The sequence below is a fragment of the Calothrix sp. FACHB-168 genome (assembly GCF_963889195.1).
Taxonomy (GTDB): domain Bacteria; phylum Cyanobacteriota; class Cyanobacteriia; order Cyanobacteriales; family Nostocaceae; genus Aulosira; species Aulosira anomala_A.
The window spans coordinates 1-57671 of sequence record NZ_CAWPNJ010000048.1 but is presented as its reverse complement, the minus strand read 5'-3'; the positions used below and the strand labels follow the sequence as shown (position 1 = coordinate 57671).

41 protein-coding genes and 3 pseudogenes (1 of these 44 running past the window's edge) are annotated in these 57671 nt (G+C 39.9%); 12 read left to right on the top strand and 32 right to left on the bottom strand.

Annotation, left to right across the window (positions count from 1 at the left end; translation table 11 throughout):
- The 21 genes and pseudogenes from AACW45_RS26745 to AACW45_RS38475 form a co-directional block, all read right to left on the bottom strand.
- Positions 1-808, bottom strand: the 5' portion of a protein-coding gene (locus tag AACW45_RS26745) for a hypothetical protein (RefSeq protein ID WP_190635998.1). It extends 821 nt beyond the left edge of the window; only the first 808 of its 1629 coding nucleotides appear in the window; it begins with the start codon at positions 806-808; its stop codon lies off the left edge, out of view.
- Between the two features lie 97 nt (positions 809-905).
- The gene (locus AACW45_RS26740; protein ID WP_190635996.1) at positions 906-1292 is read right to left on the bottom strand and encodes a hypothetical protein; all 387 of its coding nucleotides are present in this window, start codon (positions 1290-1292) and stop codon (positions 906-908) included.
- Between the two features lie 61 nt (positions 1293-1353).
- Complete coding sequence (locus AACW45_RS26735) at positions 1354-2502, bottom strand: hypothetical protein (protein ID WP_190635993.1); 1149 nt, start codon at positions 2500-2502, stop codon at positions 1354-1356.
- Positions 2503-3163: 661 nt separating this feature from the next.
- Positions 3164-3325 (bottom strand): annotated as a pseudogene (locus tag AACW45_RS26730) (carbohydrate porin); the annotation flags it as partial.
- Positions 3326-5218: 1893 nt separating this feature from the next.
- On the bottom strand, positions 5219-7915 hold the full coding sequence (locus AACW45_RS26725) for a phage tail protein (RefSeq protein WP_190635991.1): 2697 nt from the start codon (positions 7913-7915) through the stop codon (positions 5219-5221).
- Positions 7916-7986: 71 nt separating this feature from the next.
- Positions 7987-10080: a putative baseplate assembly protein gene (locus AACW45_RS26720; protein WP_190635989.1), complete on the bottom strand. Its 2094-nt coding sequence runs from the start codon at positions 10078-10080 to the stop codon at positions 7987-7989.
- A 24-nt stretch (positions 10081-10104) separates the two neighbouring features.
- A complete protein-coding gene (locus AACW45_RS26715) occupies positions 10105-10497 on the bottom strand; it encodes a GPW/gp25 family protein (protein WP_190635987.1) in 393 nt (130 codons plus the stop codon).
- A gap of 27 nt (positions 10498-10524) precedes the next feature.
- The gene (locus AACW45_RS26710; protein ID WP_190635985.1) at positions 10525-11328 is read right to left on the bottom strand and encodes a hypothetical protein; all 804 of its coding nucleotides are present in this window, start codon (positions 11326-11328) and stop codon (positions 10525-10527) included.
- Positions 11329-11342: 14 nt separating this feature from the next.
- Positions 11343-11933 (bottom strand): phage baseplate assembly protein V, encoded by a 591-nt coding sequence (locus AACW45_RS26705; protein WP_190635983.1) that lies wholly within the window; start codon positions 11931-11933, stop codon positions 11343-11345.
- Complete coding sequence (locus AACW45_RS26700; protein WP_190635981.1) at positions 11930-13147, bottom strand: phage late control D family protein; 1218 nt, start codon at positions 13145-13147, stop codon at positions 11930-11932. The genes AACW45_RS26705 and AACW45_RS26700 overlap by 4 nt, the downstream gene beginning before the upstream one ends.
- 13 nt (positions 13148-13160) lie before the next feature.
- Positions 13161-13904 (bottom strand): CIS tube protein, encoded by a 744-nt coding sequence (locus AACW45_RS26695; RefSeq protein ID WP_190635979.1) that lies wholly within the window; start codon positions 13902-13904, stop codon positions 13161-13163.
- Positions 13905-13919: 15 nt separating this feature from the next.
- Positions 13920-14111, bottom strand: a complete 192-nt coding sequence (locus AACW45_RS26690; protein ID WP_190635977.1) for a hypothetical protein — start codon at positions 14109-14111, stop codon at positions 13920-13922.
- Between the two features lie 33 nt (positions 14112-14144).
- Positions 14145-14675: a phage tail protein gene (locus tag AACW45_RS26685; protein WP_190635975.1), complete on the bottom strand. Its 531-nt coding sequence runs from the start codon at positions 14673-14675 to the stop codon at positions 14145-14147.
- Positions 14676-14724: 49 nt separating this feature from the next.
- Entirely contained in the window at positions 14725-16431 is a 1707-nt protein-coding gene (locus tag AACW45_RS26680) for a phage tail sheath family protein (RefSeq protein WP_190635973.1), read from the bottom strand.
- A gap of 14 nt (positions 16432-16445) precedes the next feature.
- The gene (locus AACW45_RS26675) at positions 16446-16886 is read right to left on the bottom strand and encodes a phage tail protein (RefSeq protein WP_190635971.1); all 441 of its coding nucleotides are present in this window, start codon (positions 16884-16886) and stop codon (positions 16446-16448) included.
- 42 nt (positions 16887-16928) lie between these two features.
- Positions 16929-18980 carry a phage tail sheath C-terminal domain-containing protein gene (locus tag AACW45_RS26670; RefSeq protein ID WP_199331240.1) on the bottom strand — a complete coding sequence of 684 codons (2052 nt, stop codon included), beginning with the start codon at positions 18978-18980 and terminating at the stop codon, positions 16929-16931.
- Positions 18981-19010: 30 nt separating this feature from the next.
- On the bottom strand, positions 19011-19631 hold the full coding sequence (locus AACW45_RS26665) for a carboxypeptidase-like regulatory domain-containing protein (RefSeq protein WP_190635969.1): 621 nt from the start codon (positions 19629-19631) through the stop codon (positions 19011-19013).
- 10 nt (positions 19632-19641) lie between these two features.
- Positions 19642-20247 (bottom strand): DUF4255 domain-containing protein, encoded by a 606-nt coding sequence (locus tag AACW45_RS26660; protein ID WP_190635967.1) that lies wholly within the window; start codon positions 20245-20247, stop codon positions 19642-19644.
- A gap of 659 nt (positions 20248-20906) precedes the next feature.
- Positions 20907-21212, bottom strand: coding sequence for a hypothetical protein (locus AACW45_RS26655; RefSeq protein WP_190635965.1), 306 nt, complete (start codon positions 21210-21212; stop codon positions 20907-20909).
- Positions 21213-21402: 190 nt separating this feature from the next.
- Positions 21403-21726, bottom strand: a complete 324-nt coding sequence (locus AACW45_RS26650; RefSeq protein ID WP_242045770.1) for a hypothetical protein — start codon at positions 21724-21726, stop codon at positions 21403-21405.
- Positions 21727-22417: 691 nt separating this feature from the next.
- Positions 22418-22543 (bottom strand): annotated as a pseudogene (locus tag AACW45_RS38475) (hypothetical protein); the annotation flags it as partial.
- A 153-nt stretch (positions 22544-22696) separates the two neighbouring features.
- Here AACW45_RS38475 and AACW45_RS38470 point away from each other — a divergent pair.
- Positions 22697-23044, top strand: a pseudogene (locus AACW45_RS38470) (ParB/RepB/Spo0J family partition protein); the annotation flags it as partial.
- 29 nt (positions 23045-23073) lie between these two features.
- Here the strand turns inward: AACW45_RS38470 and AACW45_RS38465 are convergent.
- The 3 genes from AACW45_RS38465 to AACW45_RS26630 all read right to left on the bottom strand — a co-directional run bounded on the left by AACW45_RS38465 (position 23074) and on the right by AACW45_RS26630 (position 24785).
- Positions 23074-23403: a hypothetical protein gene (locus AACW45_RS38465; RefSeq protein ID WP_373462101.1), complete on the bottom strand. Its 330-nt coding sequence runs from the start codon at positions 23401-23403 to the stop codon at positions 23074-23076.
- Between the two features lie 22 nt (positions 23404-23425).
- Positions 23426-23701, bottom strand: a complete 276-nt coding sequence (locus AACW45_RS26635) for a DUF4158 domain-containing protein (protein ID WP_190635963.1) — start codon at positions 23699-23701, stop codon at positions 23426-23428.
- Between the two features lie 181 nt (positions 23702-23882).
- Positions 23883-24785, bottom strand: coding sequence for a tyrosine-type recombinase/integrase (locus AACW45_RS26630; RefSeq protein ID WP_190635961.1), 903 nt, complete (start codon positions 24783-24785; stop codon positions 23883-23885).
- A gap of 76 nt (positions 24786-24861) precedes the next feature.
- On the opposite strand from AACW45_RS26630, the gene AACW45_RS26625 reads away from it, so the two are divergent.
- Complete coding sequence (locus AACW45_RS26625) at positions 24862-25320, top strand: helix-turn-helix domain-containing protein (RefSeq protein ID WP_190635959.1); 459 nt, start codon at positions 24862-24864, stop codon at positions 25318-25320.
- A gap of 139 nt (positions 25321-25459) precedes the next feature.
- On the opposite strand, the gene AACW45_RS26620 is transcribed toward AACW45_RS26625, so the two are convergent.
- From AACW45_RS26620 to AACW45_RS26585, 8 genes are all read right to left on the bottom strand, one after another.
- Positions 25460-26554: a cyclic nucleotide-binding domain-containing protein gene (locus AACW45_RS26620; RefSeq protein ID WP_190635957.1), complete on the bottom strand. Its 1095-nt coding sequence runs from the start codon at positions 26552-26554 to the stop codon at positions 25460-25462.
- A 73-nt stretch (positions 26555-26627) separates the two neighbouring features.
- Complete coding sequence (locus tag AACW45_RS26615; protein ID WP_190635955.1) at positions 26628-27779, bottom strand: DUF7005 family protein; 1152 nt, start codon at positions 27777-27779, stop codon at positions 26628-26630.
- A 6-nt stretch (positions 27780-27785) separates the two neighbouring features.
- Positions 27786-28568 carry a MinD/ParA family ATP-binding protein gene (locus AACW45_RS26610; RefSeq protein WP_190635953.1) on the bottom strand — a complete coding sequence of 261 codons (783 nt, stop codon included), beginning with the start codon at positions 28566-28568 and terminating at the stop codon, positions 27786-27788.
- Between the two features lie 117 nt (positions 28569-28685).
- The gene (locus tag AACW45_RS26605; protein WP_190635951.1) at positions 28686-31283 is read right to left on the bottom strand and encodes a hypothetical protein; all 2598 of its coding nucleotides are present in this window, start codon (positions 31281-31283) and stop codon (positions 28686-28688) included.
- Between the two features lie 60 nt (positions 31284-31343).
- Positions 31344-32789 (bottom strand): cache domain-containing protein, encoded by a 1446-nt coding sequence (locus AACW45_RS26600; RefSeq protein ID WP_242045768.1) that lies wholly within the window; start codon positions 32787-32789, stop codon positions 31344-31346.
- A 577-nt stretch (positions 32790-33366) separates the two neighbouring features.
- The gene (locus tag AACW45_RS26595; RefSeq protein ID WP_190635949.1) at positions 33367-34182 is read right to left on the bottom strand and encodes a DUF928 domain-containing protein; all 816 of its coding nucleotides are present in this window, start codon (positions 34180-34182) and stop codon (positions 33367-33369) included.
- A gap of 32 nt (positions 34183-34214) precedes the next feature.
- Entirely contained in the window at positions 34215-36419 is a 2205-nt protein-coding gene (locus tag AACW45_RS26590) for a CHASE2 domain-containing protein (protein ID WP_190635947.1), read from the bottom strand.
- Positions 36420-36464: 45 nt separating this feature from the next.
- Positions 36465-38117: an NB-ARC domain-containing protein gene (locus tag AACW45_RS26585; RefSeq protein WP_190635945.1), complete on the bottom strand. Its 1653-nt coding sequence runs from the start codon at positions 38115-38117 to the stop codon at positions 36465-36467.
- Positions 38118-38866: 749 nt separating this feature from the next.
- Between AACW45_RS26585 and AACW45_RS26580 the strand changes: the two genes are divergently transcribed.
- From AACW45_RS26580 to AACW45_RS26535, 10 genes are all read left to right on the top strand, one after another.
- Positions 38867-39730, top strand: coding sequence for a helix-turn-helix domain-containing protein (locus AACW45_RS26580; protein WP_190635943.1), 864 nt, complete (start codon positions 38867-38869; stop codon positions 39728-39730).
- Between the two features lie 375 nt (positions 39731-40105).
- Positions 40106-43174 carry a two-partner secretion domain-containing protein gene (locus AACW45_RS26575; RefSeq protein WP_242046850.1) on the top strand — a complete coding sequence of 1023 codons (3069 nt, stop codon included), beginning with the start codon at positions 40106-40108 and terminating at the stop codon, positions 43172-43174.
- 65 nt (positions 43175-43239) lie between these two features.
- Positions 43240-45780 (top strand): two-partner secretion domain-containing protein, encoded by a 2541-nt coding sequence (locus tag AACW45_RS26570; protein WP_190635941.1) that lies wholly within the window; start codon positions 43240-43242, stop codon positions 45778-45780.
- Entirely contained in the window at positions 45770-48292 is a 2523-nt protein-coding gene (locus tag AACW45_RS26565) for a CHAT domain-containing protein (RefSeq protein WP_190635939.1), read from the top strand. Before AACW45_RS26570 ends, AACW45_RS26565 begins: the two co-directional genes overlap by 11 nt.
- A gap of 261 nt (positions 48293-48553) precedes the next feature.
- Positions 48554-48859 (top strand): Nif11-like leader peptide family natural product precursor, encoded by a 306-nt coding sequence (locus AACW45_RS26560; RefSeq protein ID WP_190635937.1) that lies wholly within the window; start codon positions 48554-48556, stop codon positions 48857-48859.
- Between the two features lie 102 nt (positions 48860-48961).
- Positions 48962-50251, top strand: a complete 1290-nt coding sequence (locus tag AACW45_RS26555) for a nif11-class peptide radical SAM maturase 3 (protein ID WP_190635934.1) — start codon at positions 48962-48964, stop codon at positions 50249-50251.
- Complete coding sequence (locus AACW45_RS26550; RefSeq protein WP_190636021.1) at positions 50248-50421, top strand: hypothetical protein; 174 nt, start codon at positions 50248-50250, stop codon at positions 50419-50421. Before AACW45_RS26555 ends, AACW45_RS26550 begins: the two co-directional genes overlap by 4 nt.
- A 349-nt stretch (positions 50422-50770) precedes the next feature.
- The gene (locus AACW45_RS26545) at positions 50771-52219 is read left to right on the top strand and encodes an NHLP bacteriocin system secretion protein (RefSeq protein ID WP_190635932.1); all 1449 of its coding nucleotides are present in this window, start codon (positions 50771-50773) and stop codon (positions 52217-52219) included.
- A complete protein-coding gene (locus tag AACW45_RS26540; RefSeq protein WP_190635931.1) occupies positions 52206-54602 on the top strand; it encodes an NHLP family bacteriocin export ABC transporter peptidase/permease/ATPase subunit in 2397 nt (798 codons plus the stop codon). Before AACW45_RS26545 ends, AACW45_RS26540 begins: the two co-directional genes overlap by 14 nt.
- A gap of 2 nt (positions 54603-54604) precedes the next feature.
- On the top strand, positions 54605-57514 hold the full coding sequence (locus AACW45_RS26535; RefSeq protein WP_190635929.1) for an NHLP bacteriocin export ABC transporter permease/ATPase subunit: 2910 nt from the start codon (positions 54605-54607) through the stop codon (positions 57512-57514).
- Positions 57515-57671: the final 157 nt, after the last annotated feature.

The following is a 57671-nucleotide window of genomic DNA, read 5'->3' as shown; positions in this document are numbered from 1 at the left end:
AGATAAATTCACCCTTATTGCTTATTTTGCTGAGATTATCTCTTAATTGCAGCAAATCCTTGATAAAACGCGCTAAGTTGACATCGGGGCCGAGTTGGGGATATTGTCGCAGCAAGTTAAGATACAAGCGGGCGATATTCCGTGATGGTTGAGAAGTGAGCGTAAAACCGCTATCCAAAATAGCACGCAACTGTTGAACCCAAACAGGAAAGGTGTTCGGTAAAATTATTCTGGGGCTAGGTGGTAAAAGGCACTGATTTACAATTAAATCCACCTCTGCATCGCTGAGTATTGTTAGCAGCAAGTCTAAACGATTCCGCCGCGTTAATTCTAATAGCGCATTGAGTCCTGTATCCCCATCTTCTATAAGCACCCTGAATATGGCTTCGCCTAAAGAAACAGATTGCAAAGAACCAAATTCTTGATAATACCAATAATCCCATGCTTTACCGCGCAGTAGTTCTTCCAGGAAGCTGGCTATAAATTCTCCTCGGTTAGAAAAGATAATAACAGAACTTCCCTGCTGGCTAAGGATTTTATTAATAGCTGCGAGTAAAGCATTACTCCAAGTTGCAGCTATTTGTCTATCATCTAAATTGAATAAATCTAATGTGAGATTCACCTCCATTTGTTCGATGCAAATAATTGCTTTATCGTTGTTATGAAGATTTTGCAGTTGATTTTCTAAAGCAGCAGTCAAATACTCTTGAGCAATACGATCTAAACGACGCTGGAGGGAAGAGGGATTATCCAGCGAACGTGAGATGTTGTATTCAGCATTAAATTGATGAATACGAAGATTTTGCATGAGTTCTGAGAAAGTTGATGATTAACTAACTTTGCAATTACTTTACTGCTCTCGTAATCTGTAGGTAAAACCTGATAATCTACCCGCAATTACAAAATTATCCAATTGGTGGTTGTTCTCCTTGACTTTGATGAACTCCAACAACATTACCTTGGTAAATTAATAAATCAACACTGCTACCTGATGGAATATTCCACGAGGTTCGACGGAAATTTCTGAGGGAGCAAGCTTCAGCTTCATCTACTTCTCTAGGATTAGATTTTATTTTATATTTTCGCATTAATTCGCTGACTTCAGCAATTGGTCTGTCATAAACATCCATTGCAGTCAAAGTATCAAAATTTGTCAATTGTTGTAAAGAAGTATTTGCTAAATCTTGAGGAAAACAATCCAAAAAGTTAGTTACCATTTTTAAGATAGTTTCTGTGCGATTAAAAGCTGTACTCGCAGCCCTAAAGGTTGTATATCTTTTACCGTCTTGCATCTCTCAATCCTCATGGAAGCTAAATTTCTCACATTTGCGGATTTACTCAGAAGTTGAAATTTTATCCTTGTGGCCTGGATAAAGTTCTTTCTAATCTTTTTAGTAGGTCAAGATCGCAGCATCCTAATTCTAATAATCTTTCTACCGCACTAAACAGGGGTTCCATCCAATAACGTAAAGAAGGGCCAGTAATTAATTGTCTGCGGACTATATTACAGATTTTGTCAATTTTATGTCCCTGTATTGTTAAACACGCTAATATTACTCCTTCTTCTTCGTCACACTCAGCACAGGGTACTAATATAGCATTACAGAAGCAATCGATGAGTAATTGTAAAAGTAATACCAACATCAAAACAGCAGCATTATACTTTTGTTGCGGAGTATCTGCTGTTTTATATTTATTTTCGATTTCTGCAACTTTATCTGGTAGGTTACACTTTGTTTCTGGTTCCCTATTATAAAATTCCAAGACATAACTACGCAGTTGATAAAAAGCAGTATCCAAAGCATTGGGATTATTGGAAAATTCTTTCTCTGATTCTGCGGCTGCGTTTAGAGTATTACCAACTCTCAAAAATTTGGTAATGCACTCTCTTACTTGACCTAAAAAACTATCATCGGGTATTAAATTATCACGTTTTATGTCGGCTTTTTTTTCTACTAATTCAAAGCGAAAACTTTCCCGAATGCGTGAAGGTTGGCAACGACTGTTACCACAACCATTATCACGAATCAAAGCCGTAACAGGGTTTGATAGTTCTTCATCATAGAAGAGAACTAAATAATATTCTTTTGTTTGGTCTACTTGTTGCGATTTACTACTACGAATTTTGGTTCCACAATATGGCTCTTCTTCCTCACGCTGTTTTTCTAAGCAATCGAAAACGTTAACTTTTTCAGATTGACAAAGAACAATATCATTTCCACAACAATCAATTGCGTAACCTGATTCTACAATTACACTGCCATCACAGCAAGGATCGCAACGCACTGCTAAACCACAAACTACTCCTGTTCCTACTAAATATCGATTGTGGAGTTTGTTTTTTTCAATTACATATCTTTGGGCGGCTTCTAAATCTTTATCAGTTAATAGCTGACCGCCAAAAAAACGCGGGCGTTCAAAGCATTCTATATCACCACAACTAGAGCATGTTTGAGGTTGAGTTGTAGTTTTCTTGCCTTTCTTTTTGGTTGATTTATTCATAGACGAGCTAGATGAGTAAGCCATGATTTTAATAACCTCTTGATTATTTTATGTATTGTCTGTAAAATTTTTTGGAAAATAGCTAACCACCTCCTAATTAATTTTTTGCGAACTTTGGGCGGGTTTCACTAATCCAAAACCAACTTTCAAATAGTCCTCCTTGAATTCCAAATTTACTACTTTGTGGTCGATTTCCTGTAGGAAGTTTTCCACGTAAAAATTCGGCATCAATTGCTTTTTTATCTCCATCTACAACAAAATCACCACGTAATAAAATCCAGATTTCGTTAAATTCACTGAGAATTTTTTCATTCACAGTAAAAGCTACACCTGGAGCTTTCTTGCTATCACTTTCTTTGACACTATTCCTTTGAATTTGACCAGGAATAATATTTCCTCTTTCATCTGTAGCTAATTCAAAAGTTACAGGTATAACTTCTCCTTGAATTGCACAACGACAGACTAAAGAAGGATTATTTGCTTCGGGTTTTGCTATGAGAACTTGAAATACCCGTTCGTCAATTTGAGAGATATCGATTTCTGTGAGAGTGTTAATCTCTTTACCAAATCCAATGACAAACCCTGGTTCGGCTTGTCTGTCTCCTAGACGATTTATAAGTATGGGAGGATTCAGGCTTGTATTATGTTCCCAACTTAAGGCGACAATTCGAGTTAAATCTGACTCAAAATTAGCGGTACGATCTTCTAAGTCAGCAAGTCGCGCCTCAATTGTATCAATTCTTCCCCTGAGTGTAGCTAACTCCGCCGCAAATTCTGCCTGTAGCCTTTGCAGAGTCTCTAAATCTTCTTTACTTACACCATCCTGACTAACTTTAGTTTCCAGCGCACACATTACCAACTTGCGTAGGTTTTCTGTGCTGGTTACTAGGGGACGAATTCGGTTATCAATATCTGCATCATTAATTACCTGATTCTTTGTATATTCTTGAACGACTGCTAAAGGCACACAAAAATCTTCTGGACATTCTGGACAACCTTCTAAAGCCCGCCAAACTATTTCCTGACAAGCTTCTTCTTTGACATCAAGCACAGATACTCCACCACCAGGTTGGGTAGTTCCTTTCCCGGCTACGTATAGTGTTGATTTATCTGTGTCTAAAAGTATATCCTCTGGTGCGCCTATCACCTCTATTGGTTCGGATACTGCGTTGATGGGAAGAGTAGCAATTTTTTCACCATTAATTACTCTCACTTTACCCTTGTTACTATCATCTTTTGATACCACATAAGCCCATTGTCCGGAATTGGAAGCAGTAATTGCTATGGGTGTCTCAGTTCCAATAGTTACTCCCAACGATGTGGCTGTGACAGCGCGAATTTCTGGGAAAGCTGGGGGTTCTTCGGTGATGCGGAAAGCCCGGACTTTTTTATCACCAGTAGGGGGAGTTGTCACAGTATAAAGCAGAGAACTATCACCTGCAACCGCCAGCAGGCTGGGACTTTCGCCTAAATTAATTGAGTAGGTGACTTGAGAATCCAGAGGTAATTTTAATGTTTCCGTCTTACTGATTTGAATTTGATTACCTGCACCATCTGCAATCAATAGCCATTTACCATCAGGACTCACTGTTATTGCTTGTGGATCATTGAGTATGGTTCCAGGATGGCTGGTATTAGTAATTTCTAAGTCTTTGGCTGAATTTGGATCGATTCCAGATGTTGTATTAATTTCAGTTTTCCAAACGATCAGTTTTTTGGGATCGGCGTTAATATCGAGGGTATAAATTCTGCCATCAGCGGGAGAAACAACTACTTGTGGGGGGCTGGTTAATGCTCCTGATGTTAATGTCAAATTATTAACAGGGGTTGCAGGGTTTTCGACATCTATGACTTTTAAGGAATAATTATCTGTGGCACCTTCCCCGTAACAAATTATATATAGATATCTGCCAGAGGGTGCGATCGCCATATCTACACCCTGTACACCATTTGTCCCAATTGCAATACTTCCCAGAAGTAAATAGTTAGTTGTATCGTAGATGGCGATTTGACTGGGATTTGCAGATGTCAACACGTAAAGACGTTTTTTCCCTGTATCCAACACCAACCGAGATGCTTGCGCTAGATTGATGGTACTTACCCAGTTTAAATTCACTCCAAAGGGTTCGCTAATGTGAGGTTTTGGTAGTTTATCTATCAGTTGCACATCTACCTCAAACCCCTCAAAAATACGGTTGGCTTCATATCCTGTGGTGTCGCAACCACAGTCAGAGTAAAGTGCAGGTACATACTCTGTTTTACACTCTGTGTAGCAAAGGGAAATCAGCAGATGTTTTCCTGTGAGTGTGGGATCGTTAATTTGCGGTGCAAGTGCTTTTACGATGTCAACATAGACTGGTTCCCGCACCCAAATTTCTCTACCGCAGCAATCTAAGGCTAATCCTGGTTCAATAATGATAAAGCGATCGCGGCAATCGAGATGAGGATGTTGTACTACCTTTAAACCGCAAACTGTCCCGTAACCGTGTAAATAACGATTGTGCTGGCGATTTTTACCAATTTGATATTCCTGTTCTGCACTAAAATCTCGCTCTGTCAAAAATTGTCCTGTAAAATAATTCAACCTTTCCGCAGTTGAAATATCACATTCTATACAATCATTTTGGTAATTTTTTTGAGTTTTTTTCATCACTTCTCCCAAGCTATTCAAAATTTAAAACTTTGTTGTTTTCTTCTTCTCTATTTTTCCTTTTTTTTATAACTGAGTCGTTACTCCTACACGTTGATTTCCTACTTGCATTCCTACGGTTTTACTTTCTTGGCTGCTATTAAGCACAGCATCGTATCCTAAAGTTGCACAGTGATTTAGTACCAAACGTGGATAATTTCCTACCAAGGTGTTAAAGCCAAGGGTAGACTGTACTCCAACGCGAAACCGCGGTTCAACTTTATGTAAGGTATATTGTGTATGACTTGGTTTTTCGGCTACAATTAAGGCACGAATTTGAGTTTCTCTATCAGAACGAGTTTCAGTGGCGGGAATAAATACACTAAAGCGATGAGCAAAGGCGGAAAACATATCACTGATTGGTTCTGAAGTTCCCTGTAAAGTTAAATTTCCCAAGTGAGAATTTTCTCCTAATTGTGGGTAATTAAGAATTTGATTTCCCCACAACACCGCACCTCTTGTTAAAGAAGATTGACTGTTTAAAAATAACCATCTACGCAAACGAAAGTGTTCTAAAATTTCCACCTCCACCCCAAATGCTAACCTCAGCATGAGCTTTAACCCGGCTACTGTTCCTCGTTGACGATATAATTCGGGTGCATGACGTAACAAGCGACGGCAAGTTGCTAAAGACCAACCTTGGTAAAATTTCATATCTACCCAAGCAGCCAACCACTCTAAAAATTTGCGGTCTGGTACTCCATCTGGGTCAAAATATTCAGAAATGTGGTCAATTTTGTTTTCCACACTCCCGAGTACGGTTTCAAAGATTGAGAGAAAACGTTCCAGAAAGTCTTTACTTACCAAGTCTGCTTGATAAACTGCTGGTAAGTATTGTAAATAACTCAAGCGCGGGAAATAAATTTTTAGTCGCTTGAGAATTGGGGTAATCGTACCATTGCCGACAAATTCAATTTTGAGCCATAAAAACCGACCAGGAGGACTTAATATAAGAAAATCTTCAGCATTCAATTGTCCTGTATGCCAATCTTCAGGTTGTAATGCTTGAATATCTACTTGGGTTAGTTTCTCTTCTGATGTGTAAGTCCAAAATTTAATACTTGTACCTATAGGAATAGAGTCTGTCTGCAAAATAATTTTGTGCCACTGACAACGGTAAATATTACTATCGAGAGGACGAGAAAAATATGTACCCTGAGTTTCAAATGTTTTGGGTGGAGGAATCAGACTAACTTCTCCTAAATCACCACCAACAGCAATAATATCGCCGTTTATATCTGTTGCCAAACTGTTACAGTCACCTTTGCAAGTTCCACAATAGCCTTGATAGCCTTTGTGCAAATCAAAGCGATGTAAACCCTGGCTATTTGCTAAAATTAACTTACCATCAGCATCCACAGTTACGGCTGTGATGGGAAATTGACCAACAACTTCACCAAGAAAGGAAATTTGTTTAATTACTCGTCCTTGGATATCTAATACTTTGACGTAATCTCTACTACTATCAACTACATAAATATTGCCCTCAGCATCAATTGCTAAATGAGTGGGACTAACAAATTCCTCATGATATTCTAAGGGATAAATATCTGACCATTCAACTAAAATATCTGTTGCATGTTTGGCGTTGAGAATTTCTAAGATGCGTTGACGCGCTGCATCAAGAGTATCTATTTGAGTGCTAATAATTGTAACTTCGCTAAGATTATTGGGGTTGCGTCCTAAACTGCGCGACCATTGTTCTAAGCGACGGCGTTCAGGGATAAAAATGAAGCGATCGCCTGGCAAGTTACCATACAATACCTGAAAAAAATTAGCCCGGAGATTTGTACCATCAAAAGCTATAAAATAACGCTGGCGATAGTCATACTTTTGCAATCTATGATTGCCTTTATCGGCAATATAAACATTTTCTGATCTATCAACTACCACATCCCAAGGTTCGTTAAATTCTCCGGGATTATTACCAGCATTATTTCCCCAAATTGTTGTTAACACCAGATGTGGTAAAGCAAAAACCTGGAGGCGATGATTTTGCGAATCTGCAACGTAGAGATTACCTTTTGGAGAAATTGCTAATCCACGAGGTTCGTTAAATTGTCGGGGTGCATTTCCTAAACCACCCACGCAAGGTAAATAATCTAGGGAAGATTGACAAATTTTCCCAGCAGGTAAATATTCAGGGTAGGGTGCTTCCCAAATCTCAGCAATAATTTCTTTTGCTAATTCTCGTTCCTCTGTTACCGGATTGCATAAATTTGTTGTTATTTCTGGTGGTTGAGTTTGGATGTAGCAAATAATTAATTTACTGGCTTGAATTTCATCAAATACTCTCTCTTTAATTACCTCCACCTCGGCAAAACTTGCGGGATCTTGCCGAGCAGCCCGCCAACGTTCTAATCTTTGAGCAGTGGGAACATAAACAAAGCGATCGCTTTTAAATGGCCCTTGGCTAATGCGGAAAAACTTTGCCCAAACTTGTAATTTATCCCGGCGTGTCAGTCGAAAAATTTGATGTTGTGTGGCATCAGCAATGTAAATTACTCCTTGAGCATCCACAGCTACCCCTGTGGGATTTGTCAACCCACCAAAAGTACCTTGAGCATCCTTTAAGGGAACGGGTGGACTAGGTAGTAATGATAGTTGCAAACCTTGGGGCGAAATTTGCACTTGTGTCACAGTCTGAATACGCCAACCATCCTCAGGATTCTGTCCCTGTTGGTTATCTAAAATAAAATAAGTTGGGGAAGTAATTTCAGACATCGTTTGCTCCTTTAGAGGGCTAAGGGTAGAGGATAGAAGGGAAAAAATTTCCTAAAATTACATTTTTCGCATCAGCCATTAGGTGTAAGGGTGACATTAATATCATGACCATCGGAAAACACTAAGAAGCCTTTAGGTATTTGGGCACTAGTACAAGGTGAAAGGCGATCGCCATCTACAACAATCCGTAATTCGTCTATCCTTTGCACGCCTTCTACTATCAGCACCCGACGAAAGACTTCTGAATGTATCACTTCACCTCCCAACTCCCAACCCAAACCATCTTCGCCACCTGTGAGGGGATTGAGATAAGTGTGCAAAACAGTTTCAATATTGGTTTTAACTGCGGCAGGATTGGCTGTTGGGCGAGCCAGAACAGTTGCTTCAATTTTTACTTGTACGTATTTTGGTGGCGCAATGAATACCTCTGTAGTTAACAAGCGGTGACGGTTGAGATAGGCACACACAGCTTGCATGGTAGCTTCGCTAGGAATAGGTTTAGGATCTTTGCTGTCGGGAATAACGATGACTGTAATTGCACCTGGTACTGGTGTATCCGGAAATTGGGGATGGTAAAGCGGTAAAGCATAGGCGCGACGGATACGAACTCCTGGTGTTTGCTGTGCCAAGAATTCAAAATCTTGGTTAGTCACAGCACGGCTGCGGGCTTTGATTTCTTTGGGGGCACGGGCTTTGGTATCTTGAATTAATTCCTCATCTGCTCCTCCTTCAGCAGCCCAGTAATTACTAACTTTATCTACCCCTGGCGCTGGACTTTGTAAATCGCTAATTGTCCCCGCACCAACATTTCCCCTAGCACCGCCACCATAGCGGTAGTAGCGCACCACAAGATTGTTGATACCTGCTAAAGGAATTCGCCCTTCTTCACCGTCACCAAAAGTAATTTCACCAGTGGTGCGATTGAGGATATAGTGGCGATCGCTAGCATCAGAATTAAAAAAGTCTTCTACTTCTTCCCATGCTTGCGTTCCTTGTCCTTCATCCACTTCTAGCAAAAAGCCTTTGATTAATTCTCGTTCTCGTAAGGCTTTATCTAACGCTAGTCTTTCAACTTCGTTAGGGTTAGGGGGTTGGGCTGCTTTTACCCGTAGTCGTTCTTCTACAGGACGCAACGCCGTGGCAAAAATGGGGGCGTTACGCAGGCGAAAACTTTGGTTTGGTTGGCCGTTACTAGAACCTAATACTTCATCCCTCACCGTAGTAATGGCGGTTGCACGTACAGTATTAGTTAATACTGCATCTAATTCCGGGGGATTATCATACTGAGAATTTTCTAGACGACAGCGAATCCAGTAGAGTTGTTCTAAGACTGAACCCACAATACCTTTTTGTAACCCATTGGGTGGTTTAGGGGTGCGAAAATATACATGGCCAGTTTGAGTTAATGCCCTAGTTTCATCTTTGAGGAGGCTAAGTTTACTCCAATCAGCACCATCCCAATATTCCCAAACTACGGTAGCTGCAACAGGTATCTGATTTTCTAGTAAATCGCACCGATGTACTGGGGCTATAGCAGCATCTATAAACACTCGTATAAACAAATTCACTTCTGCTTCGGGGAAGGGATTATCTGAGGCAAAACCAAGCAATAGGGCATTGTTATTCTCAGGACTACTACCAAAAGCTGGATAATGCTGCTGAGGAATCTGATTTGCTTGGGTGTAATCTGTATAATTTGTCCCGTCAAACACTAATAGCGATCGCAGGATTGCCCCCAGAGCAATTAATGGTTCATCAGTTTCAAAAATTACCGGTTCTTCTGCGGCAGGAGGTAAGCTAGGAGATGCCAAGGCGCTGGGTGGTGGTGGTTGTACTTGGGCACTGACCCTAGTACCTTTGGGTATAAAAATAATTGAGGGACTGGGGACAACCAAAGTAAAAGTTAATTCCGTCTGAGCTGGCGTTGCGGGTTTTTGTTCAATACCAATTAGTTGCAAAAACTTAATATAGTTGCGTTCAGGAACCCGGTTAAGGCGAAACAAAATAATTTCACCCAGCCAGGAAAATAATTGCATCATGGTGATGCCAGGATCGGACAGGTTATGATCAGTCCATTCCGGCGCATATCGGGGGATTAAGGAACGCAACTCCCGGAAAAGTTCATCATATCTGCGGTCATCTAAATTGGGTGGTTGTAAAGGCATAATAATTAATTAGGAATTAGGAATTTAAGGCTCTGTTAAATAAAATGGATAAACTAAATTGCGTTTGGCGTTGTTAGTCCGGACTCGGTAATCTACATAAATTAATAAGCGGTTGTCACTGTCGAGAAAGGATTCAACTCGCACACTTTCTAAATTGATTCGCGGTTCAAATTCTGTCAGGGCTGCTTGGACTTCGTAGGCGATGGAACCGCGTGTTCCTGGATTATTGGGAGCAAAAACATAATCATGGATACCACAACCGAAATTAGGTTCCATTACCCGTTCCCCTTTCGCGGTACTCAGAATAATCCAAATAGATTCTTCAATCTTTTGTTCGTTACTGGAGTAGGAAAGCCCTCCACGGGAATTTATCCGCATGGGAAATTGCCAACCGACTCCCAAAAATTCCCGTGACATTTCTACCTCCTGAGAAATTTAAATTAACTACCCCAACCACTGTCTAGAACCGATGGGTACACCTGTTAGCGGATTAGCTGGTTGGTAAAAAATTCGACTAACATCTAAGTCACCTTGCATTAATACCCTTCTGTTAGGAAGAGGAATAATTTCCACATCTCCTGAAGGTAAAAGCCGAATTATTGCTCGTTGTCCGCTGCTAGCACCATCTCTGTTACTAATCTCAATTCGGGCAGAGTCACCCTCGCTAAAAATTGCCAATGAACCAATAATCCGACCTGACTGATTACGCAGAAATAACTCAATTTCTGTCGCGTCTTCCGGCTTTTGGTTTTCTCCCAGTTTGATACCAGCCCGAATCACATCCAGAATCCCAATAAAATTTATTGCTACACTGGGGGCACTCAAACCAGAAATTGAGCCTGTTTTTTCGTTACTAACAAAGTAAGTGCGGAAAAAATATTTAAATCCTGTATCTTGTTTCTCAAAGACGGGATTTTTTTCTCCCGCAGGCACAAATAAACCTTGCCAAGGTTCCGATTCACCAGATTTAAAAGCAAAGGGTTTCGATTGCAAATCTGCCAATGCTTCTCCGGGGTCAGGTTTCCAAAGTTTCGCTGTGTCATCCCAAATTTCAGCAAAACCTGCTTGCTGACGATAAACAAAAAATCCGGCCACTTTTTGCTGATTTTGTTCAAATTTTTGACCGTTGGGGAAGGTGATATTACCAGAGTAAATTTCTACTGGCTTTTCTAACACTGCCAAATTTAGTTGGCTGGGTATTGCAGGGTCAAATTTAACAGTGGGAAGTGGTACTGACAGAGATGGCATTTACTTTCCCTCCTTTACAGTCCAAAGGTGTTTCCAGGTGCTGGCGTGTAAGCAGCAGCAGAAATACTCCCCGCAACTACTACGGTTCCCGCAAAGCTGGTAGTGGGAGCATTCACAGTCAATTGGGTAGAAGCGGTAATATCTGCTTGTAAGCAATTGATTGTCAATCTACCTGTGGGTGCAGAAATTTTGATTTCTTGTGTTGCTTCATTTATCGAAATTTCATTACCACTTCTGGTTTTCAGTGTAATTTTTTCTTGTCCAAGGCGATCGTCAAATTCCAGGATATGACCGCTAAATGTTTGCAACCGCCGCACATTTGGGTCAATTCCTTCATTTGGTGGTCTGCCTTCCTCATTCCACAAAAAACCCACAATATACGGATTTTGCATATCTCCATGATCAAAAGCCACCAGCACCTCATCGTTGACTTCTGGCATAAACCAACTTCCACGGCGATCGCCAGACATCAGGGTAGCAATTCGTGCCCAGTAACTTCTGTCACCTTGTTCTTGGAAATGGTAGCGTATTTCCACCCTTCCCAAATTAGCTGGATCATCACGATTGACAACAACCGCTGCAACCACACCATTCATTTGGGTCATCGGTTTTCCTCCTCCAAACGCGCTTCAAATTCTGTGATATAGCCACTAGCGTTGATAGTATGGGTAGTTGATTTCACCACATATCTGCCGTCAAAAAGAATACCTAACTTTTGCATCTGAATTATGCTACCTGCTCGTAAATCCGGTGTACCAACGGTTGAACCCTTACCAGTGACTAAATCTCTAGCGTTTTCTGACAATCGACTGAGGGCATATTGTCTTGCTTCTGCTTGATTGCGAAATGAACGATCGACAATGACTTCACTGCGTTCTCGAAATCCTTCTTCAATAGAGTTTAACTCCCGGCGATCGCGCAGTCCTCTGGTTGGTAATTGACTGCGGTCTACTGTCACCGTAATACGTCTTCCCCGTGAAGCATCCCAAGCATTGATAGTCACAGAATAAACCTGACGACTAGTGGTGAGGGTTGGCTGAAATTGAATTAAAGATTTTCCCCATTCCAAAATGTAAGATATTCTTCTTTCTTGACCGAGGGGACCAAAAAAAAGATATTGTCGGGGTAATCTGACACCATCTCCCTGTCTAAGTAACAAGTTATAACCATTACGGTGGGCGCGTTGTAGCAAGAACACTATGTCATATTGATTGTTCTGAAATACATGTTCATTAACAGATTCTTGGCTTTTGGCATTGTCGTCAATGCGAACTGGAATCTCTAAATTCCCAATTCTAAAATTTCCTCGTCTTCCTAATTCTTCAGCAATTTCACTATCTCGTTTGTTTGTATAAATATGTGTAGTTTGACGATTCATCAATTCACGTAGGGCATTTTGACCGCTAACTTTCAGTGTTGGCTGACCGCTTTCAGGAAAATTTGGTGTAATTCTTGTAATTAATCCCACTAACATTAACTGTAATCCTGTATCTTCTCCTCTAGCTGCTGCTGTTGGTGGAAGAAAATAACCCATCCAAATTTCAATTTTGTTTCCCGGAAAAAACAGTCGATTGGGTTGTGTAGTAGTATTTTTAGTAGAGCCTGTATATTTAAAATCCTGTTGCGTCGCATCCCAATTATTGACAGTAATTTCAAACGAGTCTATTTGGTCAATGTTGTCGCTGTAACGTACATCAATGACATCTTTGCCCGCATATTCAGGTAAACTTTCACCATCGATTTTGATATCAAAAGCTGGGACATAGAAGTCACGATTTCTATAAATTTCCCGTAACTGAAATTCTGTTGCTACTGTCATAGTTTATCCGACCTTAAATTACAGATTCAGTGCGAATTGGTGGAATTACTAATGTTGTTCCCGGACGAATACGTCGAGGATCATCAATATCATTTGCTTCGGCAATACGTCGCCATTCCGCAGATGTTTGATATTCTCTAGCGGCAATTCTATCCAGACGTTCCTGGCGTTTAAATATCCTGGCTTTGGTATGATCGGCAGAATTTAACCTTGATGCCATTTGTTCAATAGTTTGATATTCGCGCAATTTCACTGTCAGACGGGCACGTAATGGTATTCCTTCACGACTAAACAGGGTAAATTTACGGTCTACATTTTCGACAATGCAGGTAAACCAAAAAGGGGCATTAGAAACAACAGAAAACGAAATAGAATTCAGAAATTCTGCTGTTTCTTGATATTGGGGTGGACCCCAAACAAACAGACATTTTGGTGGTGCGTGGCTTTCACGGTCTTGTTTCACCAATTCGTAAAATTTATCAGTCAAATTTGTGACGCTGCGGGCAGTTATGCCCATGCCATCATCAGTAGTATCAAAAAATAGCTCCAAAGTTAGTGTTTCCGTACCACCACGAATAAATTGCTGTACGGGTGCGTCTAATCCGGGAATTGGGATGTCAGCAAATTGGGCATTTTTACTAAAGTTCAAATCTGTGGGATTGAATTGCACCTCGACTTTCCAGGCTGATTCGTCGCTATCTGGTGCTGCTCGTTCTTTTTTAGTTAAGTTAATAAAATAAGCTTTTTGTAATGTCATATTTCACCTCACACCTTAAAAAGGTTCAGGAGTTGTAGAACGATTTGTAATTTCTCTTTCTTGCTTGGCTTGTTCTGCGGCTGCCATTTCATCTCTTAATTTCATCATCACTTGCTGTACAATCTGTTCCATCACTGCTTCCGATAGCATATTATTACTATCAACAACATTGACTCTGCTACTTAAATTTCCAATAGTGACTGCCATCGTTAATACCTCTATTTAAGTTTGTATTCAAGGCTAAAATGCCGACCCAATAGCATTTCCTACCTGTGCTAATGCTGTTCCTGCTGAAAGTAATTCCAAACCCTGATGAGCAATTTCTAATGTTTCAATAGCAATATTGCTTTGAGATGCATTAAAACTTGGCCCTGCCCATTTCATCGGTAAACCGCTTTTAAATATCCATGTTTTCACGGGGATTTTGAGTTCGTTCTGCATAATAATTACTCCATCCCGACGTTTACCTTGACCTTGAACATAAGCTGAGTGCCAATTCCACAAATCTTCTGATAAAGTTACACCTCGTTTGAGAACGATATTGGCATAGGTCATCCGGGTAAAGAATTTATGGACAAAGCGGTTTTCGCCTCCTTCGGAATATTCTTCCATTTGCATAGTGGCTTCTAGTCCGCTGCATTCACTAAACCCTCCGCCGAGAACAAAGTTGGCTACTGATGTTAAAGTTGCTAGGGTACTGGAACTATCAAGCAATGAGATGTAAAAATTAAATGCAGGAAATGGATCGGAACGTATACCAGGAATTGCCATAATACTTACCAAAACTAGTTTTTTAAAGTTGGAATTTGGAATTGCTTAATTACCTCTCAACTATTTCCAATTCTTCCACTGTGCGTCCAATGCGGAAAATAATAAACTCCGCCGGACGGGTAGGCGCAACACCAATCTCGACAATTAATTTACCTTCGTTAACTATTTCGGGAGGATTGTTAGTTTCGTCACACTTGACGTAATAGGCTGCTGCGGGAGTAGCACCAACTAACGCACCTTGTCGCCAGAAAGTTTCCAAGAAACTGGAAATACCTAAAACAATTAATTGCCGTAAATTAAAACTATTCGGCTCAAATACTGCCCACTGAGTTGATTCATCTATGCCTTCCTCAATTTGCAGCATCAAACGACGTACATTTATATAGCGCCAGTCAGGATCGCTACTGATGGTACGTGCGCCATAAACGCGAATTCCCCGACCTGGAAAAGCCCGCACACAGTTGACACCCTCTGGATTTAAAATGGCTTGTTCATCGTCGTTAATTTCGACTGTCACATCTTCAGCCCAAAATAACTCGCCATTAGCAGGGGCTTTATATACTCCGAGATTCAAGTCAAAACGGGCGTAGAGTCCAGCTATGTGACCACAAGGGGGCACAGTTTTTGTGGGATTATTGCTCAATTTTAAGGGGTCAACTACTCGCACCCAAGGATAATAAAAAGCTGCAAAACCACGCTGGGAATCAAAACGCGATCGCCATTCTAATATCTCAGCAATTGTTAATGAAGCTTTGCTCCCAACACGCAATACTGCATCCAGAATTGCCACCCGGTCTTTTTGACGTTCGCAATGTTCTATCATCGCCTGTTGAACTGTAAAAATATTTTCGGGGGAAAATAAGGGCGGTGTTTCTAGTACATCAGAAATACTGGGAATGGCTTCTGTTGGTGACTCAGGGAAAGGTAAACAGGGATCACGGGGTGGTTCGTAAACCGGAGGCAGTTCGGGAACTAAAACAGGTCGGATATGAATGTCCGGAATACATACAATCCCAACAGCATCAACTGTTTCTAGTACGCTTAAGCCTTGACGTTTTGGGGAACTGGGATCAGATTTACCGAGAAAATCATTAATTGTTAAAGATGCTACTCCATCTTTTCCCTCTGCTAAAAAGCCAATTTGATTTTTGAAGCCAGAATTGGTGGCATTTGGTAGTAGCTGCTGATTGCGTTCGACTCCTGGAGCAATCAAATCTTCTGCGTAAATACACTGTGAAGCAGTAATTTTTTTATCACCATAATTAATCAAGCGAGCAAAATATCTAGAATGCTCAGGATTTAAGGATAAGTTAGTAAACACCTCCCGTTGTTGTTGGCGAATCACTGTTAAAGAAAAACTGAGACTACTAGGACGAACTTGAGTTAGTGCGATCGCAATTTTGTTACCCCAGCTTCCTTCGTTTACTGCTGTGACTCGCAATACATCAGTGTTGTTATTACTTTTGAGAACTAAAGATGCTTTGGCTGCATCGTTACCAGCAATGCGGACAATAAAACAAGTACGTCCCCCATTTTCAAAAAAGCCTTTGACAGCATACGCCAGGAAGCTATAAGGCAGAAAGTTACCAAATATTGCCTGAAACTGTCGCCAAGAGTTAACTTGCACCGCCTGGTTAACTAAGCCACGTTCTGCTAAACCGACAAACCCAGCAATATCCATCCGCACCTGTCGAATTATCGGGGGTGCAGCATCCTGAAATTCAAAATAAACACCAGGGGTAAGATACTCAGGCATAGTAGTCTGGGGTGCTAAACAATTTCCATACCTTCGTGGACTATTTCCACAGTCTCAACTAAGACATCATTAGTTTTGGCGTTGAAGGGGCCGCCTTCCCACTTTCTAATCCAGGCTTCCCGCAATCGCCAGCGTAATACTTCGTCACGCCTTTCATTCAGCAAAATAATATCTGCGCTTTTACGTTCTACCTGACCATTAATAATTTGTTTGCGCCAATTCCAAAGACTAATATCTTGCAGCATTCCTCCTTTCAAAGTAATGGGATTAAATTTATCTATCCCCTTGAGTTTTCGCATACTAGTAGGAATATCAGCACCTTCTCGGTATTCAACCACATCAGTTTCCGTAGACAAGCCGCTGCATTCCATAAAACCTGCCCGGTTAATGCCATCTATTTCCACCAAAAAATTAAACTGTGGGAAAGGATCATTGCGTTGACCTGTTTCTGACATAGTTATTGTCCTCCCAGTAATATTTGGAATTGATGAATTGTGTTAATCTTCTTCTAATGACGAACCACCTACCCATTGACCGATACGGAAAATAACAAATTCCGCAGGTTTGACAGGTGCAATCCCAATTTGGACAATGAGACGACCGTTATCAATGTCATCTTGAGTCATAGTAGTGCGATCGCATTTCACAAAAAATGCTTCTTCTGCAGTTCGCCCCATTAATGCACCATCACGCCAGACATTAGTTAAAAAGGCAGTTACTACCCGTCTAACTCTTTGCCACAATGCTTCATCGTTGGGTTCAAAAACTACCCACTGAGTACCTCGTTCAATGGATTTTTCAATAAAGATAAATAACCTGCGAACGTTGATATATTTCCAATCTGAATCACTCGAAAGAGTACGCGCACCCCACACTCGTAGTCCACGGTTATCTTCCCGAAAGTTGCGTAAAACGTTAATATTGCGAGGATTGAGAATATCCTGTTCTTCTTTATTTAGCTTAAATTCTAGGTCAGAAATGCCCCGAATTACTTCGTTAGCTGGAGCTTTATAAACACCCCTTTCAATATCACTGCGGGCATAAATTCCCATTGTATGACCACTGGGGGGTAAAAGCACGCTTCCTTGCGCTTGTGGGTTTTCTGGAAAAGGGTCAGGAATTCTTACCCAGGGATAGTAAATGGCTGCATATTTTGTATCAAAAAGCCCTCGTTGTTCTTGGACTTCTGCAATGCGATCGCCAACTTGTGAGTCCAGCACTGCAAAACGATAACGCATGAGTTCACAATGGTTGATTAGCTGGTTTTGTACTGTTTGGCTAGTGCGTCCGGGAATTGCCACAATGCTGATTTCTTGAATATTTTTTAGCGCATATAATCCGGTGCGGTCTTGAGGATTAACATTATCCACACCAATGTAAGTGTTATCATTGATACTAGCTTCATTATCATTACCACCACTCAAACTGAAGGAATTTGTCCCTAGTTCTGTTCGGATACCAGCTTGTGCTTGGTTTAAAGATAATCCATCTGCTACGCGAATTAAATCAGATTCTCCAGTCGTGCGTCCATCAGTACCCAAGGATGTATCTGGTGTAGCAATTGCACCAATTATCTTGACAAAATAGCGACTGTGACGCGGATCGGTTGCCAAATTGCGGTGAATTTCACTGACTATTGTTCGCTGACGGTTGGTGATGGGATTGATTTGTACCAGTTCTACCCGGATTCTCAATTCTCGCGATCGCACCGTTGCATTAGGCGCTACTGCTGTAGAAATTCCCGAACTAATACTAACAGTGCGGTTGTTAATAGCAGTGACTTTGTAAAATTGACCTGCTGTTGATTCTGTGTAATTAACTTCGATTACACTTCCCACTTCTAAACCCACAACAGAACGTAATGTTAAGGATGTATTACCAACTGCGGCGGCTGCATCTGCACGGGTGACAACTAAATGATCTGCTTGTGCTGTTACTCGCAGTCCATTTCCCCATTCACCTGCATCAAGAGTTTCGACAATCAGACTACTAACTTGTGCGGCTACTGTTGCTGTTGCATGGTCAAAACGCAATCCTCTATTGAAGGTAATAACATTCGTTGTTGTATTCACCTCCGTGACATAAATATATTCAACTGGAGTACCAGCAATTTGCAACCATCTACCAGCAGCAAGATTTGTTGTATTGTTTAAGGTTAAAGTGGTATCTCCTGCATCTGCATCAGATGCAAGTTGCCAGGTATTTAGGGTGATAGATGCTGGGTTACGAATCGTAATATTAACATTTGCCACCGCAGAGGTTGCACTGTCTGGTAAAACTCGGACAATGTAAAGGCGCTTACCACCATTTTGAAAAAAGCCCTCGGCTGCATGAGGTAGATACCAACTATTTTGATACTGACGGTAGTTGAGATAGCCACCGAATTGTCGTTGAAAATCAGGAAAACTAGTGACAAGAGTAGGTTCATTTGTCACACCCCACTCCGTTACCCCTAACATTCCTGAAGTAGTCGTACTGACACCTTCTATCGGTTTCGGGCCTGTATCTACCTCTTCAACATACACACCAGGGGCTAAATATTCTGGCATGATTAATCTCCTTTAGTTATGCAAAACTATCTAAGGCAATGGAACTAAATAAAAATTCTCTTGATTGAGTGACTTACTAAAATCAATTAATAAGTTGCGCGTCTGAGATTGAAAATTAGTAGCAATGCAGCGAATTGGCGCTGGTGCTAAAACCAGAATGTTATTAAAGCGATACCTGCCTGCTTCGTTAAGGTCAGCACTCGTAAGCGTAGAGTGGGTAACTGTTTCATCTTGGAGTATTTCAATTGTGGCGTTAGGAATTTTGGTGTCAGGATTTACTGCATCAAATACATAACCACCAATATTTACCGGATCGGCACTTAAAAGAATAGTGTCTGCTTGAGAAACAGGTTGATCAAAAGTCCAACCACTAGGGATAGTTACAGTTAAATTTGTTTTGATAAAACCTTGGCGAAATTGTGGTGAATCAGCCCGAATCTGAAGATGAATTTGATAGGATTGCGAACTTAACATAGGAAATAGTAACTCTGGTCTTCCAGAAATCACAAATCTACCGTCTTTTAACAGCTTGTCCACCACCTCACCAAATTGGGTCGTAATATGCACTTTACCAAACACAGGTTCTCCTGTTCCTTGGTGCAATATTTTACCTGTAACTAAGGCTACTTGTTCTAGAACTTCTAGAGTCATAACTTTTACCTTAAGTCCTATTTAATTGTTGGTATTGAACTTGTTTGCGACGCACCAATTCTGTTTCTTTTTCGTGTTTTGAGTCAATATAAATAACTTTGACTTCATAGGAAATTGAAAGGTGATATGGACGTGCAAAACTACTCCATAGCTTTGTTATATCCTCCAGTGAAATAGGATTAAATATTATTCGTAATTCCTCTGGCTTCTCTGCTTCTATTCCTTGTAAAAAATCTCCTTTAACAATAGTATTATCATATAAAATCTGCGTGACTTTACTGAGCAATTTATGATTATTGTCAGCACTATCTGTTAAGGGAGTAATTAAGTAAAACAAATTTAACGATAAAGGAGGATATGCTAGGGAATTGCTATTCCTTAATTCTTGGGGGCGATTCTTCATCTCAGCATTTTCCACAATTCGATAAAGAAATAGTGAAAGATAATTATTCTCTGGTTCTGTATCTTGCATTAATTTAAAAGGCGGTTCAAAAGAAATTCTTGTATCGTCAGTTGAACCCAAAATACTAGAAATAGAAGGGTCGATTTTCATCTCTTGCCATAAGAGATTCCTGAGAGTTCCATCTACAGCATTGACAACTTTGTAATCACTCATATTACAGTTCTCAACTCTAACTCTACATACTCAAATTTTGTTGACCTTCGGTAACCTTGTCTTGGCTGCTAGGCAAGACAGGGTGTTTATTCTCATTAATCGAAGTTAATTTACAAAAACTGTACTACTGGCTAAACGTCTAAAGTGATGTTTTTATACTGATGAATCAATTAAGCATCTCTACAATACAGTTAAGCATCACTATATTGTGTATTTAGAGGTAAGATTTAAGAAAAACTTTGTTATTGTAAAATATACTGAATTAATTTGACATAAAATTTTATTTTAAATAGAAAAACTTAATAAAAAATGACAATATAGCGATCCTAAATGAGTTACGTGTGACTTAAAGTATAAGTTAAAACTCAATGGCAAGCTTATACACTAACGCCAGCCGCCAAGGTCTAACTGTTGGTTGACCATGAGTGGGATACAAAGCGGTAAAATCACTGTACCAATTTTGAGAAAATATATTCTCAAGAATCTCTTGAAGCCGCGACCGTGCAAAAGTGTTGTGCGACATTACCTACGACAAACCCTTGCCGTGAGCAGATCATCGATTTCATAGAGTCAGTGTTTCTTAGTTTTTTCTTTCTCCAAAACTGGGTGAAGAAAACAGCAGTGTATCTGGGGGTGCGAACCCCACACACGCCATTTGGTTACAAATCAAAATCAAGAGTGAAAGTTTCGCCATCTGAAGTTTCTTGAATTTCTTGTGTAGATGGCGTTGGAGTAGACTGTTCTTCTAGGTTTTGCTTTGTAGCACTAGGACTAACAACAGGTGTATGTGTGACTGCTGGGTATATCGGGAATGCACCTTTTTTAAACGCAAAATAGCAATCAATGATAAAGTAAAGCGTCTCTAAGTAACTTTTATCTAATTGTTGTGATTCTGCAAATATGCGTTCACGGTAGCTGTCTTTAATACGAATTTTTTCTGGGGTTGAGTCTTGTTTATCTGCCATTGTTATCTTCTATAAAGTATGCTTAGGTATTCTTTTTGACATCTGTCCTACCCGATATAAGGGAGTTCCGTATCTCGTCTTACCTACTGTGGGTTTTCGACCTTTCCCCAGACCCTTATACCGTTTTTACTCGTTCGGTTCTTTCGATTGTTTTGATGGTTTAGGACAGTCCGGTTTGCCTATCCTCTCCTCAGAGATTGCAGCTATTGTCGGCGTGATGCTGCGAGAATAAGAGGATGTAGTCTGCATTTTGTTTTTCAGGTTGCAGCTTTACACTGAGACACTTTTCTAGGACTTGTTTTATCCATGCCATCTCCCCGTTAGCACCAGTGTGGTCTTCCTGCTTAACCTCTGGTTGTGCCCTGTTCCCAGCTTCAGCCTCCATAATTCCGAGTATGGTCACTGTGGGCAGATAGGGAGTCACTTGTCTCCTCAAGGGTAGGACTTGCTTTTCTAGGTTACTAGGCTCACCTACATCAAAAGAACAGTTATATAATTTGAAAGCAGCTTTCAAATTATGCTCTAGCCATACCTCCCTTAATAGGGGTTCCTGCTAGAAACGAGCCGCACTCCTACTGTGTAGGCAGTACCATTGAAAACTACCCTACCTGGGACATCTTCCATCTCAACAGAAGAAATATAACTGGGGCCGCGATCGCTTTATCCGTTTGGGCAAACAATACATTGCGACCAATAATATAGTCAAATATTACTCCTGGCGTTTGTGAAGCTAACACAGCAGGTAGCTCAGTGATTTGAGCATTTAATATCACTGGACGCATCAGTTCTGGAAGTGCTGCTGCTTGTTCAATGAGAGCAAGAGCATCATTTTGAGTATGAACACAAGCATAAACTCCACCTTCGGAGACGCGGCGGATTGCTTCCCAGGTGAGTAAACCACTACCTGCATTTAAATCCAAAACCAGATGATGACGTTGTAATTGAGCTAAGGTGAAAATGCGATCTGCCGTAGGCGGCAGCGCTTCGCTATCGCGTACTGCTGCTAATTGCGTGCCTACTTGCGAAAGAGTACGTTGTATCCATGATTCAGTAGTTTGATCAACACTGCCACAAGTGAGGATTTCTAGAGGAGCAACTCCCATTCCTTCTAAGGAAGCAGCTAGTTGAGCTTCACGGCGGCTGGCAACTTGAATATGAATTTTCTCCTCAAACCCATGCATTGATGGCTGATAAAATACTTGTCCTTGCAAGCTAGCAGGCAAGTATTGCTGCGCCACCCAATGGTCTCGGTAAGCGTGAGGATACAGATAGCCTGCTCCATGCCCAAATCCTTTTTTATCTCGATTAGCATCTTTGCGGTGATTCGGAATGTTTGTTGAACTTTCACTCTTACAAATTATTTTTCAGGTGCAAAGCAATCTCAGCATTTATCTGCTGCTGAGGAAGAAATACAGCAATTAAAAGCAGAAATTGAGGAACTTCGTTCTAAAAATTCTAGCGATCTAGAATTACAACTTAAAGAGTTGCGGAAACAACTAGAGTCTCACTCAGGGATTCTATCAATTCCTCTCGAACAAATTGAGCCGAATCCGGAACAACCTAGACAAACATTTTTGCCTGAAAGTATTGAATCAATGTCTCGCTCTTTAAGTAGAGACGGACAACTACAACCCATTATTCTAATTCAGAGAGGCAATCATCTATTAATATTCGATGGAGAGCGACGCTGGCGAAGCGCTAAAATTTTAGGTTGGCCAACTATACAAGCAGTAATAATTCCAGAACCAGTTACTTTACATCGCAAAGCATTACTGACTTCTCTTCATCGAGAAGATCTTAATCCTCTGGATAAAGCAGAAGCGATTGTACGGGAAATATCTACAATTACTGGGTTAGATGCTCAAGATATTCCGCGCCTTCTGTCAACAGTAATACGACGTTTGAACGCACAAAAGCGTATAAAGCCCGTTTTGGAATTAGTAACAGCTGATATAAAAGAACAAGAGCAAGAACTAGAGATTTTAGATATAAGTGAGTCAGAGAAGGCAGTATTAAGGGTGTTGTTGGATTTACAACTAAATCCTGCTTCTATCGATGCCAACATTTTTCCCATGCTGTCTTTAGCAGAAGACCTAAAAATTGCAAGGCGTTTTTCTTGTTCAATCGGGTCATTCTCTGTAATAGCCCCTTCCTTGCCAAAAAATACCCAATCTAAAAACCCGTGATACATCTCGACAATATTTGTAATTGCGTTAATTTCCTGCCGCATCCTTTACCCAATCTTGTAACTTTAAACACGACCGTAAATGTCTAATTACTGCGATGGGAACTAGTTCGGGATGAGGAAAATAACCGAGCCTTTGGAAGGATTTTAACATGACTATAAAACTAAGAAATCCTTGATGGCTCTTGGTTTTCGACTTTGCGGGTTTTATTTCATCTGGTGTTGGAGAATAAAGTTCTGCAAGCTCTTTAGCATCAGGAAACTGTTTAAATCTAGGGTAAGCGGTACGCTCTACTAATGTCATTAAAGTAATATTTGCAACACAAAGTGGTAAGAGCCGACAAAAAATTGGTTTATCCCTTACTTTTTAACCACACAGTATTTTATATTCTTTTGGGTACAAAGAATTAATTGAATTAATTTCCGCACTTTTTTGGTGAAAAATGCTGTTTTCGCAGATGATAAATAGGCAATAAAGGTTGATTCTAACTGTCTGGGTTTATCAGAATATTTAAAGCATGACGTGCGGCTGATTCTGCTTTTTGTGAGGTAACTTTTTGATAACGTAAAGTGGTTTGAATACTTTCATGTCCCATGAGTGAGGGTAACTCTTCTATACTGATTAATACTACCCGTTCGGTAGCATAAGTGTGACGTAAATCATGGATGCGTACACCGTTTAATTCTAGATATGTGCTGGTGATTTTTCGCCAATAATCATGCAATGTGTAGTAGCTAATTCTACTGACTTTGAGGGTGACTGGATGTTGTGCTGTAAAAAGTGCGTCGATATTTTTATGGCGTGAGTGCTGGAAATATTTATCTAGGGATTTGGCTGCATCATCACTATAAAAGCACCAACGCTGTTTGTTTCCTTTTCCCAATACCTGAAATTTTTGATTTTTGATATCTAGGTCTGATAAATTCAGGGCTAAAAGCTCTCCTGTTCTACATCCTGTCCGATGCAATAAATGAATTATTGCAGACATCCGCAGGTCATCTTTGGTTACTTTGTAGAGTATATTTAGCTGTGAGGGTGTTAGGTATTTTATTGTATCGTCGCTTTTATGTTCGCCTTTTTCTCGTTGTGGGGGACGCTGTTTTAATCCCCGAATTGGGTTGGATTTGATATACCCTTGCTCTACTGCAAAGTTAAATAGGCTTTGCAGTATTGCTTGATGCTTGTGGTGAGTTGTGTATTTTAAATGTGAAAGTGTATCTAGATACTCAACTAATCTTTGCTTACTGATAATTTCAATTGACCAACTTCCATACTCTGCTAGTAAGCTCAAGAGAGTTATTTCGTAGGTTTTGATGGTACTGGGTGCTAACCCAGTCCGTTCTAAAAATTTGACGGCGACGGTGGCTAATGTGACAGCTTGCTTCACTGAAAAAAGTGTGTTTTTCGCCAGGTAATTTATTCATAAATTATATATCTTTAGGTAAGAGCATTGACAGCATTTTATGAATACTTTTAAGACACCAAAACCTGGAGAATCCCTAGCTGACTATGTTTTGCGGATCAGGAAGGGACTGAATTTAACTCAGTTTGAGTTAGCTGATGCTGCTGGTATTCATTCTCGGTCTGTGGGGAAGATTGAACGGGGACTGACGATGAAACTCAGCCATAAAACTCTTAGCAGTCTTGCCTTGGCTTTGTCCGTGCCGGTTGAGTATTTGCAGGCTGTTGTTAGGGGGGAAGAGGTTGTAGCAATGCCAGCGATTAAGTTTTGCCCCCAATGTTGGAATCCTGGGGGTGCTGCTGATCCGATGTGGGGAAATGTTAGGGCTAAGTTTTGTTATCTGTGCGGTACGCAGTTGCGGGCTAGTTGTCGAAATTGTGGTGAGTTGGTGGTGTCGCTAAGGTATAAATTTTGTCCACTATGTGGAAAGCCTTATAAGGATGGAAGCGTAAATCGCTAAAACCTAGATATAGGAATTCTTTCCAGACCATCTTGCAGGTTTTACACGTATCTCGGCTCAATACCAAATTCACCTGGGGTTAAATGAATACTGATAACCTAGTAGCTACCACGACTAAAATCCAAGTAGCAGCAGATATTTAAGCTATGCTCATACGTGCAATCATCCAATCAAATCTTTTACTCGCTATAGCCATTTTATCTAAGATGCTGATATTGATTTCATCCTCATATTCAACATTATTACTGAGTGGAAGACCTGTACTATAAACTCTTCTACCATAGCCGATTCTACTTAAAATTTCCTGTAATTTGTTGGCAGCTAAAATAGAAATGACACGATAAAACCGAGAGGAAAATCCGATATCTTGTTGTAATTTTACTGCTAATTGCTGTTTGGGGATTGCCAAAATTAGAGAATCTTCAATTACTTTCACTGTCGCCCAAGGGAGGCGACTATCAATAAACGATGTTTCTCCTAATATTTCTCCTTTGGATAATTTAGCAATCTCACGCCCAATGAGTTCTTTACCCTCAATTGCAGAAAAAGCACGTAATAAAGGATTCCGATCATCTTCCGAGACAGACATAGACATTTTTCCCCTCAAAATAATATACAGGGCATCAACAGGACTATTTTCATAAATGAGTGTTTGACCTGCTGTAAATTTTTGGTTGATACCAGAAGCCATTAACCAATCAATATCACTATCGTTTAATTCAGATAAAACAAATAGTACTTCTTTTAAAGACTTGGCTTGTGACAATTTGCGCCTACCAAGTTGAGTAATCAAGTTTTCGAGTCTGTCTGCATAAATAATAGCGATCGCTCGGTAAAAGCGAGCTGCAAAACCAGTATCTTGCTGCAATTTTGTGGCTAATTTTTCTTGGGGAATTGACATCACTAATGATTTTTCTAGAGCCTTAATAGTAGTGATATTAGAACGATGGCTCACAAAAGGGACTTCCCCGACTACTTCACCCCTAGATATTCTTGAAATTTCCCAATCTGAGTTGATATCACTATCAATAGCTGCAAAAGCTCGATGCAAGGGATTATTCTCAGATTGAGTAATATTAACTGTTAATGTACCATCTAGTAAGATATACAAACAATCGCTAGATTTTCCCTCTAGAATGAGTGAACTACCAGATGGCAACTCCTGATGATAGCTGTTGGCAACTATCCAATTAATATCGCTATTACTTAACTCTTTGAGTAGAACTTCTGTCATAATTTGACTATCCTTGTATATGAGTGCAGTAGAAAACAACCAGATAACACACTAAGTTTCCAACTCACCAAAATTATGGTTGATCTAACAACTGTTGGATTAGGGAACTAAATCCTGGATCAGCTAACTCTTCTAATGTCAAATAAGACAATGCAACTAATAATTGCATTTGCCGATAGGGAGTTTCTAAATCATTGATATATTCTGCATCGAAACGCTGTAAATTAAATGCTGCTGCTTGCAACAATGACTGGAGAACTTTGAAAGCACCATCAGAAAGAGGTGGTTGTCCTCGATAGTTTTGCAGTCTACCTCCTTCTCGATATTCAGGAAATGATTCTAAGCCCATAAAATGTAAAAACCAGTCGGCTCGATAATATTCTATGGCAGCTACAATACCTCTATAATCAGCAATTAGTTCATCAAAGGTATTGTTTCGCATAGAGTTAAATAAACGATATGTTAAATAATGAGTACATTCGTGTTCTAAGCGAATTTTTAGAGATATATTTTGCCAAGCAGTTTCCTCTACACCGATTTCTTGGGCTGTAATGTTGCTGTAAGGACTGTTACTCAAAATAATGAATCTATCTTGGTACAGTTCTTTTTGCGGAATCAGGCGTTGAAATTCTAACGCCCAATCATGTTTTGAGCATTGATGAGAATTTTGCTGTTCCCATTGTTGGCGATAGCGGTGAATTCTATCCCAATTGTTAAACCCACCGACAATACAAGCTCCCATTGATGCAGGAATTTCCTTGGGTTCATTACGCTTTGTTAAAGCTTGGACTAAAGTAACAAAATCCTCCCGATTTCCAGGTAATAAAACAGGAATTTTCCCAGCCAAACTAGGATATATGTCTAAGTGCAGTTTGTCTGGTTGAGTCAATACTAAACCAGTTGCTTCTGCAAGATTATCGACAGATGTACCTTTACGAGTGGCATCTCTATATGCTGGAGTTGTGCTGATACCTTCAAGAATGGGGAATTGTAACTGTACTAATCGTTGCTGGAGAACTGCAAATGCGCCGAGAGTTACGGCTTCTGTTGCGTATGCTTCCCAAGTATTGATATGAGCTTCAGATGGTAAAGGAAATGGAATGGGATGCTTTAATTTATTTTGACAAAATACATTATGGTTATATGCTAGTAACTCATTTATTTCTGAGCTACTAGCACCATAGGCGGCAAGTACATTCGCACGAAATTGCGTTTGATTATTCATATTAAATTAAGCAGCAACATCAGCAATTTGGACAACAATTTTCTGCACAGTTTTACTAATAAGATGCTCAGGATACTGCACAGCGAAAATATCTTTGCTCCCTAATTCCACCATATCTTCAGAAAGAGGTAAAATCCCTGCTACGGGGACATTATAGATGCTCTCTACTTGTTTCTGTAAGTCGGGTAAATTTAAACTTGATAATGCTTTATTAATCACAAGTAACATTTTGGGGACGCGCAACTTACGAGCTACATCTACGGTGACAGCAGTACCTTGAAAATCTTGTTGATCTGGACGCAGGACAACGATCAATACATGAGAAATGCCGATAGAAATTAATGTTTCTTCGTTTAATCCAGGATGGGTATCAATAAAAAGATAGTCTAAATTGAGACTGATGATAAGTTCTTGAAAGCCATCATTGAGTCTGACTACATCATATCCCTCACGGATAATTCGGGAAATTTCACCAGCTTTAATACTAGAAGGAACTAAGTATAAATTACCTTTGATTTGATTGGAAGATTGTTGTTTATTGATGAGAGTATGAGTCACATCATAGGCAGCATCTTTCATCTCACAGCGTCCCCATAAATAGTCATTGAGAGAATATTCAATTTTGTGTTCGTTGAGTCCGAAAATGATGTGAACTCCAGGAGATTGGATATCTGTATCGATAATTGCTACCCGTTTTCCCTGGATGGCCATAGTAGCGGCGATATTAGCGATAGTATTTGATTTGCCTGTACCGCCACGGAAGGAGTGAATTGATATAATCTTGGACATAGTTTACCTTTTTTTGTTTATTGGGGATTGGGGATTGGGGATTGGATAAGAATGAATAACGGTGTACCTAAGTTATTTATTTTGAGTTTTGAATTGATTCATGAGTTGTATTGTTTGTTAAGATGGCGATCGCTCTGGGAATGTAAATTTCAACCAGCATTGATTGCTAATTAGTGGTAGCAAAACTTTGCCATTAGATAATTTCCAATCAAACTGCATTTTTTGATTACCACTCTCAACTTCTACAAATGTAGGTAAGTGCTGAGATTTATGTTCATCGTTATTCTTATCTGTCCAGACTTTCATTTCTTTTTCTCCCTTAGTTGGAAAGCAAAATATGGCATAGCGTAAAGATGAGAGTGAGGGAATATCGATTTTGGTGGCTTTTTGGTGTACTTCACCCTCTGCATATCCTAAAAGTATGTCTGCTATTTTCGGCTTACCACCAGCTGTAATCGTAAAGACTGAATTTCCTTGTGGTTGCTGTTCCTGTCGCAGTTCTACAACTACGCGGGAAGCAAAAGCACCATAAAGTTGCATAACCACAGTTGCACCCAGTGATAATAAGGCAATGCTGAATGCGCTGATTCGCGCTAGGGGATGTTGCCAGATGAATAAGCCGTGAATCAACAAAATACCCAGAAAAATGCTATATATGCCCACACTAAACAGGGGATGATTGAGAATCTTAAAGACTACAGCAGGTATCAGTTCTCCTTTTTTTCTACTAGAAATCAACAACAAAATTGGGAAAATTCCACCGACAAGAGAGTTACCCAGTACACCAGCAAAAGCGAGTATGTTTGTGAAAGATTGCGTACCGGCGAGGAATAGCCACTCAGTCAAGACAAAAACTAAAATTAATGGACTGATGGATAATAAAAAACGACGCTGGTTGAGGAGATTTAACCAAAAGTGAGTTTTTGGTTTTTTGGCTATGGCTGTCATGAGATTGTGTTTCACCTCCAAACTAGCTTCGTAGTTGAGGAGCATTGGCGAAGTAATTTGCAGATATACACGATCATGGTTAGCTGATTGGATATCAAACATCAGGCGAATATGGGACTGGTTGATGTCTGGGTATTGAGTAAATAACTCTTTGATGTCCCAATGTTCATTGGCTGCAATCTCTACATGGTAGATGTGGCCTTGTAACTGTATATCTATTTGGAACTTGGGTTGATTGTCTATAATTCCCAAATAGGTGATACCGATACAAGAAACTTCCGTAGAATTACCATAAGGCTGAAATTTTAACATTCCCCCTTGGCGGGGTAACATCAAGACGGGAAGAGATGGGGTAGGTATCCATTCTTTGGCTAGGTTGACTAGAAGACTGGAACTACGCAACCAAGCCATTCCCAACAACAAGGTAACTAAAATTGCTCCCAAGATAGGAACAATGGAGCCGACTTGAATAGCTAGGGCTTCTAGAGCCGTTCCTGATTGTTGGGCTAATAATTCTGGTGCGATCGCGCCATTGACAACCAGCACCCAAAGGCAAAAAATTACAGTTAAAAATGCTGTTCCCCACACACTACCCCAAATTAACGATGAGGCACTAGGATCACGCGGTAGGACAACTTTGGCACATTCTCCCACATAGACATGACCAAAATACAGCATCAAACCCACACCAAAAATTCTTTGTAATATCCAGGGTTGGAAAGGTTGATTATTCAAAAAAGGCAAGTTTACATATAACAGGTTTTCTAAATGGACGTGACGCAATGTCAACAGTGACAGTATCAAAAGTAACCCAATATTAATCGCGGCGAGAAATACCAACAGGGAGACTGTGAAATTTAAGGATTGGCGAGTTAGCAAATATGAACCCGCCACAAATAGCAATACAGCCCAAATTTCTGGAGGTATTTGAGTCAAATTAGCCATCGTTGTTGACAGGCCAATGTAACAAGCCAAGGCGATGAAAAATACCCGAATCCCAACTGCGAAGGAAAGTATAAATGAACCTGCTGCGCCTAAATAATTGGCGACTAATTGTTTGATGAAGGGATGACCATAACGAAAATCACTGCTACGACCGAAGGCTTCAGCCATACAAGCCATTGTGACAACGTTAATTGCACCGATAATTAACAAAAAGACCACTGTCGGTAATGGCCCAATATCAACTACAGCGATGGGTAAGGCTAAAAAGGCTTGGGGTAAACCCAAGGAGATGGTGAGTAAAAAGGCCAGCCAGAATGGTGGTACAGATTCAATTTTTTGTGAGACATCTTTCAACATCCAGCGCAATTCTTCGATGAATGTGGTGTTAGATGCAAAGATGTTTAATATTGATGTTCTATACAGCCGAGAATAGGCTGTTTGTACGGCTTTTTCATCAAGACCTAAGACGGTGCGAATCTGGGGTATGGCTTGATAGGTAAAATTGTACTTCTGTACCAAGGCTTGGGCGATCGCTGCTTTGAGTCTAGGATTTGCTGGAACTAAAGAAGCCCATTCACTAGCGTAACGTTCTAGTTGCTGAATAGTCGGGCGGATTGGTGGTGCATTACCTAAAGCAAATGCTTCTAGAAAGGCTAAATCGCGTTCATGAGCAGATTGGGGTGCTAAGGCAAATTCTACACGCGATCGCGCTGCTATTTGAGCTGTTCGGCTCTCAATTAAAAACAAAATTGTATTGGCTCGTCTAGCAGGTAAACCCGCTAATACCTCTTCACGAGATATCAGTTCATCATCAAATGTCATAGGTATCACCCCCTGGTAAATATGCGAAATTTTTCATGCAGCAACATAGAAGTTTCTATGTTAATTAGGCAGTTTTTGCGTTATGTTGACAGATTTTCGCTGCTTGAGAGATTGCACCTGATTATGCAGGCGAGCGTAGTAACCAATCTCAGTTTCACTGGCCACTATTGTGCTTTGCTTAATTTTGGCAATTTTTTTCTGGATATTTTCAAAATGTTCATTACCAGTGATTTCCTCCACATATCTAGTTCTTTTAGTTTCGTCGATTTCTATTTTTAGTTCTTTTACCTGCATTTTCAAATTCTGATTGCGCGTCCTAACAGTTTCAGCCATATTCATATAGACACGCACTAATTGACCGATATCATCGCGGCTATGAGCAGCTTGCACTAAAATATGATCTGCTTCCTGATTAAAGGTTTCTTTTTCTAGTGCTTGTGCTGCTGCTGTCAGTCCACGAATTGGGCGAGAAATCCGAGAACTTAACCACAAAGCAACAATTGTGGTAATTCCTCCCACAATGATCACACTACTGATATTAAATAGTATGAGATGATATAAAGGAGCTTCAAACTGCTTTCTAGATTGACTTATACCTAATACCCACGACTCTACTTTCATGGGTGCAAAGCCCACAATCATTTGTTGCTTTTCAATTGGGGAATAATAACTAGTATGCCCAGTATCTTTAGCTCTGAATATGGATTCTAATTCTGGAATATTCAGGCTATTTATAGATGGAAAAATATTTCCCAAGTTAGATAATAATTCTTGCGCTTTATCTGGTGAAACAGGAAAAATACTTTTATATAAAGTAGATTGTTCTGTATGGGAAATAATCAAACCATCTTCATCAATGAGAAAAGAATAACTCTGATTAGCTGGCTTTAATGAATTAACAATTGACCAAATACCTTCTCCTTTAATTTTGAGTACCACAACTCCTAAAATTTTGCCTGTTTCTGATTTGACAGGAGCAGAAAAGTATAAGCCTGGTCTATTGGTTGTTTTTCCTATCAGGATACTAGATATATAGGCTTTTCCCTGAATAGCAGACTTATAGTATTGCCGAAAAGCATAGTTTTGATTAATAAATATGGGGTCAGTCGCCCCAACACATCGACCTTTGTCATCTAAAATATATGCAGCATCAAAATCTGGGTTTGCATCATGAATATTTTTGAGAGTTTTTTGTAGTCTAAGACTAAATGTTGTTTGCTGTTCCACTGTGTCAGCAGATAGAAAATCCACGACATTGAGATCACCACTTACTTGAATTACCTGACGTTGAATATCAATGAGCATTTGATCAAGGCGACTAGCAGTATTAGCGGCTAATAGCTCTAGCTTACGATATTCAGCAGCCTCTACACGCCCTAAGCTCTCTCGTAGATTGTAATATGCTGTGAAGCTCATGGGGATGAAAACTGCCGATATTAATGCCACAGAAATTTTAGTGGCTATTGTCCAGCTAGGTATGTAAAATAAGCGAGAAATTGCTTTCATTAGAGAGATATAGTAAACTTTTTCAAACAATCATCTACTAAGAAAGATTAAAGGTTTGTAGTAAGAACTTCAGTTTTCAACTCACGACTAAAATCCTAACTACAAACCAAATCCTATTAATAAGTAATTTCCGATGAAAATAATAAGTATTTCATCTGTACTAAAAAATATTTAGTACAGGTGATTTTTATTGATGTTTTTAAGTATAAAATGCGCTGATATTTATCTCAATATCAGATTTTTTTCTAAGACTCACATTTTTGTTGTTTTTTACGGTACTTATACCGATTTTACATTGAGAGCATGGATTAATAGGCTATTCCAGTAGTTCAAAATAATACCACCTATCTTAATTTGGTATTATTTTGGGCAATTAGGAATCAAACTATACATAGCAAAAAAAGTACCTTAAAGATAAGAGTAATCCCTCTTGACTTTCATGCTCTTAATACTTTTGCTTAATGTAGCTCGCCTGGCGTAGCCATAGATGTGCTTTATTCGGGACTGTAGAGACGTTGTATGCAACGTCTCTACATTATTTTTAAGTGCAACTTCATAGATAATTGGTATAAGCTTTTCACCTTTGTGATTCCGTTGTTAAGACAGGTTCTTGAGCAATATCTGACAAATTTATTGATTTTAAAATTTCTGCCCAATCGGTTTTGAGAGTATTATCTTGGGAATTAGTCTGAAGTAGTTGTCCTAATTCTGTAATGGCATCGTACCAAATCTTCTGATGGAAATAGGCTAGATATTTATGAGATTTAACAGATTTTATTTCGCGGTCAATGTTTTTTGTAAGTGCAATTCTTTCTATCCAAGCATCAACATAGAAATACTTACTTTCTGAATTTTCTAGCCCACAATAAATTTTAAAATACCAATGATACTTCTGTCCTAATTTTAGGGAATATTGGGGTTCAGATGGCAGATTAATATTGATAACTCCTGATACTGGAGGAAGTTTTAAGGATTTTCGATAAATATCTTCTCCAATCTCATTCTGTAAGATAAATTCTCCATTGCGAATATTACTAGGTAATTCAGGAATATATACCCAAAAGGTAGGATATTCAGAAATAGTTGCAGCTAAAAAAGATGTAGAGCCTTGAAAATTATCTAATGTTTCTTGGCCAGGAACAAGAGCAGTCAGGGGAATATTTAGTGCTGGACAGTCATTGCGACTAGTTCCACCCCGACGACGACCGACAGGCGCACCATTTTCTGGTAACTGTGGCATTGTGGACAGATTTTGCTGATTACTGGCATATAGTGTCTGTAATTTCGTGGTTGAGGCTTCTAGAGGTAAGGGAGAACTTACGAGACAAACCATTCCGAAAGCAACGAAATATCTCAACCTGAGCAATGGTAGAAGCAGTTTTGTTAAAGCCATAATCTCAACCCAAAATTTTTATTAAACAAGTATTAGCGATGTGTGGAATTCAACCAAACAACTATGGCTGGGACAGTAATGATTAAAAGTGCGGGTGGAATGATTGGTATCCATCCAGCATTGATAAATGTGAGGTAGCAAATACCAAAAAGTAACAAAAGTGCGATCGCAATTGTTACTCCTAAATATAAAGGGCGACGAATACACAAAGCTAGTATTCCTGCTAAGAATGACCAGCCGATGCTCCATATTGCTTCTAGCCAACTAGGCCACCACCAGATTAAGGGTCTATTGTCTAAAACTGCACTGAAAATCTGGGCGATCGCTTGAGCTTGAATGAATATTCCTGGTATATTTTTGTGAGTGCGGATGGCTGTGGCAGTGTAGGGAGTTTTCCACTGATCAACTGTACTAGGGGCAGTCACACCTATCAGCACTACACGATTTTTGAGCTGGTTAATTAATTCTGGAGTAACACGATTTTCCAGAATATCTCTCAGCGATAATTGCGGTGCAATATCTTTGGGAGAACCCAGAGAACGATAATTCAGTAGTATTTGATAACCAGAGGCATCAATATTTTGATAACCACTACTGTGGGTTTTTAATTGTGGGAAGATTACTTCGCCTATTTGTAGTTGTCCATCACTATTTACATGGGCATTAATTCCTTGATTAGCTAGATAGTGCAGTGCTGTTTGCAAACTAAAGGCATATTTTGCCGTGCAAGCAGAATTAGCTGGCGGGGTTAAATGTAAGAGATGGCGGCGGGCTACTTCGCCATCATCGGCGACGAAATCACTAAAACCTAAACGGGATTCTGGAATTTCTGGTGGTGGTGGAACAGCATTTGGGGCATCATCTTTGGGTGCTGCTACTTTACAAGGAGCAAAAAAGCGTGTGTCTGTGCGGAGATAATTTGCTAATTTGGGATAGTCAGCACTGACGGGGAAATCACGATAAATATCTAAGCCGATGGTTCTGGGTTGATATGGCTCTAATTTTTCGATCAGTTGCAACAGTGCTTGATCGGATAAAGACCATCGAATCTGCATTCCTAGACTATGTTGATATTGAATATCTGCTTCATCAATAGTTACAAGCAATAGACGCGGATCTGGTTTTTCGATGGGGCGTAGTGCCATCAGGCGATCGAAACTGTGTAATTCCCAGGGCTGGAAAATACCAAAATATCTTACTCCGATGACACAACAGGCGATCGCTACACTCACCGCCATTACTTTACACAGATTGTGCCAAATATTAGTTAAATTATTAACTGCTAAAATTCTACCACCGGAGGAGGAGAGATTTTTTTTACCTGCACTTAATTCGCTGATTTGCAGTTCTTGGCTTTGGTTATTCTGGATTTGTTCTAAGATCGACTGCGGGTTGAGAAGACGCTCATGGGGTGCAGGGATCATCAGGTTATCAATGAAATCGCCTAAACCTGAAGAAATCTGGGGTGCTTGCTCTCGCCAAATTATCCGGTTTGTGTGCGGCTCTTTCGGCAAATCGTTAGGGTGTATGCCTGTTAATAGATTAACAAAAGTCCGTCCTAGCGCAAAATAATCTGATTGATAACTAGCTTGACCTTGTAGTTGCTCTGGTGCTGTGTATCCCAAGGAATAGACTCTAGTAATATCACCGCCATCCAGCTTTTCGGCATAAGTTACAGTCACTTGTCTGGCTGCACCAAAATCAATGAACAGCAATTTACCATCAGGACGAATCATTATATTTGATGGCTTAATATCTCGGTGTAAAACTTTTTCTTGATGTAGTTCCACTAATAATTTAGTTAGTTGCATCAACCAATCAATAGCTAATTCTTCAGATAATCTACCATGTTTCTCTAACCAATGAGCTAGATTCTCTCCTGGGATTTTCTCCATGACTAAGCAATACAATTGTTCATGTCTATCTTTAGGATAAAACTGAAAACAGGTATCAATTTGAGGTACACTTAAATATTTCAAATGTCTGAGGATGCTAGCCTCTTGCTCAAACATTTCAATCAAACGTCGCCGATTGCTAGTTAAAACTTTGAGAACTTTAGTTGTACCTAAATTATCTATTTCAAATATTTCTGTATGGTGATTTTGATGCAATTCTCTTAATGGCTTAATCACCCGATAACGCTCGTTAATAATTAAGCTAGATCCACAACTCTGGCAAAATTCTTGATCGTCAGGATTTTTCCGATTAAGACACCAGGGGTTGATACAGTAGCTCATATTTCAACATTTTATATTCAGTGGGAGTATTAACAGGGAACATTATTACCGATAACTGATGTTACTCAAATCAGATTTGAGTTCTAGAAGCAGATTATTAACATTACTTTTGGCATAGCCCACAAACAAGGGAGTTTTTCCTTGCAAAAGGGAGAGAATTTTGGTGAGGTATTCTGCAATTAAACTTTCATCTTTGAATATTTTATATAGTTGGTTTTTAATGGGTTTCAGAACTAAGCGGACTTGCATTTCTTGAATAACTGCATCTTTTTGTTTTTGCTGCACTAAAGACAGAATTCGCAAAACCTCTATTGTTTCAATTTTTTGATGTCTGCTAAATTCCCGAATTTCTTGACAAACTCGCTCACAAATTTGATTAATCACATATTGAGAGACTACAGGCTGCTGGAGTGAGAAGAGAACATCTTCTTCTACCACATTTCTTTCAATCAGCGATCGCCGCAAAAGTGATTCTATCGCTTCCATTAATTCTGCTTGGGTGACGGGAGCTACAATATCTCCACGTAATTGGGATAGAGAAATTGGTTGACACTCAATTGCTAACCAGTAGAGGATTTCCTGCTCTAAATCTGACAGGTACTCAAACTGCTCGTCTAAGATATCGTTCAGTTCACCAAAAACTATTGTCTCTTGTTTCAAAAAGGCAGAAACCTTACCCCCAAATAATTCTTGAATAGTATTAGCAACAATTTTCAAAGCTAAAGGATTACCTCTATAAAGCTGAATCAAATCATCCCAAGTATCTGGATCTAATAACTTTTTCTCTTGAAATATTTCCTTGGCTGATGAGTCTAAACCTTGTAGAGATAAGGAGCGCACCGGACAATTTTCTCCTGCCATCAGGGCAATTTCCTTGGGTTTCTCCCGTCCTATCCACATCACAGAACTACGATGATATTCTTGCCCTAATCTTTTTAAGAATTTACCGTAAATTTCAAAACCTTCTCGATAATGTCCAGCCGTATGACTACTTTGCTGAATATTAGTAGTTGCATCTAAAATGACAAGACAACGATATTGGCGGAGAAAATTAATAAATTCGGTAATTTGAGCATCAATGTCTTGTGCAATTAAATAACTCTGCTGTGATTCTGTAAGTCGGCTGATTTCCGCCAGCAATTGGCTAAGTAATGGATCTTGGCGTAAATCTCGCCAAATAATCAAATCAAATTCTGTTTGTATTTGTTGAACACATTTTGCGGCTAATGTTGTCTTACCAACTCCCCCTATACCCACGACTGCTACTAGCCGACAATGTTGATTGACTAACCATTCTTTTAAGGTGGCAAGCTCTGGAGTTCGTCCATAGAAAACGCCGATTTCCGGTATTTCACCCCAATTTTGCGGGGTTTTGGGAGGCAGTTCACTCACAGATTCTCTGACTGCTGTCTGATTGAGTTTCACTGTGGATAGCTCTTGCCACAACCTCTCCAGCACGAATCGAAAATTAGTTTTACTTATGTCCTCTCCTAAAACCTCTGATAATAATTTCCACAGCTTAGGAGCTGCCACTTGTTTGATGTAACCCAAACTGTAATCACAGGTGTCTGCTATCTGTTCATAGGTTTTAGCTTGCCACGCTCCTCTGAGAATGATGGATTCCACATCTTTTAGGTGTTGACCTGTATTAGTCAAAAAGATGTGATCTATGGTTTGGATGACTTCTTCCACATTCATTGAGATTATAAGAATATACGCAAATGCAAAATTTACAGACTAAATTGATATTAACTTTGTTAAATAAATTAGAGATTTTACCTCTCTCACAATCCTAACATCTCAGCTCAGTACACACAATCAAGCTGAAATTGATTGTCATCAACTTAAATTAAGTGATGCAACTTCTAAATTACTTTCATCTTGCAACAGTACAAATTTATGTAATTTAATTATCTCAGTAAGAATCTGAAACGCTTGTTATATCGGCAAAAACCTGCGTTAACAAGTAAATTTGTTACATATCTTTTTACTTTTTATAGGGTTATACGTATAAGTGGGAAACACAAGTATATAAAGTTTTGTAAAGTTACATGAGGTGATAAACTGAACTTAATCTTGGTTTATTAGCATTTGTATTAACTAAGTTAATAAAAAAGTTAATGGCTGAAATTACAACTACGGACGTATGATTTTAATCATAGTGCTGATAATAAAGCTGAATTTTTGTTCAGATGTTTGCACTGTATGCTCTTAAACACAATCAATGAACTTGAATAGACTACCTGATACCAATTCACGCAAAAGTTGATGCAGATGCAAACGCTAAAAGTTTTGCTGAGTCTCACTTTCTTAATTTTGAATTCTGAATTGGTGTGACAAGCTGACATTACAGGTCTAAATTTTTACCATCAATGCCCAACATCTGTTGTTAGTGAGTGTTTCTCTATTTTCTCACGCAGTCTATATAGTTTCAATGAGGTTGAAATATGGTGGCTACCATTTGTATGGCTGAGTCCAGTAATCCTCCATTAACACTAAAATTACAACCAGAAGAACTACGCTTTACTCAGTTTTTGATGGAACGTGTACCAGAACCAATTTTCTGGATAGAGCCAACTGCAAAACCCAATGCCAAAGTTTTATATGTTAATCAAGCTGTTTGTCAGTTAGTGGGGAATTCCCGTGAACAGTTGATATCTATGGGTATACAAGACCTAAACCTAGATTTTCTACTCAATGTTTGGGCGAATTTTTGGAATACTGACAAAGAGCAACATCAGACATCCTTTAATACTCAATACCAACAACAAGACGGTTTTAACCTATCATTGGAAATTACTGTTACTTCCATAGAATCTGAGGGCAAAAAGTATAGTTATCTATTGATTTGCCACATTAAGTCACAAACAGTTGCTTCAGGAACTTCACAATCTCAAGGATACCTAAGCATTTCCAGCCAGGAAGAAAAACCAAAATATCCCTTATTAGCATTTCCTGGTAATACCCTATTAAATCAGGTGTTTAACTTTATTGAGGAGAATTATCATCTATCGATTAGCTTGTGTGATGTAGCCACAGCAGTCGGTTACTGTCCAGCTTACTTAACTAATTTGGTACGTCGTCATACAGGAAAAACAGTCAATCATTGGATTGTTGAACGTAGGATGTTAGCAGCACGTAATCTGCTCAAGGAAAGTGATTTGTCGGTAAGTCAGATTGCTGAAGCAGTCGGCTATCAACATGAAGGACATTTCTTCCGACAGTTTCGCCAGAATCATCAGACTACACCCCAAGCTTGGAGGAAATCTCAGTTTATTTACAATGAAGCATCTTCGGTGTTGCTGAATTGAAAAGATGATGTGTCAGTAAAAAGTATCATCTTGTTAAGACTTATCTATCTTCAGAGGGTGAGCGAAAAAGGGTGTGGGAGGTGTGGGGAGTGTGGGGAGCGTGGAGGGTAATTTTTTGGATACTTAGCTAGAAATCCCACACAAAATTTCGTTCACCCATCTTCAGAAATACCTGATTTTGCACTATTTTTGGGCTTTTTTACCTAAACTTAACCTGAATGCTTCTCTAAATATCATACAATTACAACAGGAATAAGTTTTTAACTCACTTTGCATCAGGTTTTAGCTTCTACGATGAATCATAATGGTTGGCGTTGCCAGACGAAATTACCATTAATAATCTGTCTGACTTTTTTAAAAACGATTATCATTTTATTGACAGAAACCACTTCCGCCCAAAGTGAAATTGTACCGGATGATACCTTGGGAACAGAAAAATCCCAAATCATCAACAACTTCAACGGAGTTGTTCAAGAAGGAATAACGGGTGGAAGTGTGCGAGGGATGAACCTGTTTCACAGTTTCCGAGAATTTAATGTGGGAGAAGCAAGAACTGTGTATTTTGCAAATCCGACGGGAATTGAAAATATTTTGGCGCGAGTGACAGGGCGTAATCCTTCGGAAATATTGGGGAAGTTGGGAGTATTAGGCAATGCCAACCTATTTTTACTCAATCCCAATGGCATCATATTTGGTAGAGACGCAAGTTTAGATATTCGTGGTTCATTTGTAGCGACATCAGCTAATGGCGTGAAATTTGGGGAACAAGGATTGTTTAGTGCATCATCTCCCCAAGCAGTACCACTGTTGACAGTGAAACCATCAGCCTTATTTTTTAATCAAATTGGTGCAGGGACAATTGAAAATAGTTCCATAGCACCAGCAGGAGTGAATCAAGTCAGTAATCCTGTATTGGGGTTGAGAGTAGCTGATGGAAATAGCTTGCTGTTAGTGGGGGGGAATGTGCTGAATGCAGGGCGATTAAATGCCTTGGGTGGACGGGTGGAGTTAGCTAGTGTAGCCAGTGTGGGGGAAGTCGGGTTAAGTATTGATGGTAAAAATCTGGCCTTGACATTTCCCCAGGAAGTGGCGCGGGGTGATATTTCACTCAGGAATGGGGCTATTGTGAATGTAGCATCTGATGGTGGTGGTGCGATCGCTCTGACTGGTAACAATATTGATATAAGTGAAGGCAGTTCTCTGAATGCAGGTATTACTAGAGGTTTGGGTACATCAGACACAAAAGCCGGGGATATTACTTTAAATGCCACACAAGCTATATCTTTGAGTCAATCCAGCAGTGTGGCCAACCAAGTCAGTGAGAATACTACAGGAATTAGTGGCAATATTAATATTCAAGCAGGCTCACTCAATTTAACTAATGGGAGTGATTTAATTGCCTCTACCTTTGGAGAAGGAAATACAGGCGGCATTTTTATAGATGTCAAAGGTGCTGTTACCCTAGATGGTGAAGACACAAATGGCAATCCTAGTAGAATTGTATCTCAAGTCAGAGAGTCAGCAATTGGAGATAGTGGGGATATTAAGATCACAGCAGAGTCACTCAATCTAACTGGTGGTGGTTCGTTGACTAGTAGTACCTTTGGCAAGGGGAATGCTGGCAGGATTACTATAGATATCAAAGGTGCTGTTAACCTGGATGGTGAAACTACAAATGGCATTGTTAGTACAATTATCTCTCAAGTAGTTAACTCGGCAATTGGCAATGGTGGCGATATTGAGATCACAGCAGACTCCCTAAATCTCTCAAATGGCACTTTTGTAAGTAATAGTACCTTTGGAGTGGGGAATGGTGGTAGCATTACTATAGATGTGAAAGGTGCTGTTAAACTTGATGGTGAAAGCACCAATGGTATTCCTAGTGCAATTGTTAGTAACGCAGAACAGACAGCAATTGGAAATGGTGGGGATATAAATATCACAGCAGAGTCTCTTACCCTCTTAAATGGCAGTTTGTTTACTAATAGTACCTTTGGAGTGGGGAATGGTGGTAGCATTACTATAGATGTAAAAGATGCTGTTAAACTTGACGGTGAAAGCACCAATGGTATTCCTAGCGTAATTGGCTCTCAAGTAGGATGGTCAGCAATTGGAAATGGTGGGGATATAAATATCACAGCAGGCTTCCTAACTCTCACTCAAGGAGTTGCTTTGAGTAATCTTGCCATTGGAAATGGGAATGCTGGTAGCATTTTTATAGATGTGAAAGGTGCTGTTAACCTTGATGGTGAAAGCCGAAATGGTATTATTAATACTACAATTATTACTCAAGTACAAGAGACAGCAATTGGAGATGGTGGAGATATTAAAATCAAAGCAGGCTCCCTGAATCTCTTCAATGGTAGTTTTTTGAGTACCAATATATTTGGACAGGGGAATGCCGGCAACATTGTTATAGATGTCAAAGGTGCTGTTAACCTGGATGGTGAAGGCATAAATGGCTTTTCTAGTGAAATTACCTCTAAAGCAGAAAATACAGCAATTGGAAATGGTGGCAATATTCATCTCAAAGCAGAGTCACTAAATTTAAACCAGGGAGCTAATCTGAGTGCAAGTACATTAGGGGAAGGAAAAGGGGGAAATATTCAGATAGAGACATCTGAGTTTGTCAATTTGAGTAATGATTCGCAAATTTCTGTGAATAGCCGAAGCCAAGGTGATGCAGGGGAGTTGAGCATAAAAACTAACTCTCTGACTCTCAGGGGGCGATCGCGTTTATTAGCAGATACATTCAGCAGCGAAGGTGGTAATATTCAATTGCAGATACGAGACTTACTACTGCTCAGAGACAATAGCAGAATTTCCACCACCGCAGGACAACAAGCCACAGGCGGAAATGGTGGCAATATTGACATTAACACCAAATTTTTAGTCGCCGTTCCCAATGAAAATAGTGATATTACTGCCAATGCCTTTGCAGGTAAAGGTGGTTTAATCAGAATTAACACACAGGGAATCTTTGGGATAGAAAAGAGTGACAGTCTGACTCAATTGGGTGATATCACTGCTTTTTCCCAACAAAACCCCCAACTCAACGGTGAAATCATTATCAATACTCCAAGTGCAGATATCAGCAATGAGTTAGTCGCTTTACCTACAAATGTAGTTGATGCTAGCAGGCTGATTACTCAAGGATGTTCAGCTTCATCAGTAGCTAACAGAAAGTCCCCAAGCCAATTTATCATTACAGGACGAGGAGGTATCCCACCACAGCCTAATCATGCTTTACGTGTGCCGACGATCGCGATTTCTGCAAATAATCTCACCACAACTCAATCAAATCAACCTCTCCCTGTCACTGCCATATTAGAGGCTAATACTTTGAGTTTAAATGACCAAGGACAAATAATTTTAAGTGTCAGCAGTGGGACTGACACTTCTAATTGGAGAACAAATAACGATAAATGTCAAAATAGTTCCTAGAAGACCAACTAGCTTTATTTCTAATTTTATTAATTATCCCTATTAAATAACATGGCGATTGAGTGATGAAATCAAGCTTGATTTTGTTAGGTTCAGTAAATAGGTTGCTGCTGATCTTAGAAATAATGCTTTTCTGGTCTAGCTGCGCTAAAGCACAGGTAGTTTCTGATGGTACACTCAACACAACTGTCAATTCTGCCAATGCTCAAGATTTCATCATTAAAAATGGCACTGTAGTCAATAACAATTTATTCCACAGTTTAAGTCAGTTTTCTATTCCCACAGGTGGATCTGCTACCTTTGATTTAGGAAATACACCCAATGTCTCAACAATTTTCAGTCGGGTGACTGGTGGTAGTATTTCCCATATAGACGGCTTGATTCAGACTATCAATCACAACAATCCAGTCAATTTTTTCTTCATTAATCCTAGTGGTATTATTTTCGGAAGTAATGCACAGATTAATATTAATGGTTCTTTTATTGCTTCGACAGCATCTAGTGTAAAATTTGCCGACGGTTCGCAATTTAGTACAGAAAAATCTACTGCATCTCTTCTCAAAATTAGCATACCAATTGGATTGCAACTTGAAGCTAATTCAGGAGAAATTCATGTGCAAGGTTCGGGACACAATATCACCAGATTAGGTTTATCTTTACTCAACAGAAGTGCAGCAAAACATACAGGTTTACAGGTTGCTCCTGGACGTACCTTAGCTTTAGTAGCAAGAAACATCAGCCTTGATGGTGGTTTACTCATTGCTGATTCTGGCCAAGTTGATTTAACAGCTTTGAGTAATGGTGAATTGATTCTGGGACAAGGAAATGAATTCTCAACTATTAATAGAACACCTAAGACCGAATTGGGAGATATTCAACTCCAATCTGCGGCACTAGTAGATGTTAGTGGGATCAAGTCAGGTACAGTCCAGTTAAGGGGTAGAAATATCACTTTACAAGACGGCTCAATCATTGTGGGACAATCCCTGGGTGAACAAACCAGTGGGGATATACAAGTCATTGGCACTCAATCATTAGTGATCAGTGGTACAAATACAGCAGTTTCTAGCCGCATTGCTACTCAATCATTAGGTAATGGTAGAGGAGGAAATATTAACATTTCCGTACCTCGTTTGTTACTGCGTGATGGAGGTACTATTGTTGCCCAAACCTTTAGTGCAGCAGATAGTGGGGATATTAATATTCAAGCTAATGATTTTATCGGTATTAGGGGCAATTCTGCTGTTGATGCTGCTGATTTGAGTGCAATTACAACGGCAACTTTTAACATCGGCTCATCGGGAAAATTGACGGTATCAACTAATATTTTAGACATTAGAGATGGCGCACAGATTACAAATTCCACATTGGGTAAAGGAAATGCCACTCATCTGATTATCAATGCCACCAAGCTAATTAATATTGAGGGTAATTCTAATGCAGTAATTTCCAATAGTGCAATTGTTTCCAACTCTTTTGGAGAGGGTAACGGAGGACAAATTCTTGTTAATACCCCCATCCTTCAACTTAAAAACGGCGGTGCAATTCTCTCTAGTGGATATTCTAGTGGTAATGCAGGTGACATTACAATTAATGCCAAAGAATCTGTTGAAATTGTTAATTCTGGTACTTTCGATTTTAGTCCTGTCAGTACAACATTTCTCAATAGCCGAATTAGCTCTGATATTGTGACTCCGCCTGATTTTCTACAAGCTATTTTAGGACTGCCACCAATTGCAACAGGTAATTCTGGGTCAATTGTAATTAATACTCATCAGATAACATTAACTAATGGTGCTAGTGTGTCTGTTGCTAATACTGCTCCCAGAAAAAATGGACAAGCTAATGTAGGGGATTTAAAAATTACAGCTAATTATTTAACTCTGCAAGGGCGATCGCGGTTATTAGCAGATACATTCAGCAGCGAAGGTGGTAATGTTCAATTGCGGGTACGAGATTTACTGCTACTCAGAGATAATAGCAGAATTTCCACCACCGCAGGACAACAAGCCACAGGCGGAAATGGTGGCAATATTGACATCAACACCAAATTTTTAGTCGCTGTTCCCAGGGAAAATAGCGATATTACCGCCAATGCCTTTGCAGGTAAAGGTGGTTTAATCAGAATTAACACACAGGGAATCTTTGGGATAGAAAAGAGTGACAGTCTGACTCAATTGGGTGATATCACTGCTTTTTCCCAACAAAACCCCCAACTCAACGGTGAAATCATCATCGATACTCAAAATGCAGATATCAGCAATGAGTTAGTCGCTTTACCTACAAATGTAGTTGATGCTAGCAGGCTGATTACTCAAGGGTGTGCAGCATCAACCGTGGCTAACAGGCATTCCCCAAGCCAATTTATCATTACAGGACGAGGAGGTATACCACCACAGCCTAATAATGCTTTGCGTGTGCCGGCGATCGCAATTTCTACAAATCCTCTCACTACAACTCAATCAAATCAACCTCTCCTGCTTACTCCGACATTAGAGGCTAATACTTGGAGTTTAAATGACCAAGGGCAGATAATTTTGAGTGTTAGTCCTACTGTTCAAACTTCTACACTTAAAACTAACTATAGTAAATGTCATGCTTCCTAGAAAAACTAATTGGCAATACAGATTATCTCAGCGACTAAAAGCAATTATATTTGTCTGTTTAGGTATTATTTTATCTGTAATTTTTTCTGGTTTATTACCTAATTCAACAATTGCCAAAACACCTCTAATAGATGCCCAAAAACTGGAAGTGGAAGGAAAAAATCTTTACGAATCTGGTCAATTTGATGCAGCCGTCAATATTTGGCAACAGGCTGCTCATGCTTACAAAAAATTAGGTAATCAGGAAGGTGAATTCCAAAATTTAATTAATGTCGCTGAAGCCCTACAAGCTAATGGAATGGATCTCAAAGCTTGCAATCAAATATTACAAGCTTTTGACATCAACCAGCCAGATTGCCGAAAATTAGTCCAAGAGCGTAACGTTTCACAAAACAATTCATGGTTACAAAATTTGGCAAACCAAAAAAAATCCCTCATTATGGCTAATGGTTTGCAGAGTTTGGGAGATGTATTGCAAAAACTGAACCGTCCAGATTTGTCTATAAAAGTTTTAAACATCAGTTTACAAGTTGCTCAAGAGCTATCATCACCCACAATGGAAAGTGTGACCTTGTTGAGTCTGGGTAATGCTCAAAGAACATTAGGGGAAAGAATACAGATTCAAACAGGCACAATCAATAAACAAAACTCTAGTCCTTTAAGTTGTGGAGAGCAAGCCACAAATAGTGAAGAAATTGCATTTTATCAGCAAGCTAATTTGCTGTATCAGCAAGCAGGAGATAAATCCATATCTAGTCAAATTTCCGTGCAAGCGAAATTAAATCACTTGAGTTTATTAATTAGAATCAATCAGCTAACAACAGCACAAAATTTAATTCCCAAAATTGAGTCACAGCTAAAAGAATTACCTGTTGATCAAAATACAGTTTTTAACCACATTAATTTTGCTCAAAGTCTCATTTGTGTTAACCAATATTCCCCTAGCAAGCCTGTTGATGTGAAAGATATTGCCCGACAGTTGACAATAGCTTGGCAACAAGCAAAAACCCTGGGTAATCAACGTGCTGAATCCTATGCTGTTGGATATCTGGCTTGGCTTTATGCACAGAACCAGCAATACTCAGAAGCCTTAGTTTTGACGCAAAAGGCACTTTTGCAGGCGCAAGCCATCTCGGCTAATGATATGGCCTACCAGTGGCAATGGCAACTAGGACATATTCTCAAAGCCCAGGGGAATATTAAAGAGGCGATCGCCGCTTATAATGCAGCTATTGATACTTTGCAATCTCTGCGTCTGGATCTGGCTGCGATGAACTCCCAGCTACAGTTTTCTTTTCGGGAAAAGGTTGAACCAGTTTATCGTCAACTAGTTTATCTACTCTTATTAAATCAGGAATCTGCTGATTTAAATGCAAATAATAATCTGAAGCAAGCCCGAAATACAATAGAGTCTTTGCAGTTAGCCGAAATAGAAAACTTTTTACAAGAGCCTTGTTTAAAGCCTCGAATTGAAATTGATCAAATTATCGAAAAAAGCGATGTAAAAGCAGCTATCATTTATCCTATTCTTCTAGAAAGTAAATTAGCAATTATTCTGAAATTGCCCCAACAAAAAGAACTGCGTTATTATGAAACTTCCATATCACAAGAAAATGTAGAAACAAATATAATTAAATTACAACAATATTTGTCTAATGTAACTAGAAGCTTCCAAGTTAAAATTTTATCCCAACAAGTCTATGATTGGTTAATTCGTCCTATAGAAATAGATTTAGAGTCTAATAACATAGAAACTTTAGTCTTTGTCTTAGATGGAAATCTGCGTAGTATTCCTATGTCAGTTTTATATGATAGAGAACAACAAAAATACCTCATCGAAAAGTATGCGATCGCCATAGCACCTACTTTACAACTTTTTGATGCTAAACCTCTACGCAGTTCCCCTATGAAAGTTTTAGCAGCAGGAGTCAGTGAAAAACGTTCTATTGCTGGGCAAGAATTTTCTCCCCTGACTAATGTTAAGAAAGAATTAGATAATATTCAGACAGAAATCCCACAAAGCGAAAGTCTTTTCAATAATAAATTCACAAAAATCAACATAGAAATAAAACTGCAATCATCTGATTTTTCTGTGGTTCATCTAGCAACTCACAGTCAATTTAGTTCTAACCCTGATCAAACCTTTATTCTCACTTGGGATAAACTACTTAAGATAGAAGATTTAGTTGACATATTACAACCAACTAGTTTCAACGGCTCTAATCCTATTGAGTTGCTAGTTCTAAGTTCGTGCGAAACTGCTACAGGCGATAGACAAGCCACTTTAGGATTAGCAGGAATAACTGTCAGAACAGGAGCAGAAAGCGCATTAGCAAGTTTATGGTCAATAGATGATTTTTCCACTAGTGAAATCATGAATTATTTTTATCAAGAATTAAAAAAAGGAAGAAGCAGAGCTAAAGCACTTCAGCAGGCTCAATTAGCTTTGTTAAAAAAAGATAATCGTCCTTATTTTTGGTCAAGTTTTGTCTTAGTAGGAAATTGGCTCTAGATCTGATTTGTAAACAAAAGCTTAAGATGCCAGTATATTCTTAAATCCTATTACCTCATATTTTCTCCTCCAATAAATTACACAATTTGAAATCACATACAAGCAAAATATAAAAATAAGCTAGTGAGAAATAATAATTCTATATTGATTTCTGCCCTTATTAGCATTTAAATAATCACATAAGCCAGCAATAAATATTGTCATAAACAAATTTATTGTTAGCATCAAAAACCTCTAACACAAGTGTACAAGGAGATTATTATGTCTATTAAAGATGCTCAAGCTTTTTATTCGAGAATGAAAACAGATGATGCTTTTCTCGATCAAGTAGAGAATGCAGCTAGTCCTGAAAATCGTCTGGAAATTATTCAAGCTGCTGGTTATGATTTTAGTTCAGAAGAATTTAATACAGTCTTAGCTCAAAATGCTCAACCAGAAAACGCTGAATTGAGTGAAGCAGAACTGTTACAAGTTAGTGGTGGAATTCGCTTTGCAAGTCCAGGTGTCGTTCGCCCTCTTTATGGCGTTGGCATACCACCCAGAAATTATTGGAGACCACGTAAATAGTAAATAATCAATTAGTAGGACTTAAATCAAAAGTAAATCTTTAAGTCCTGCTAGAAAATAGGCTGGAAAATCTTAATTTTGCATTGATATTTCAGGAGTTCGATGCCAGATTTGCACGAAGAATACGAAGCATATCGGCGTATTACTTACGCTGTATGGGAAATTACTCTTAAATGTAATCTTGCTTGTAGTCATTGTGGTTCAAGAGCAGGAGAAGAGCGCGTAAAAGAACTCTCAACGGCAGAAGCTCTAGATTTAGTGCGACAATTAGCAGAAGTAGGAATCAAAGAGGTGACGCTGATTGGCGGAGAAGCCTTTATGCGTGCTGATTGGTTGGAAATTGCCGCCGCTATTAGCCAAGTTGGTATGCTCTGCACCATGACTACTGGTGGCTATAGTATTTCCCGTGAGATGGTCAAAAAAATGAAAGCGGCGGATATTGCTTTTGTTTCCGTATCTACCGATGGTTTACAAGCCACCCATGACCGTCTGCGTGGTCGCAAAGGCTCTTGGGAGTCAGGCGCACGCACAATGGGTTTTTTAAGAGAAGAGGGTATTCCCTTTGGTTGTAACACTCAAATTAACCGCCTTTCTGCTCCCGAATTTCCACTGATTTATGAGCATATCCGGGATTTAGGGGCGGTATCTTGGCAAATTCAGTTGACTGTACCGATGGGTAATGCAGCAGACAACGCAGAGATATTACTGCAACCGTATGAGTTGTTAGCACTTTATCCTATGTTGGCTAGGGTTGCTCAACGCGCCCGTCGTGAAGGTAAAGTTCAACTAGCAACAGGGAATAACATTGGTTATTATGGCCCTTATGAACGACTTTTGCGTGCTGACTTTAGCGAAGATCCATCATATTCGTTTTGGCAAGGTTGTAGTGCTGGGTTAAATTCAATTGGGTTAGAAGCTGACGGGGCAATCAAAGGCTGTCCCTCATTACCCACAGCAGCTTATACTGGTGGAAATATCCGCGATCGCTCCCTTAGAGAAATCATTGCCACATCAGAACAGTTACGCTTTAATCTAGGCGCAGACACTCCCCAAGGTACAGCTCATCTGTGGGGTTTCTGCAAAAGTTGTCAGTATGCAGAACTCTGTCGGGGTGGCTGTAATTGGACAGCACACGTTTTCTTCGATAAACGCGGTAATAATCCTTACTGTCACCATCGCGCATTGGAAATGGCCAAGCGCGGGCTACGGGAAAGATTTTATTTAAAAGTCAAAGCCGCAGGAATACCCTTTGATAACGGTGAATTTGCTTTGATTGAAGAGTCTCTAGATGCGCCTTGGCCAGAGAATGATCCTCTACATTTTACGCCTGAGTCGATTCAGTGGTCAGATAGTTGGCAAGAACACCCACAGCGTTTTGCTTTATTCAGATGAATACTACTCCAGTTAACTTATTAACTCCCATAGTTTCACCATCAGAAACCCTAGTAGAGTCTCCCTTATTACCTCGTTCTGCTTGGCAAAATCCCGAAGTATTCGCAAGATTACTACTGAAAACTAAAAAAATGTTAGATATTGCTGAATTCAGTAGCTTATTTGATTGAACTACTCAAAAAAGTCATTGCAATATGGGTAACTGAGTTTTTTCTGTTACCCATTTGTTATGCAGCGAAAAGTCGGAGCGCCGGCTTGCGGCGCTCTGAACTTTTCAAGACAGAGACGCAGAGAGGATAAAGAGTTTGAAGTGTCAGCACATCAAATTTCATTCTCTGATTCAGTAAGGTCTATTTTCCTAAGACTTCACTAAAATAGCGAGTTCTATCTAAATATTGTGCATTTGATCAGGCAAGACTTTTTTATATTCTTGGGTCTATACCAACTAAATTCTGTCTTTTCATTAAAAAAATACATCATAATTTTTAGTTCCAAATCTATCGATTAACACAAATACCAATGTTAGAGCAGAAGCGTCGCATATTTCGCCAAGAATCTGTGGAGCGTCTATCTTCTCCTGAAAGATTAGACCAACTCATGCAGGTAGTCAGCCCCAAAAGTTGGCTACCTCTGGTAGCTTTAAGCTCTTTGGTGGGAGTAGCTATTGTTTGGAGTATTTATGGACGTATTCCCATCACAATTGAAGGGCGAGGAGTATTAATTTATCCGCGTAAAGTAGTACCTCTACAATCAAAAAATTCAGGACAATTAACAAATGTCAACTTCAAAGTTGGTGACTCGATTAAAAAAGGACAGGTATTAGCAATCATTGATCAATCTGATCTGCGTCAGCAACTCGAACAACAAAAAGCTAAACTAGCACAACTAGAATCACAAGACCAAGCAGCTAACTCCATATTTAAACAACGTTTAGCACAAGACACACAGTCAATTCAACAACAACGTCAATATCTACAACAACGCATTCAGGAACTTCAAACCCTTACACCTATTCTCAAAACTAGAGATAATAGCTCTCTTGAACAGCAGCGTAAAAGTTTAAAACAAAGTCTTCAACGCTTTCAAGCCTTAAGTCCAGTTTTTCGGCGCAGAATGGAGATTCGCCAAAATTTATTTAAACAAGAAGGAGTATTTTCAGCCGATGAAGCTTTGCAAGCAGAACAGGAATATCTAGAAAATTTACAAAGGATTTCTGACCTGGAAACTCAATTGAAAGCACTTGATGTCACAGAGACTCAAAAACAAAAAGAATATAGTGAAAATATATCAACTATTTCCGATTTACAAGCCCAATTAAAGAAACTAGATAGTGAGCAAGCTTCTCAAGCGCAACAAGACCTAGAAAATACTAATAATCGCAAAAAAGAAATTCAAGAAGTTAAACGAGAAATAGCTAAGTTGCAACTACAAGTAGGTGATAATAGCAAAATTATTAGCCAATATAACGGACGAGTTTTAGAAACCACAGTGGCGCAGGGACAAGTAATTAATGCTGGTACTCGTTTAGCAAATATAGAAGTAGAAAATCCTGATAGTAAGTTAGTAAGTTTAGCTTATTTTTCAGTAGCAGAAGGTAAAAAGATCCAATCAGGAATGCCAATTCAAATCACTCCTGAAACGGTGAAGCGAGAAAGATTTGGCGGCATTGTCGGGAAGGTGATTAATATTTCTAATTTCCCCACCACCAAAGAAGCGGCAATTAATGAAGTAGGTAATTCCGAAGTAGTTGAAGGTTTAGTATCACAAAAAAATGAAGGATTTCTCCAAGTATTTTCTGAAATCCAAAATGATGCTCAAACCTTCAGTGGCTATAAATGGTCTTCATCTAAAGGGCCACAAATGAAGATTTCTTCTGGAACTACTACTATTGTGCGTGTTCAGGTCGAAGAACGCGCTCCCATTACGTTTGTATTACCTATTTTGAGGTCGTTCAGTGGCATCTACTAACCCAACTATAGGTTTACCTACGAATTTTCGGCAGTATCTACAGAAACTACTGCCTCAAAGAAGCAAGCGGGTAAAAACACCAACTCTTTTGCAAATGGAAGCAGTTGAATGTGGTGCTGCGGCTTTAGGAATTATCTTAGGTTACTTTGGTCGGATTGTACCATTGCCAGAATTGCGGCGGGAGTGTGGTGTTTCCCGCGATGGTAGTAAAGCATCAAATGTGTTGAAAGCTGCCAGAAATTATGGTTTGGAGGCTAAGGGTTTAAGAAAAGAACTAGATAAACTCCCAGACCTCAGTCCTCCTTATATTATCTTTTGGGACTTTAATCACTTTTTGGTAGTAGAAGGATTTCGCAACCAGAGAGTGTATCTGAATGACCCCGCTACAGGCCCCCGTACTGTATCTTTGCAAGAATTTGACGAAGGTTATACGGGTGTAGTCTTGGTAATGGAACCAGGAAGTGAGTTCCAAAAGGGTGGACGTAAACCCAGTATGATTGGGTCTTTGTGGGAGAGGCTACAGAGTTCAACCAGTGCCTTACTTTACTGCTTAATGGCAGGATTTTTCTTAACTTTGGTGGGGATGGCTGTACCCGTATTTAGCCAAATATTTGTCGATGAAATTCTTGTAGAACAAAGATTAGATTGGCTTAATCCCTTGCTTTTGGGAATGGCTGTGGCTGCTGTTCTGCAAGGCTTTCTCACATTACTGCGCCTGCAATATTTACGTCGTTTAAAAATTAAATTGTCCGTGGGAATGTCTAGCCGGTTTCTCTGGCATTTGTTGCGCCTACCAGTAGGGTTTTATGCCCAACGTTTTGCCGGAGAAATTACCAGTCGGATGAGTCTTAATGACCAAGTGGCTAACGTGCTTTCGGGACAGTTGACCACCACAATTATTGATGCTGTGATGGTGGTTTTCTATGCCTTGATTATGTTGCAATATGATTGGCTATTAACTTTGATTGTCATCAGTTTAGCGATCGCCAACATTTTCACCTTGCGCTTAGTCTCTCGTCAACGGGTAGACCTCAACCAAAAATTAATGCTAGATTTTGGCAAGGCTGAAGGTGTTTCCATAGCAGCTCTCCAAGGCATCGAAACCCTGAAAGCATCAGGCTTAGAATCAGATTTCTTTTCTCGCTGGTCAGGCTATTACACCAAGGCCATCAATAGCCAACAACAAATGGATGTCACCAACCAATTATTTTCTATTCTACCTACACTCTTAGACGCTATTTCTAGCTTGTTATTATTAGTGATTGGTGGTTTGCGAGTCATGGATGGACATCTGAGCATTGGGATGCTGGTAGCTTTTCAAGGCTTAGTAGGCAGTTTTCAAGCACCAGTCGCCAGCCTATTGAATTTTGGCAGTACCCTACAAGAATTAGAAGGCAATTTGGTTCGCTTAGATGATGTTTTAGATAACCCGACTGATAAAGCGATCGCCCAAAGAAACTTAGCTCATGAAGAAGCAGGGGAGCAGGGAGCAAGGGAGCAAGGGAGCTTTCACCCACAAAGGGTGTTACCAAAGTGGAACTTACTTAGGTTTCTCTCTTTATTTCCCCCAGCCCCCAGCCCCCAGCCCCCAGCCCCTTCTCAAGTTATCGAACCATTATCTTATTTTTCAGCCTCACCCAGATTGCAAGGATATGTAGAATTACGCAACCTCACATTTGGCTATAGTCGCCTAGAACCACCTTTAATCGAAAATTTTAATCTTTCTCTCAAACCAGGACAAAGAGTGGCTTTAGTCGGTGGCAGTGGTTCTGGTAAGTCTACCATTGCCAAACTCGTCAGTGGACTTTACCAACCTTGGGCTGGAGAAATTCTGTTTGACGAACAACCAAAAGAAGAAATTCCCCACCAATTATTAACTAATTCTGTGGCAATGGTAGAACAGGATATTTTATTATTTGGTGGCACAGTTAGGGATAATTTAACGCTTTGGGATAATACTATATCCGATAAAAACTTAAAACGAGCTTGTCAAGATGCTGCCATTGATGATGTGATTTTGGCTCTCAATAGTGGATATGATGCCGAACTGATGGAAGGTGCGGCTAATTTAAGCGGTGGTCAACGCCAACGCCTAGAAATTGCCCGTGCTTTGGTAAATAATCCCTCAATCCTGATTATGGATGAAGCCACCAGTGCCTTAGATGCGGAGACAGAGCGCATTATTGACGAAAATCTGCGGCGACGGGGATGCACTTGCATTATTGTGGCACACCGATTAAGTACGATTCGAGACTGCGATGAAATCATCGTCCTAGAACGAGGCAAGGTAGTGCAACGAGGTACTCATCAGCAATTGTGGCAGACAGAAGGTGTGTACTCACGGTTAATTCGCACAGAAGGGGAAGCCTTGGAGGAGGAATAAAGATGCAGCAAAAAAGAGTCGATCAATTTGCCATACATGGTCAAACCTATATATTGCAAGGCAATGAGCCGATACTATTGGATGATCCTGCTAGAGTTTGGGTAATTCAATCTGGCTCTATGGCCTTATTTGCGATCGCACTTCAAGATGGTGTTATTGCAGGAACTCGCCGTTATTTATTTAGTTTCTCTCAGGGACAAGCCCTATTCGGTACTAAAGCCATGAACGGTCAACAGCAAATTTTAGCTGTGCCGATTGGAGAGGTAGAATTACTGCAACTACATCCAGAATGTTTTCCCGAATTAGTTGCTCATGGTGATAGTAGAGCATTTGACTGGGTAGAATCTTGGCTGTGGGAACTTAGTAGTGTGTTATCTGGGGTAACTCTCCCAGCCATTGAGGTGGTATCTCAAGGAGAAACGCGGTTTTCTCTGTTGGATGGTCAAACTTTCCAAGGGGAAGCCGGGACTATCTGTTGGGTAAAGATTCAGCAAGGGGTTGTTCACTTATTAGGTTTGTCAGAATTAACCCTGACACCTGCAATGGGTTATTTTCCCCTGACTGACAAAATGTGGTTAGAAGTTGTGGCGGAGGTTCAACTCACCACCCTGAAAACCCGTGAATTTTTGAATGCTGACCAACTCTTAGCTGCTTTGTCGGCAATGCACATTCAATTACTGCAATGTGTAGAGTTTTTCGACCGACAAGAAGCAGAAGCAGAAATGATGCGATTGCGCGATCGCCTGCATCTGAATCGTCAAGTAACTTATCAAGCGTTAGAAGAGTTAGCATCAACTATCAATCCTCAAGATGGCGACTTTTTCCTAGAAGGTACACCCTTGTTAGTGGCGGCTGGGGCGGTTGGGAAAGCGATCGGAGTAAAAATTTCGCCTCCCGCCCGTTCCGAGAATCTCAAACGAGTCAAAGAACCTTTAGAAGCTATTGTCCGCGCCTCTCGGATTCGGATGCGCCGAGTTTTATTAAGAGACAACTGGTGGGAAAAGGATTGTGGGGCTTTAGTTGCTTATACAGAGGTAGATAATCGCCCGGTAGCTTTATTACCAGTTTCTACTACTAGCTATGAATTATTTGATCCCGTTAACCATACCCGTACCAAGGTAGATGAAGCTATAGCGATGACACTTGCACCTGTCGCCTATATGTTTTATCGTTCCTTCCCCGATCAGGTACTTAACACCTACAATGTGATTTTGTTTGCCCTGAAAGGACGGAAACTAGATGTTTTCCTGACTGTACTTACAGGGGTGGCTGTGACGCTGTTAGGGATGCTCACACCCCAGGCCACTGCTATTATTATGGATAACGCCATTCCCGATAGCGATCGCGGTTTGTTACTCCAAGTCGGAATGGGGCTATTGGTTGCATCATTAGGTACAGTATTATTCCAAATAACTCAGAATTTTGCACTTTTACGTATTGAAACCACCGCCGCCACAGCTACGGAGGTAGCTGTGTGGGATCGACTGATGAACCTACCAGTATCTTTTTTCCGCAAGTATACAACAGGGGATCTACATTCAAGAGCCTCATCTGTCGGTGAAATCAGTCGTCAACTCAGTGCAAATACAATTATCAAACTGATTACCAGTTTCTTTGCATTATTTTATTTAGGGCAATTATTTAACTACAACTTTCAGTTAGCCTTACTTGCGGTTGCTGTTGCTGTGATTACCAGCGCAGTCACCATCCTTTCTGGTATCCTCCTCGTTGGTAAAGTGCATCCTTTACTAGAATTACAGGGCAATATTTTCGGACAAACAGTACAAATCATTAATGGCATTTCTAAACTACATATTGCAGGAGCCGAAGAACGCGCCTTTGCTTCTTGGAGTAAAAACTATACTCGTCAACTCAAGCTGACTCTCAGTACACAACAAGTAGAAGATGCTGTAGTTCTTTTTAATACAGTAATGCCCATATTTACCTCTGGAGTCCTGTTTTGGTTAACTATCAACCAGTTTAAAACGGCTCAGACTTCAGGCACTATGGCTATTACCATAGGTACATTCTTAGCCTTCAACACGGCTTTTGATCAATTTGTTGGCGGTACTACCAATCTCAGTAATGTCGTTACTGAAATTGTCCAAATTACTCCCCACTGGCAACGTACTAAACCCATTTTACAAGCTGTCCCCGAAGTAGATTTAAGCAAAGCTGACCCAGGAAAATTAGTAGGCAAAATTGTTGTAGACCATGTCATGTTTCGCTATCGTCCAGATGGGGCATTAATCTTGGATGATGTAAGTATCTCTGCACAACCAGGAGAATTTATTGCCCTCGTTGGAGGTTCTGGAAGCGGTAAATCAACAATCTTTCGACTATTACTTGGGTTTGAAACTCCACAAAGTGGCAGCATTTACTACGATGGTCAGGACTTATCTGGTTTGGATGTCGAAGCAGTCCGCCGACAGTTGGGTGTCGTCTTACAAAACGGCCGTTTGAATGCAGGCTCTATTTTTGAAAATATCGCTGGTGGTGCAAATATTACCTTTGATGAAGCTTGGGAAGCCGCTAAAATGTCCGGCTTCGCTGATGATGTAGCTGCTATGCCGATGGAAATGCACACCGTAGTGAGTGAAGGAGGTGGTAATCTTTCTGGAGGACAACGCCAACGCTTACTCATAGCTCGCGCTTTAGTATTAAAACCTCGCATTCTGCTGTTTGATGAAGCTACTAGCGCACTCGATAACAGAACTCAAGCAATTGTCAGTGAAAGCTTAGACAAAATGCAGGTGACAAGAATAGTTATTGCTCACCGACTCAGCACAATTCGCAATGCTCATCGCATCTATGTATTACAAGCAGGAAGAATTGTACAGCAAGGAAGTTTTCAGGAACTCGCTTCAGTTGAAGGACTATTTGCTCAATTAATGGCTCGCCAAATGGCTTAGTAATAAGCTAATTCACTGACAGATGCAAGTTTTGCTCAACAACACAAATAATAAATATAGAGGTGCAAAATGAAAATTCAAATGATTGGTCATGCTTCCATATTTGTAGAAACACAAGATTGCAAAGTAATGATGGACCCAGTGCTTTGGGATAAAT

Excerpts from the sequence above, each read along its gene's own strand:
- AACW45_RS26740 (WP_190635996.1), bottom strand. The coding sequence starts at position 1,292 with ATGCAAGACGGTAAAAGATATACAACCTTTAGGGCTGCGAGTACAGCT.
- AACW45_RS26735 (WP_190635993.1), bottom strand. The coding sequence starts at position 2,502 with ATGAATAAATCAACCAAAAAGAAAGGCAAGAAAACTACAACTCAACCT.
- AACW45_RS26725 (WP_190635991.1), bottom strand. The coding sequence starts at position 7,915 with ATGTCTGAAATTACTTCCCCAACTTATTTTATTTTAGATAACCAACAG.
- AACW45_RS26720 (WP_190635989.1), bottom strand. The coding sequence starts at position 10,080 with ATGCCTTTACAACCACCCAATTTAGATGACCGCAGATATGATGAACTT.
- AACW45_RS26715 (WP_190635987.1), bottom strand. The coding sequence starts at position 10,497 with ATGTCACGGGAATTTTTGGGAGTCGGTTGGCAATTTCCCATGCGGATA.
- AACW45_RS26710 (WP_190635985.1), bottom strand. The coding sequence starts at position 11,328 with ATGCCATCTCTGTCAGTACCACTTCCCACTGTTAAATTTGACCCTGCA.
- AACW45_RS26705 (WP_190635983.1), bottom strand. The coding sequence starts at position 11,933 with ATGACCCAAATGAATGGTGTGGTTGCAGCGGTTGTTGTCAATCGTGAT.
- AACW45_RS26700 (WP_190635981.1), bottom strand. The coding sequence starts at position 13,147 with ATGACAGTAGCAACAGAATTTCAGTTACGGGAAATTTATAGAAATCGT.
- AACW45_RS26695 (WP_190635979.1), bottom strand. The coding sequence starts at position 13,904 with ATGACATTACAAAAAGCTTATTTTATTAACTTAACTAAAAAAGAACGA.
- AACW45_RS26690 (WP_190635977.1), bottom strand. The coding sequence starts at position 14,111 with ATGGCAGTCACTATTGGAAATTTAAGTAGCAGAGTCAATGTTGTTGAT.
- AACW45_RS26685 (WP_190635975.1), bottom strand. The coding sequence starts at position 14,675 with ATGGCAATTCCTGGTATACGTTCCGATCCATTTCCTGCATTTAATTTT.
- AACW45_RS26680 (WP_190635973.1), bottom strand. The coding sequence starts at position 16,431 with ATGCCTGAGTATCTTACCCCTGGTGTTTATTTTGAATTTCAGGATGCT.
- AACW45_RS26675 (WP_190635971.1), bottom strand. The coding sequence starts at position 16,886 with ATGTCAGAAACAGGTCAACGCAATGATCCTTTCCCACAGTTTAATTTT.
- AACW45_RS26670 (WP_199331240.1), bottom strand. The coding sequence starts at position 18,980 with ATGCCAGAATATTTAGCCCCTGGTGTGTATGTTGAAGAGGTAGATACA.
- AACW45_RS26665 (WP_190635969.1), bottom strand. The coding sequence starts at position 19,631 with ATGACTCTAGAAGTTCTAGAACAAGTAGCCTTAGTTACAGGTAAAATA.
- AACW45_RS26660 (WP_190635967.1), bottom strand. The coding sequence starts at position 20,247 with ATGAGTGATTACAAAGTTGTCAATGCTGTAGATGGAACTCTCAGGAAT.
- AACW45_RS26655 (WP_190635965.1), bottom strand. The coding sequence starts at position 21,212 with ATGGCAGATAAACAAGACTCAACCCCAGAAAAAATTCGTATTAAAGAC.
- AACW45_RS38465 (WP_373462101.1), bottom strand. The coding sequence starts at position 23,403 with ATGTATCACGGGTTTTTAGATTGGGTATTTTTTGGCAAGGAAGGGGCT.
- AACW45_RS26635 (WP_190635963.1), bottom strand. The coding sequence starts at position 23,701 with ATGACATTAGTAGAGCGTACCGCTTACCCTAGATTTAAACAGTTTCCT.
- AACW45_RS26625 (WP_190635959.1), top strand. The coding sequence starts at position 24,862 with ATGAATACTTTTAAGACACCAAAACCTGGAGAATCCCTAGCTGACTAT.
- AACW45_RS26620 (WP_190635957.1), bottom strand. The coding sequence starts at position 26,554 with ATGACAGAAGTTCTACTCAAAGAGTTAAGTAATAGCGATATTAATTGG.
- AACW45_RS26615 (WP_190635955.1), bottom strand. The coding sequence starts at position 27,779 with ATGAATAATCAAACGCAATTTCGTGCGAATGTACTTGCCGCCTATGGT.
- AACW45_RS26610 (WP_190635953.1), bottom strand. The coding sequence starts at position 28,568 with ATGTCCAAGATTATATCAATTCACTCCTTCCGTGGCGGTACAGGCAAA.
- AACW45_RS26605 (WP_190635951.1), bottom strand. The coding sequence starts at position 31,283 with ATGACATTTGATGATGAACTGATATCTCGTGAAGAGGTATTAGCGGGT.
- AACW45_RS26600 (WP_242045768.1), bottom strand. The coding sequence starts at position 32,789 with ATGAAAGCAATTTCTCGCTTATTTTACATACCTAGCTGGACAATAGCC.
- AACW45_RS26595 (WP_190635949.1), bottom strand. The coding sequence starts at position 34,182 with ATGGCTTTAACAAAACTGCTTCTACCATTGCTCAGGTTGAGATATTTC.
- AACW45_RS26590 (WP_190635947.1), bottom strand. The coding sequence starts at position 36,419 with ATGAGCTACTGTATCAACCCCTGGTGTCTTAATCGGAAAAATCCTGAC.
- AACW45_RS26585 (WP_190635945.1), bottom strand. The coding sequence starts at position 38,117 with ATGAATGTGGAAGAAGTCATCCAAACCATAGATCACATCTTTTTGACT.
- AACW45_RS26580 (WP_190635943.1), top strand. The coding sequence starts at position 38,867 with ATGGTGGCTACCATTTGTATGGCTGAGTCCAGTAATCCTCCATTAACA.
- AACW45_RS26570 (WP_190635941.1), top strand. The coding sequence starts at position 43,240 with ATGAAATCAAGCTTGATTTTGTTAGGTTCAGTAAATAGGTTGCTGCTG.
- AACW45_RS26565 (WP_190635939.1), top strand. The coding sequence starts at position 45,770 with ATGCTTCCTAGAAAAACTAATTGGCAATACAGATTATCTCAGCGACTA.
- AACW45_RS26560 (WP_190635937.1), top strand. The coding sequence starts at position 48,554 with ATGTCTATTAAAGATGCTCAAGCTTTTTATTCGAGAATGAAAACAGAT.
- AACW45_RS26555 (WP_190635934.1), top strand. The coding sequence starts at position 48,962 with ATGCCAGATTTGCACGAAGAATACGAAGCATATCGGCGTATTACTTAC.
- AACW45_RS26550 (WP_190636021.1), top strand. The coding sequence starts at position 50,248 with ATGAATACTACTCCAGTTAACTTATTAACTCCCATAGTTTCACCATCA.
- AACW45_RS26545 (WP_190635932.1), top strand. The coding sequence starts at position 50,771 with ATGTTAGAGCAGAAGCGTCGCATATTTCGCCAAGAATCTGTGGAGCGT.
- AACW45_RS26535 (WP_190635929.1), top strand. The coding sequence starts at position 54,605 with ATGCAGCAAAAAAGAGTCGATCAATTTGCCATACATGGTCAAACCTAT.